This is a genomic window from Mucilaginibacter sp. P2_A5 (assembly GCF_056404995.1).
This window is the reverse complement of record NZ_JBFUCY010000002.1, coordinates 230,685-288,355: the sequence shown is the minus strand read 5'-3', so window position 1 is coordinate 288,355 and position 57,671 is coordinate 230,685. Positions and strand designations below refer to the sequence as shown.

The window sequence follows — 57,671 nt, the reverse complement described above, 5'->3', positions numbered from 1 at the left end:
ACAGCCGGAGTACTCGGCCAATAAAAAACGCCTGCGCATTACTTTTAAAGACACGCTACTTAAAAATACCACATACGTTATCAACTTTGGCAAAGGCATCCAGGATGTGAACGAAAGTAACGTGATGAAAAATTTCACCTACGTTTTTTCAACCGGCCCACATATCGATTCGCTGAGCATTTCCGGAACGGTTACAAACACCCTCACCCGGGAAAATGAAAAAGATGTTACCGTAATGCTTTTCCCGCTAAAACAAGACTCCCTCCTGTTTGGTAAAAAGAAGCCATCAATTTTCACAACTACAGATTCATCGGGTAATTTTAGTTTGAATAATTTACATGAAGACCAGTACCGCATCTACGCGTTAAAAGAAGCAAGCCCTGATAAAATTTTTAACAACGATAATGAGCTCATCGCTTTTTTGAAGAAACCCATCAACCTTAAATCAGATACATCAAATATCAAACTAAACCTGTTTAAGCAATTCCCCGAAAAATTCAGGTTCTCGGAAAAACGATTTGACGTTGACGGCAAAATGCTATTTGTTTTTAATAAGGCTTTGCAAAACCCATCTTTAAAAGTAATTTATCCGGCAGATATCAATAACCAAAAATACGTTGAGTTTAGTAAGACCAAAGATACTGCATCAGTATTCGTAAAATACATGAACTTCGATTCTATCCGGGTAGCTGTTTATGATAACAATAAACCGGTTGATACCACCTACCTGCTAAAGCAGAAAAAAGAAACCTTCACCAGGGTATTCAATTTTAAATACAATATATCAAACGATAAGCTAAAGCCGGGTAACGATCTTAAAATTACCAGCAACCTGCCTGTAGACGTTATTGACAATGCGCAGATCACACTAAAGGAGGATTCTATTGGCCTGGGCTCATCAGATTATACTTTGCAAAAAGATACCGGCAACATTAAAAGTTTAATACTCAAATACCGCTGGCGGCAAAATTCTAAGTATGAGCTTGTTTTTAATGCCGGAGCGTTTACAGATATCTATGGTGACAAAAATAAGTATGCTACTAAAAAATTCCAGCCCGATAAGCCCGAAAACTATAGTTCGCTTACGTTGAAAGTTACATTGCCCGATACTTCAAAAACTTACGTTGTTGAGTTACTGAATGATCAAAAGGCTGTGCTGGAAACAACCCCCATCAGGCGAAGCGGTCCTGTTGCTTATAAAACTATTTTAACCGGCAAATACTTCATCAGGGTAATTTACGACGAAAATAAAAACGGCCGTTGGGACAGTGGTAACGTGCACTTAAAAAAACAACCCGAAAATACCTGGGTAAACGAAAAAGAGATTACCTTAAGGCCCAATTGGGAGGCCGAAGAGCCTATTGTAGTGCCCAAGGAGCCCCTTACTCCATAAACCAACCCGAATACATGATGTAGTTTTTTGGAAGCTGCTTAAGCAGCTCTATTTGCTGCTCTGTTAAAGGTTTTATTTTTTTAGCCGGCATACCGGCATATAAAAAACCCGATTCGCAAATGGTATTTTCCAATACAACAGCGCCGGCAGCTATGATCACAAACTGGTTAACAACCGCATGATCCATTACAATGGCACCCATACCAACCAGCGTATGGTCATGCAGCGTACAGCCATGCACCAGGGCATTATGGCCTATAGATACATTACTGCCAATATTGGTAGGCGCCCTTAAATACGTGGCATGTATCACCGCCCCATCCTGGATATTGGTATTATCCCCTATCCTGATATAATGCACATCGCCACGAATGACCGCATTAAACCAAACCGAACAATTACTGCCCATCACTACATCCCCAACAATGGTGGCATTTTCGGCGATGAAACAATCTTCGCCCCAGATTGGACTTTTATCTTTAACAGGTAGTATGACCATTTTAATTATTGAATTACTGATTTATTGAATTATTGATTGGAACTGCACTCTTTAGCTAATTATCAAAATAATTAAATGCTTTCAATTACTTACATTAAGACTTATTGATTGTAACCGTTTTTCTGGATGCTGACACTATTTTCAGAATTTGGTTAGCTTCATCTATCAAAACTGCAATATCGGAAAGTTTAATGATTTCAGCTTCGACTAATACCTCCATCCAAAATACAGATTCATCCGCTTCTTCAACTACTATGGATAACTTGGCATGGAACTCTGCCTGAGACCGTGCCCGGCAAGCAGCCCTATAATTTGCGCCCACAGACGAAGACGAGCGTAATAACTGTCTCCCTATTAGTTTCGCTTCTTCCGTTTTAGGTAAAGACTTGAAAAGCTTAATATTATCGACGACAAATTTCTTGGTTCGTTTTTTGAACATCTCGGCAAACTCAATTCTGCTAACATCATTCATGTATACCTAAGCTAATTCAATAATTCAATAATTCAATAATTCAATAATTCAATAATTCAATAATTCAATAATTCAATAATTCAATAATTCAATAATTCAATAATTATTTTTTATTGTTATGTTTGACTACAAAATAAGCGGAAATAGCTCAGCTGGTAGAGCATCAGTTTCCCAAACTGAAGGCCGCGGGTTCGAATCCCGTTTTCCGCTCTTTATTAATCACCATCGGCCCAACCTGGATAGGTAACTTCAACCCATAATAAGTTTTTATTTGCGTCAGCTATAAACACCCATCTGTTTTTTCCATAATCCTCTGACGTTGAATTATCTCCAATCATGTAATAAACGTCGTTATTATTTAGATACGGCTTGTCGCCTTTTAAATAGGAGCTTCTGAATAGTGATTTAAGAATATTAATATAAGCATCCTTTTGCACGGATTTAAGATGATTAGTTTTTATAAAATTTACCAAACCAGAATGTTCTACTTTAAAAGTAGTTATTGTCAAACCGTCAGCATTGTCAAATGACTCCACTGCTTTAAAACTCGCCGGTATTTTTACTTTAGTTATTCGTTCATAAAATGCGCTATCATAAGTAATAACCCAACTACATCCTAAACCTAAACAAGTAATAAATGCGGAAAAAATAATCTTCCCCAAATGTTTATAAATCAAATTTCTCTCACAATTCAATCCCAAAACTTCCAACATTTTTTTTATCCCTAACCTCTAAATTTCACTATCACGGCGTTACCCCCGCTGATAGAAGCGGCGGTCGGGCTCTTTGCTCATACTACACAAGCCTTAGCCACATTGGCCGGTATCCGCGACGATCCCTAACGCAGAAATATTTCTTAAAATAAAGTTATTCTGTATTCCTGTTAAGTATTCATTTTTCATAAGCGTCATCGCCCATCAAGTCAAAATTTGGCAATTCTCCATAATTCACCCTTTGGAAGAAACCGTAACTCTCCTTCCAATAGCCACCTTCAATATTTTCTATCCAGGAATCATATCCAAATGATTTCCAATCAGCATTTTCATCCGGATTTATCTTCTTAAAAAGCATAGCCGAAATCTGATCGCCCCAAGCTAAAGCATCAGCCTCGGATTCCGCAGTTATAAAAAATCCTGTAGATGATTCGTAATCCTCCATCAATCCCTTATTCCATCTACGGTAACTTTCGGTATCGTGATACATGATACCTACCAAATACACTGACATAACCCGAGTTATATTACCAAAATTTCCACCACTTTTTTTCATCCTTTTTATTATCCCAATATAGCTCATCAAAAGCCTCATTGGTAAACTCTTTAGTTAATTCATAACCATAAAAGTAAATTGAATCTTCCTGACCATTTTGAAACCTTTTCATTACACGTTGCATAGGCCATATAATTACTCCATTAGGCAATTCAATAGAGACAGTTAGTTCACCATCAGCAGCGTCATCATCAGTTACTAACCGGGAACCAGGAGCTTTCTTTATTATTGTTTCAATAATATAAGCAGCTATCGAGAATAAAATTCCTCCCAAATTATTAGCAAACCTTCCACCTGGTTTTGCTTTTCCATTTATGGTGTGTTTATTAAAGAATTTATCTATCTCAATAAAACTTTCAATAGAATAATCCAGGATCAATTTATCAGCTTTAAATGCCTTTATGATCCAACTTGATGATTCTCGTATGTCTTGTTTTAACGTACCCATTATAATTATTTACCGAAATGTTAAGTAAGCAAGCCGCTTGTTAACCGTCACATGCCAAAAGGATTTTCAAATTCATAATACCCTGTTGTAGAAGCAATTATACGTCTATACAGCAGCTTTTCCAAAAAATCGGTGAAATCATCAAAAAATCAGTGTAATCCCAAATTATAATCCCAGCCTCGCCGATATCTCCAGCATCCTTTCAATAGGTTTTACAGCTTTTTCAATAATATGCTGCGGTACGGTAATTTCTGGTAATCCATTCTTTAAACACAGGTACAATTTTTCCAGTGTGTTGCGTTTCATGTGGGGGCAATCGTTGCAGGCACAGCTGTTGTTTGGTGGCGCCGGGATAAATATCTTATCCGGGTTCTCTTTTTGCATCTGGTGCAGTATTCCGGCCTCTGTAGCCACTATAAACTCTTTTTCGGGGTGATTACTCGCGTACTTTAAAATACCCGTTGTAGAGCCTATATAGTCGGCCATTTCCAATATCACTTCTTCACATTCGGGGTGCGCCAGCAGCTTTGCACCGGGGTGCCTTTCCTTCAGTTTGGTGATCTTTTCGCGGCTGAAAATTTCATGCACCATGCAGGCTCCATTCCACAATACCAGGTCGCGGCCTGTTTTTTTGGCTACGTACGCGCCAAGGTTTTTATCGGGGCCGAAGATGATCTTCTGATCCTTAGGCAAGCTCTCCACAATCTGTATCGCGTTGCTTGATGTACAAACAATATCGCTTAAAGCTTTAAGTTCGGCAGTACAGTTTACGTAGGTGATCACCAGGTGATCGGGATAGTTTTCCTTAAACTTTTTAAATAAATGTGGCGGGCAACTATCTGCTAATGAGCATCCTGCCTTTACGTCGGGTAGTAAAACCTTCTTTGCAGGCGAAAGTATTTTGGCAGTCTCGGCCATAAAATGTACCCCGGCAAAAACGATAATATCGGCATCGGTTTTTGCAGCCTGCTGCGATAGGCCAAGGCTATCGCCAATATAATCTGCAATATCCTGAATATCGGGATCCTGGTAGTAATGGGCCAAAATGACTGCATTTTTTTCCTTTTTGAGTTTTTCAATTTCATCAAACAAGTCAAGGGTTGGGTCGATGTATTCGTCCACAAATCCTGTCACATTTATTTCTTCGAAGATATCCATTTCAACAAATCAATTAATAACAACTAATTTTATATATAAATAAAACTATTGTTTGTTATGGTGTTAGTTATGTGCAAAAGTCATTTAAAAAAATGCTTTAAAAGTTGTTTTTCACTTTTTATTAACAATTTTCCACAGGTTTTTATTTTCTATTGAATTGATCCTGTGATTTGTATGACAATCAAATATTAATTTAAAAAGTTATTTGTTAATAATTAGGTAACCTGTAAAATGTTAACTTTAGTGTTTAAACTGCGCAAAAGTCGCTCAAAAAATTATCACTTTCGTCATCAAAAGATGGGTTATCCACACTTAGTTTATTTGTTAGCTATTTGTTTACACGAAATTAACATCTTTTATACCGGTTATTAACACAAAGTGTACTTTTACACATATATACATAAAATATGACCCGAAATGTTGATTTTCTGATCGTAGGATCGGGCATCGCCGGATTGAGTTTTGCCCTTAAGGCAGCCAAACACGGTAAGGTGCTGATAGTTACAAAATCAAACGAAGACGAATCGAACACTAAGTATGCCCAGGGGGGTGTTGCCGTTGTTGTTGATAAAAAGGAAGATTCTTTTGAAAAACACATTGAAGACACCTTAATAAGCGGCGACGGCCTTTGCGACCGCGAAGTTGTGGAAGCCGTTGTTAAAGAAGGCCCGGAACGGATTAACGAAATTATTGATTACGGAACCAATTTTGACAAGACCAACGAAGGCTTTTACGACCTGGCCAAAGAGGGCGGCCACTCCGAATTCAGGGTACTCCATTATAAGGATGTAACCGGGTTGGAGATTGAACGCTCGTTATTAGAAGAGATCCACAAAAACCCGAATATTGAGATACTAACACATTATTTTGCTGTCGACCTGATCACCCAGCACCATTTGGGCGAACTGGTGGGTAAATCAAGTAACGATATTACCTGCTATGGTATTTACGCTTTCAACACCGAGAGTAATGTGGTAGAAAAAATATTGTCGAAAGTAACCGTAATGGCATCAGGTGGCGCGGGCCATATCTATTCTATCACCACAAACCCTACAATTGCCACCGGTGATGGTATTGCCATGGTTTACCGTGCTAAGGGTAAAGTACGGAATATGGAGTTTATCCAGTTTCACCCTACTGCTTTGTATAACCCGGGCGAATATCCATCATTCCTGATATCCGAAGCGGTGCGTGGTTTTGGTGGTGTATTAAAGCGTACCAATGGAGAAGAATTTATGCAGGAATATGATCCGCGTAAATCATTGGCGCCAAGGGATATAACTGCAAGGGCCATTGATGCCGAGATAAAAAAATCGGGCGAGGATTTTGTATACCTAGATATCCGCCACCGCAGTAAAAAAGATATTTTAAACCATTTCCCTAACATATATGCCAAATGCCTGGAAATTGGGATAGATATGACCAAGGATATGATACCTGTTGCGCCGGCCTGCCACTATATGTGCGGCGGCATTATGGTTGATCATGTTGGGCAGTCATCTATTTTAAGATTATATGCCTGCGGTGAATGCTCATCAACCGGCTTGCATGGCGCCAACCGGTTGGCGTCCAATTCATTATTAGAAGCCCTGGTTTTTGCGCACCGTATTTATGAAGATGCGGTAAATAAATTTGAACAAAATGTGATCCCCGATAATATTCCCGATTGGGACGAGCATGGTGTAAAATTATCAAACGAAGATATCCTGGTAACCCACAACGTGCGCGAAATGCAAAAGCTGATGAACGATTATGTGGGAATAGTACGATCGGATTTCAGGCTGGAAAGGGCCTTGCGCAGGTTGAAGTTGCTATATGAAGAAACAGAGGATTTTTATAAAAAAACCAAGCTCTCAGTAAAGTTGTGCGAGCTGCGCAATTTGATCCAGGTATCATTCATCGTAGTAAAATCGGCCATGTTGCGCAAAGAAAGCCGTGGGTTGCATTATACTACGGATTACCCGGTACATGCGGAGGAGGTTATGGATACGGTGTTTTAGAAGGGCCAATATGTCATTGCGAGCGATAGCGTGGCAATCTCCTCGCATGCTTAACGGATTTGCAAAGTTCGCGATTGCTTGCTTCCTTATAATGACGTTTTTTTAAGTTGCTGATTGTTAGTATTATTAATTATGTCATTGCGAGGTACGAAGCAATCGCGAACTTTGTATGGCGGACTTGCACAGTTCGCGATTGCCACGCTGCGCTCGCAATGACATAGTTGTTGTGTGGCGCTAAAGCCAATACGTCATCCCCGTTTTTTTCAGGATCATCCTGATGGTTACTCGCAATGACATATGGGTACCTTATTCCAAAAAAAATTTTCCCGCCTTCGGCAGATATCACATCTCCTGGCCCGGCGATTTTTCCTCCTGGTATTTTTATAGCCTTTTGTGCCAATAAATTGACCAATATTGTATTTCATCAAAATATGACCAATATTGCCTCTTCAATACAACTTTTATGAAAATAAGATTAGCAGTAGTGTTTATTGTGCTGGCCCTGGGCGAAAGCTATGGCTACGCAAAATCAAGAGATACCATTTTTGCGGAGCAATTAAAACCCATCGGGCGTACCATAATCAACAAGCAGCATCAATTAGAGCTTATCACTTCCGCTGCACATTTTGGCTTTAGCTTTAAGGGAACGGAATGCGCGGTTTATGCCACAATTGCGGCGGCCGGCCAGCATAATTACCTGCAATATGAGATGGATGGTGTTTATCAAAAAAGAATCAGGATTGATGGCGGTGTAACCGCACCGGTTATTATAAAAGCCAATGGCCCGGGTAAGCACAGCGTTTGGATATATAAAGCAACAGAAGCACATACCGGTGCAATAATCATTTCAAAAATAGCTGCTCAGGGTATAAAAAGCCTGGCGATACCCAAACTTCCGCTAATTGAGTTTATAGGTAACAGCATAACCTGTGGCGCTGCGGCCGATGATTCGGAAATACCGTGCGGAACCGGCGAATATCATGACCATCACAACGCCTATATGGCTTACGGGCCAAGGGTAAGCCGTGCTTTAAAAGCCAATTTTGTTTTGGCCAGCGTAAGTGGCATAGGCATTTACCGTACCTGGAACAGGAACGGCCCTTCAATGCCGCAGGTATTTGAAAATGCGGATTTCCAGCTTAACAATCCGCAGAAATGGAACTTTAATACGTACAGCCCCAAAATTGTGAGTATCGCTTTAGGAACAAATGATATGAGTAAAGGCGACGGCAGCACCAGAGCCCCTTTTGGTACTACGCAATTTGTGGCCGATTATGTAAAATTCGTGAAGCTGGTAAAATCCAAATATCCCAAAGCGCAGATAGCTTTGCTGAGCAGCCCCATGATACGCGATACATCGAACACTATTTTACAGCATTGCCTTATCAGCATCAAAAAGCAAATAGATACCTTTTACCCCAATGATAAACCAGTGGCTACTTTCTTTTTTAAAGCGATGGACGCACATGGTTGTTCGGGCCATCCCAGTGTGGCCGATCATCAAATATTGGCCGAGGAGCTTAAACCATTTTTTGAAGGTTTGTTGAAAGTGGAGTAAAAAGCGCTTTAAAAAGGGTTGCACCTACGGAGCAAATAAGTCGTTTGGTTTTGGTGCTACAAACAGGTAGCCTCTACGAGGCAGACTAACCGCTTTGTGACGTTATGTGTCGGAAACCTGCAGTTTGTGTATGTTACAAATAGGCAGATCTATCATACAGCAGATTGATGATATAAAAATGGTGACATGTCTACGGCGAAAAAAAGGACTCTATGGCGATTTGTGTGGGTGACTTACCAGTTTCTAAAGATATATTTTGTTGACACATCGGCGGTTTGTTGAACACGACTTAGAGGCGTAGCCTCGGCCAATCTTGTAGCCAGGGGTTTTAACCCGTGGAAAAAAATGGAGAAAACGATTGAGAGAGGTTCGACCCATATGAGCAATGGGTATATCATTTGAATAAATTGAAAATAATTGGATTTACATCAAAAGATGCGCCGTGCCGGCACTCTTGTTGTGCTTTGGTCAATCATGCACGGGTTGAAACCCGCGGCTACAATATGTGTCGGGCCGATGGCCCTTAGCAAGAGTTATGTAGAAGCTAATTGAAATCGAACAACCCATATAAGAGTATCATGGAGCCAAAAAACTGATTTTTTGTTTTACAAATAGATACTATACGAGAAACAAATTATTTGATTTTAAAATTGATATCCTGCCTCGTAGAGGCTACCCGTTTGTAGAAAAAATCAGAAAGAAATCTCTTTGCCCCTTCGGGGCTACCCCCATTTGAATATCAAAATATAGCGTATAAAATAATTAAAAAGTCTCGTAGAAAGTCACAAAAAAAGGGGATGTCATATTGGTAACATCCCCTTTTTTATATTTTTAACCCAGGTAACTACGCCTCGCCTTTCGGCTTGGCTGGTGCTTTTTTTGCCGGTGCAGCTTTCTTAGCCGGTTTCTGGGTTTTTTCAACTTCGGGATGATCAATAACTAAAGGCAATTCCTGCTGATGGCCTTCGTTGGTTATTTCGGCAGGTTCATCGTCAAAACTTTCGGGCCTGTTTATTTTTGCATGTTCTTCTTCGGCCACCGCTGCTAAACCGGTTGGCAGCTCCGCCAGGATGGTGCGGCCGCCTTTTACCACGTCGCCAATATTTACCAAAATATTTGATCCTAAAGGCAGGAAAACATCAACCCTTGAGCCAAACTTGATAAAACCAAACTGCTGGCCTTGCTCAACAATATCGCCTTCTTTTACATACCAAACAATGCGGCGGGCCAAAGCCCCTGCTATCTGCCTGAACAAAACGGATACACCCTCGCTATTTTGTACACAAATGGAGGTACGCTCGTTTTCGGTAGATGATTTTGGGTGCCAGGCCACCAGGTATTTGCCTTTGTGGTATTTAAAGTAGCTTACCACACCCGCAATTGGGTTACGGTTTACGTGCACATTAACCGGCGACATAAATACCGATAGCTGGATGCGTTTGTCTTTTAAAAATTCTGTTTCCTCGGTTTCTTCAATCACCACTACTTTTCCATCGGCAGGGCAAAGTACTGTAGTTTCATCGGTGCTGATGTCAAAAAACGGGCTACGGAAAAACTGCACGATCACCAGGAAAAAGAATCCCGATAAAATGTAGATAAACCATTTAAGCGTATGCGCCTGTGGAAAGTAAAATTGTACAACCGCGTTCAGCACCAAAATAAAAAGTACCGTTATGGCTAATGAGGTGTATCCTTCTTTATGAAAAGTCATATTATAGATGATTTATTACAAAACTACTAATTTGAAATGAAGTATAGGTATGCATAAACAATAGGCGCGGCCATTAATAGTCCGTCGAACCTATCCAGCAAGCCTCCGTGACCGGGTAAAATGCCGCCGCTATCCTTTACGTTGATGCTGCGTTTAAACATCGATTCAACCAAATCGCCCAGGGTGCCAAAGCAGGAGATAAGGATAGCTATGGTAACCCATTGTTTCCAGGTAAGTTCGGTATAAAAGTGGGCCAGTATTAAAGCGGCAACGGCGCTGATGATGATGCCGCCAATTAAGCCCTCGTAAGTTTTTTTTGGCGAATGGCGTTCGAACAGCTTGGTTTTGCCCATTTTGCTGCCTACCAGGTAAGCGCCGGTATCGTTACTCCACAAAATAATGAGGAAGGCCAGCGGGATATGGAAGTTAAAAACAGCGCCGGCGCCCATAAATGCCATGGCATGAAAAAACATGAACGGGACTACGGCAAATATTATTCCCAGGAAAGTAAAGGCGATATTAGTGAACGGGGCGGTTGTTTTTTTATATAACTCCTGTATAAAAATGGCGCTGAACGTAACCGGTAACAAGAAAATAAAGCGCCCGGCCGGGAAATAAAAATTGGCAGCAATCACCAAAAAAAACAAGGCGCCGTTGATAATGCCGGTTTCGCGACTGGCTGTCATGCCGCCTTCCCTTACCAGTTTGTAAAATTCAAACAGGCAAAAGCCGGATAATAACAGGTAAAACCCGCTGAAAACGTATGGCCCCAACAGGTTTGAGGCAATCATCACGATAATAAAAAAGAAGCCGGTGATGGCGCGTACTTTCATAAATTAAGTTGATTGAGGATCATGATCTCGATGGCCTTGCTAAAATCCTCCTGGTGAATGTAAACTTCAATATCGCCGAAGGCCCGGTGCGATGAATCTTGTTTGTTTAATAAAACGGTATCGATATGGTGGCGGATAAGTACTTGCTTAACAATCTCTGATTGATAAAAATTGGATGAACTAAAAATTTTGACCCAGTTTTTTTCCATCAACTACTTAGCACCGGTTTTTTTTGCATGGATATATTTCTATATATAAAAAGCAAAAATAAAACAATTATTAAGCTAAACGCATAGGCCCATAAATTAAATACATGCTGATCATCGGGGTTAAGCTTAACTATTTTATGGTTATACAGGTAAGTAATAACTACAGCCGAGCCGTTATTTAAAAAATGCCCCCAAACACCCGTCCAGATACTGCCGCTGTAGGCCACAAAATAGCCGAATATAGCCCCTAAAAACACCCTTGGCAAAAACGTAAAAAACTCCATGTGGAAAGCGCTGAACAGGATGGCAGTTATCCAGATGGCGGCATGTTTGTTTTTGGTAAGGCGTATAAAAATGGTTTGGATAACACCACGGAACAAAAATTCTTCGGCAATGGCGGTAAGCAGGCCAACCACAAATACAGCCCACAGCATGCTCCAGATATTTTTCATACTGAGCATAGCCTCGGTAGCCTTTTGTGCCGATTGCTCAGCAGCGCGCATCCACTCTTCCAGTCCTTTTAACGAAGCGGGTAAAACCAGCTTTTGATTAATATTGGTTAAAGCCTCCATTATGGGGTTCGAAAAAAGCATAATGGTAAATATCAGCAGTAAAAAAACCGGGTTGAAATTGAAATAGGGCTTCAGGTAATCGCGGGTATCGTTCATGATCAAGCGGGCGAAAATAACCGGGGCCAGAAATAAGGGGATAGTTGTGCTTACTATCTGCAATATCCACAGCGCCGAACCAAGATTGGGGTTGCTGGTATTAAATGCAAATGTATCAGTAAGGGTTTTCATCCCAAAAACAGCCATGATAACGCCCGCGGCTATCGCCGAAAAAACGATCACTAAGCCAACCGTTACCCCGGTAATGGTTAAAAACTGAAGGAAGGGATTAATGGTATTTGTTTGCGGAGTGTACTGTTTTATAGGTTCTTGTATCATTTAGGGTAATTTTCGTATTTTTGCAGCGCTAAAGATAAGCATGTCTGTACAAATAGGAAATATTGATTTAGGAGAGTTCCCGCTGTTGCTGGCGCCGATGGAAGATGTGAGCGATCCTCCCTTCCGTTACGTGTGCAAGCAAAACGGCGCGGATATGATGTACACCGAGTTTATCTCGAGCGAAGGACTGATCCGCGACGCGGCAAAAAGCCGACAGAAACTTGATATTTTTGAGTACGAAAGGCCTATTGGCATCCAGATTTTCGGCAGCGATATCGACCACATGCGCGAGGCTACCGAAATAGCCTCCCTTGCCGGGCCCGATTTGATGGATATTAACTACGGCTGCCCTGTAAAACAGGTAGCCTGTCGTGGTGCCGGCGCCAGCTTGTTACAGGATATTGATAAAATGGTGGCCATGACCAAAGCGGTTGTTGAAGCTACCCATCTGCCTGTAACCGTAAAAACCCGTTTAGGCTGGGACGATAACACCAAAAACGTATATGAAGTGGCCGAACGGCTACAGGATGTGGGCATAAAGGCCCTCACCATTCACGGCCGTACGCGGGCGCAGATGTATAAGGGAGTTGCCGATTGGTCGCTGATAAGGGATATTAAAAAAAACCCGCGGATAAAAATCCCCATTTTCGGTAATGGCGACATCGATTCGCCCGAAAAAGCGGCCAACTGGAAGATGGAGTTTGGCGTTGATGGCATGATGATTGGCCGCGCGGCCATTGGTTACCCCTGGATTTTTAGGGAAATAAAACATTTTTTTAATACCGGCCAGCATTTAGATAAACCAACCATTACCGAACGCATTGCAGCCTGCTCAACCCATCTGCAAAAATCTATAGAGTGGAAAGGCCCCAAAACGGGTATTTTTGAAATGCGCAGGCATTATTCAAACTATTTTAAGGGTATCGATCACTTTAAAGAATTCCGCATGAGGTTGGTAACGGCAGGTAACTTAGAGGAGGTTAACCAGATACTGGCCGAGATTGACGAAAAATATGCCGTAGAAATGGCTTAATATTTGTTCGCTTTCATTATATTTGAACATAACGAGACAAATCCTCATGGTTACCACTATTACAGAAGGTGTTAAGGTTTCCATAGAAACCATATATCAGCCCGAGTATTCTAACCCGGCTAATGATCATTTTATGTTTGCCTACAAGGTAAGCATCGAGAATATGAGCAATTATGCTATCCAGCTAATTAGCCGCCACTGGTATATTTTTGACTCCAACGGCGCCAAACGCGAAGTGGAAGGCGAAGGTGTGGTAGGCCAGCAGCCGGTGATAGAGCCGGGCCATGCCCATGAGTACGTTTCGGGCTGCAACCTTAAAACCGATATGGGCAGCATGAAAGGCGAATACCAGATGACCCGCCTGATGGATAACGCCAGCTTTAATGTACAAATCCCGGAATTTTATTTGATAGCGCCGTATAGGATGAATTAAAGAGTCAAGGGATTAGAATCAAGAATTAAGACAAAAATATAAAGCCTGGATAAGTGATTATCCGGGCTTTTTTGTGGATACCGATTGCCTCGAAGCGATTGGTAAGGTGAAAATACACGAGGCGATATAAATATTTAGCCATCCAAACAACAAAAAACATATAGCAACGTATTACAAGAAACCTGGTACCTTAAATGAAAAATCTCTTGTTGCTATTACCTTTTTTACTGTTTATAAGCTGCCAAAACGGGCAAAACTCAAATCTGGTTGCTTTTAAGGTGCCGAAGGTAGTATACCATGAAGATCAGATTCAATACACCGATAAGCAACTCGAATCCTTTTTGGATAGTGTTAGCCGATACCCTACGCAGCCCTTGGCTGATAGTGTTGCTTTTTATGCCGATTCGGTTTTTAGTCACCTCACCTCAGCCGTGAATCGCCAAATACCACCGGCAGATTTTGAATTGCTAAAGAAAGCAGCGCTTTCGGGTGCAATTGAGGCTCGCTTAGCACGAAGGATTTTTGGCGAGTTGATAGTACGTGTACAGCTAAAGGGCTGCTCGATTCGGTAAAAAAAGGATCGGTTTATTTAGAGTATATCCCATTTGATAAAGACACAACTAAGTTTGACGAATTCGCCCTAAGGGTGGGTGATCAGAAGCACTGTCATGGTTCAGAACTATATTTTTTAAAAGGGAACCGGATCATTGCTAAACAGGATGGTTATTCAAGCAATGAAGATATTCATTATTATAAAGCATCGGATGGCCACGCCATTGTTTACAGAGAATATGATTTTGGCAGCGGCACAGGAGCCTGGTGGCTAAACTATTTCTTTTATAAATACGATGGTTATAAACTCATTCCTGTTCTCAACGAACTGCAAAACGGCAATTCACAGGGCGATTTAGCAGGTGGGCGTATGAAGTGGCTGGAGTCGTTTGTTCAAAAAACCAATCCCTTAACTATTAAAATGGTTTATTATCTGGATTTTCCGGATAGTTCTGCCCTTGAAAATGCACCGCACATTATCGACGATTCTACCACGGTGCAATATCTTTGGGACGAGAAATCAAAAACGCTGAAAGGTCAGTACCCGCAATCGAAGATAAGCCGGGAGCAGGTGCTGTCATATGCGCTTGGCGATAACGATATGCTATTTATGAACACCTACTACAAAGTGTTAAAAAAGGCATTGTCGACCAAAGCGAACAGGCAACCAATTTTGAATTATTTGAACAGGGTGAAAAATGAGTATAGGGAGAATTGATTGGCGTAATTGCGTTTAATTCGGCCGGAACAATGGCAGGATACCGAACAAGCTTGATGACTTAAAGAGCCAAGAGATTAGAATCAAGAATTAAGATAAAAATATAAAGCCTGGATGAGTGATTGTCTGGGCTTTTTTGTGGGTAAGCCAAAAATAAGGTGCAAACTCCCAAAAGATTGATCTTTTGAAGATAGATTAGCCCGAAAGGTTAATTCCACATCGTTTCGGCCAGTCCCAGTACTGTACCCATCCACAGGCCTATTACATAGCACAGTATGCTTAAAACCACAAATATGCGGCCCGCCCATCCGTTCAACCGGCGCAAAGGCTCGGTGATATCATAGCATAGGCCGACTATGGCCCCAATGAATGGGGTGAGTAATAATGGTTTCACCCGCCAGTAATCGCCCCAGGCCGGGTTGCCTTTTCCTGCGCTGATCACAAAAAAGCCGATAATGGCCAGCGCAATGCCAGCCCCTATTACCATACGCTTAACCAAAGCAGCTGTAAACAGGGGTCTTGTTAGTAAATTATTTGTTGTTGTCATTTTTTTGATACGAAAAAGAACTTTGTGTTTCAAAGTTAAAGTATTGATTTGATACTTGCAATAGATTTTATCGGGAAAAGCATTTCAACTGGCTTCTATAAAACAATAACTGCTGATAAAACACCGCGTTTATCAGCAGTTCCTAATTCGGTAACCATTCAACGAGTACTAACGTATACAGCGTGGTATTACTTTAATTCGAACCATGAACAATAGGAATTTCGGCCTGTTACTTTCGGCTATTAACGTGTTAAGTATTGTTACATTTGAAAAATATTGGAAGCATGGGATTAAAATTACATGGAAAAGAAAGCAATCGGGTACATCTCCTATTACCCTGTCACATGTTCCTGTGTCCGGGCAGGCTTCGGAACAAAATATCCAGCCGCTGCCAGCGGTGATTTATAATTGATGGTGATTTATAATTGATTTTGTGGAGAACTTTTGTTTTAAAATAAAAGTCTATATTTAAGAACGGGGAGAAAAACCACCAATATTTACCCAATAAGAGAATAATACGCCACTATGTGAGAATAATATGCCGCATAAAGAAACCGACGGCATTTAAGCTTTAAACTTTAGATTTATTGTTTGTTCAATTAGCTGGCGTACCATCAGGTAACAAAATGCAGGGTAACTTTTAAGTGATCGTTTAAGAAAGCCCTGTTCTTTGTAACTGCGATAGAAAAATCTTAAGTTGAGTTTGTTTATAAAATTAGGATAAAAATTGATCTCTTTTTTACTTTGATGTAAAAAGCCGCCACAGGTATAAATTGCTCCTTTATAACCCCCCGACCTTAAATTTAAGGCCATCGTTTCCTGTAAAATAACACCCATACCAATAAAAACAATTTCAGGGTTCATGGCGACAATGGTATCAATAGCGGCATACCTGTCGCTGTAGGTATCAAAATACCCGTTCCTATAGCCTGCTATTTGCAATTCAGGATACGCTTTTTTAAATATTTGGGTGCTATTGGCGATATTTTCGTCGTCTGAGCCTAAAAAATAGACGCTCAATTGATTTTTAACAGCGATATCAAAAACAAAAGGAGCCACAGATGTCATATCGCACGAAAAGCGCTTTATTTTAAATGAGGTTGCTTTAAATAAATTTAAAATAAGCACTATTAATATTCCGTCGGGGGCAATCCAATCAAATTTTTCAAATAGTTCCGCGGCATTAAAAGCTAATTTATAGGAATGGGGATTTAAAAAGGTGATAAGTTTTTTTTGCCTCGGGTCGAAATCCTCCATTGACGTTGGAATTTTGGAGGTGAATATATTATATAAGTCCATTTAATTTTAATAAGGTTCGTTTAATCATAATGACAAAAACAAAGCCACGAATTAAATGCGGTATTTGATATCTACAGATTTGTAATAATTTTACTTTTCCTCCCCAAACAGAAGGGACTTACCATGGTTTCGTGGAAAAATCTGTAAACCCACCAGAAGTTTGCCGGTCAAACGATGTAGCGTGCATAAAACCACGGGTAGTTCACCCTTTTATTCATAAACACTCGCCCTTTGTTGGAGTTGTCTTCAACAAACTCGTTACCAATGGGGTTGTAGCAGAGTAACAAGGCCATCTTCGCCAATGTTATAAAAATATCATTGTATTGCAGTCTTAGGCTTTATGGTGTAATATAAAAGCCGTCGGGAACAAAAGTTGTTGGAGGAGGCAACTCCAACAACGGCACGCGGACGGAGGCTATTTAAAAACAAATAACCATCGGCAGCCTATAGATTTTCCTTCGCTCTTTCCGCTATCCCCTAAAATCCAGCGATTTATTCTTTACTGCATAGCCATGCTGTTCATCCATTATATAAACAATCTTGTCTTCGTAAGGAACTACGTAGAAACGTCCTGGCAAATTATCCCCTTCCTAATCAGCCGCTGTTTGGCCGGTATTAAATCCGGGCCAACGATACCAACCTAGAGAGTAACCAAATGTTGCACACCTTCATAAGCTATGGTTTATGCCCTTTCTATTGTTATCCACATTTTTTGTTTCTTCTCAATGCCCTTAAGCGTTGCAACCAGGTTTGCTACTTTACTGGCACAGTTCCATATTTTGGTTTGCATATCGCCTTCGGCACCGATAAGGATACATCCTTCAGAATCAGCCGCGGTATTGCCGCCATGGATGCGGATACCTTCAAAAAATTTCACATTCAAAAGAAGCGGTAAGTATTTCTGAAAATGATTGCTGAAAGTTAAAACCACTTCGTAACGGCCAAAATCAATCGCGGTTTTATTTTGAACTTTGCCGCTGCCATCGGGCAGTAGGTTTCGCACGGTGTCTTCGCAGGTAAATGCGTAAAACACTCCATCTAAATAAAGCTTTCCTAAAGTGCAATCGGAGTTAAATACTGAACGGATAAGTTTAAGTTCCATGATTTTATTTTTAAGATTAAGGTGTAAAGTACAAATCGGCTTCGGCCTTGCGCCTGCGTACAAGTCCGGCTACCTTTTTTCCATTTGAATGAACCCACTTTGCAAATTCGTCGCGTATGGTTGGGTCATGCGGATTGGTATTTACCTTCAGCCGCAGCGTGCTTTGTTTAAGGGCCCCTTCTCCCAGGTTATAGGTAAAAGAGATAAGGGCTGCAAACTGGTTAGCGCTAAGGTCATCGCGAAGCAGAAAATCAATTGCTTTGGTTTTCTGATCAATTTCCCATTTCAAAAAACTTTCGGCCCGTGCCTCTGTAATATCCGGATCTCCCAGCTTCACCATTTTCCCCTGCATATAATCAGGCGGATATTGAATAGATCCATAGCCAATGGTATCTATCCCTGGCTTATCAGCAGCGCCATGATAAACTTTAAGAGAAAGCCCTTCAAAGCTTTTTATCAATTTAATGCAAGCATCGTTAACAATAATCATATAGGTTTAGTTTAATAATTTAATAGCTATCGGCAGCGCCGTATTTTCTTATTTGTCACTTTCTTTAGGCTTGGTACCTGTGCTGCGTACATTTGAAATTTTATTAAGCACATCAAACCAAAATGGTGCGCCCATCATAATTGCCGCAATGGTAACGGCCAGCCCAACAAGTTTTGAAAGCCCGAACAAAACAATATCCCATCCTTTTAAATGGAATTCATTGGCGTTCCAGCCTAAGGGCAGCGAATCTTGCAAAACTGCCCGGGTTGCACTAATGTCGGCAACCTGTTCATTCACAGTTTTTGCCAGCTGCCCGGCCGAAACCTCCAATTTTTGTTTGGTCGCGGTATCTTTAACCGTTGCGGCAAGTTTGTTGATTTCGGCAACCTTTTTTATATAAGTACTATCCTTAATGGCGGCATCGGCTTTAGCGGCCAGGTTTGCCCTTGCCTGTGGATTATTGTACAGGTATTTGGCAATTTCTATAGTATCGGCATTTAATGCAACACATACAACTACACCGGTAAGCATCGTAAACCTGCGGGTATATTTCAGTTTAAGGGTACCGGTAAGCCTGTCCATATTGCTATCGTACCAGTTTTCCATTTTTGACCGGAAGAGTTCGATTGCCCCGGTGGTTTTAACGGTCATGGCTTCAAAGGTATCTTTTGCTTCGGTAGCATAGATCAGGAAAGTACGCCTTAGTTCGTCGGAAAGAGCAGCGGAGCTACTGATGGAAGAAATAATCTCGTCGATAGATTTAGGGCCGGTAATCACCGAGAAGGAAAAAATTTTATCTAACAAAGCAGAAACAAAATTCTTTGCATCAATATATGAGGGTGCCTTATCTGTTGGCGACAAGGCAGTTAAAGCACAGTGGTTCATGATAACTTGCCCCAAGGGAGTTTTAATCCCTTTGGCGTCGGGTATCTCGGTGTCGAAAATACGCAGCAGCCACTCGCCCAATATTTTTGCCCTAACCATCGAGATGGTTAAAACGATTTCTACTATCGAACTTGAAATTATACTTAAAAGGAAAAAGATAAAAAACAAACCGATTACAAGGTCGAGAATAGGGAACCCGCTCATGTGAAAAAAAGTATTAGGTTAATAAATAAGATACCGAATTAATATTTTTAATGATTTAAATCAAGTTTAAATATTACTGCTTTAAACATTGTAAATCAATCAATTCAAGGATTTATGCACTAAGTCAAACGTAACTAATTATTTATCTAATACAAAGAAATATTTTAAAAATATTTTCGGAAAATAATTTGCAGGGCGTAGCCTGTTGTGCACTCCTCCCCCGTAAATATCATCGGATTTGCAGCGGGCAATTATACCGCCAAAGCAGGCGTACGCGTGCGGCGAAAAAGGGGTTTCGGGAGCAATTCGTTGAAAACACACCCGAAGCCCGCAATTAAAACAATGCGGGATGGTATAAAACCCACAACGCAGTTCACCCTTTTATTCATAATCTGGTCTTATAGGCAATCATATAATAAAACAGATCTTCAAAACTGCGAAACCATCGATGAAATTAAAAAGCAATAACCGTTGCTTTTATCGTACACTAAAGCAGCGTTGCTAGCCCGGGCTCCAGTTTCTATTCATTGATAACCAATTAAATCAAAAATACCGTGAAAATTCAAACTGCTGTTTTTAAGTTGAATAGCCTGTGCAGGTTAGGCTTGTTAGCTTTGGTCATGCTGGCTCCCTCCTGGATTTCGGCACAAACTACAAGTGCAAGTAACAGCCTTGTTGCCCAGCCTATTCCGGATAGGACGGTGCCGTTTGGCGTCTCGGCTACAGGTGTTGCCAAACCAATTACGTTTGGATTGGATTTGGCCTGGCTCAGTGAGGAAAATATCAGGCGGGGAGTAGCCTTTATGGGTGCCGACCGGGTGCGCCTGGTGCGATCATCGTTCACCCCAACTTCCGCATTGATAAACGGCGATCTTGCGCCTGCCGAACTCGCCACGCTCAATAAACGAATAAATATCATTAATACCTGGCTGGGCCCAAATACCAAGGTGGTGTTAAATGACGACAACCCCACTGTTGATCCCTCGTTTACGGGCAATGCCGCTAATTGGGCAAAACTGATAGACGTAACTACCCGGCGACACCAGGAAGCAGGCCATACGGTAGTAACCGTTTCGCCATTTAATGAGCCGGATAACCCGGCAAGTGTACAAGGTACAGCTACCGAATTTTATAATATTGCCGGCTTGTTGAAGGGCAATTCCCGCTTTGCCAACATTCGTATCAGCGGGGGCAACACGCTTAATGATGATCAGGCCTTAGCCTGGTACAACTCGTTAAAAGATAGATTAGATGAAGGAAATACCCACCAGCTTGCCGGTAGTTTTGATAACTATGCATCTTTTCAGCAAACGGTGCGGGCAAACTCCCATTATGCCACCAATGATGAGCTGCACAACGTAATGGAGGCGATGGTTGGTGCCGAATATGGCATGCAGGCAGGTATTTGGTGGGGCACCGCCGAACTGGCCCGTGGCGAGTTTGTAAAAGCCAGTGATGGCGTGCGGCTTGGATATGCCGAACACCGCCCAAATTGGACAGCGGCATCGGTTTACCGGAACCTTGATGGCAAGGTGCAAGCCTTCGCCGGTATGTCCGAACGTCAAGGGGTTACTACCACTTACCGGTTTGTTTCTAAAGACAGAGACGTGTACTACAATGGCTATGGTCCGCAACGGGAATACACTATGGTAATGCCGGGCGGTGCTGCCGGCAGTTACCAAAATGGGCAAACCAATGCCGAAAGAGTGGTAAATGTAACATGGGGCGAGGATATTCAGCCTGTTATCAGCGGACGTTACCTATTGGTGAACCGTAACAGCGGTAAAGTACTGCAGGTTGCGGGAGGTGGTACGGCAGCAGGTACAAATCTTGTGCAGGGCACTAACTCCGGGGCCGCTTATCAGCAATGGGATGTAACCCCGGTTGATTCAAGAATAGGGGGCGATTTCAGTTACTTTAGCTTTATTAATGTAAACAGCAGTAAAGCGGCCGACCTGTTAAACTTTTCACTGGAAAATGGCGCCACCATCGACGCGTGGGACGATAATAAAAACGGCGCCCAGCAGTGGTACCTGGAATATGCCCAGGATGGCTGGTTTTATATCCGTAGCCGCCATAGTGCAAAATGTATCGACGTATTTAATGGCAGCACCGCCGATGGGGCAAACATTTGCCAATGGGATAAAAATGGTGGAACCAACCAGCTATGGCGTTTTCTGCCTATTGACGCAACTGTGGAGTTTGTTGCGCCAGGCACCCCTACTAATTTTGTTGCCAAGGCAAATGCAGAATCTGTACTGTTGAATTGGACTGCCAGCCCGGATAAAGACGTAGCGGGATATAACATCTATCGATCAGAAACTGCAGGAGGCACTTATACTACCATTGGCCGCAACATAACTTCAACCTCTTTTGTGGATAATACCACCACCATAAACGGAACGTATTTTTATAAGATCAAGGCGGTGGATAAATCCTTGAATTTTTCAGCTTATTCAAACGAAGTTTCGGCTACTACAACAGGCGCTAAAAGCCTGGTAACTCAACTCAGGTTCGAGGGAAATACCCTCGATACCTCTGTTAATCTAAATCATGGGGCATCGTACGGAGGAGTTTCGTTTGTTGCCGGTAAGGTAGGTAAACAGGCAATAGCACTCAACGGTACAAATGCTTTCGTACAACTACCTGCAACTTTGGCAAATCAGCAAAAGATCACGGTTGCCGCGTGGGTGTATTGGAACGGCGGTGCAGCCTGGCAGCGCATCTTTGATTTTGGGAATGGCGAGGATCAATCTATGTTTTTAACACCCAATGCAGGAGCGGGACTACATTTTGGCATTAAAAATGGCGGGGCAGAGCAAAGCCTGGAAGCACCGGCATTGCCTTCGGGCAAATGGAGCCATGTGGCGGTAACCTTAGATACGGCGGGCGTAATTATGTATGTGGATGGCGTACAGGTGGCTACCTCAACCGCTATCACCTCTCGTCCGTTGGATTTTAAACCAATATTGAACTACATTGGCCGTAGTCAATATCCCGATCCATTGTTTAAGGGTACTATCGACGATTTCAGGGTGTACAACTACGCCTTATCTGCCGGCGAAATTACCCAACTGACAGGAGGGCTTCAAACCATTACGTTTAACGCCATTCCCCGGAAAAAGGCAGGCGACGCTGACTTTGATGCAGGTGCGACAGCAAGCTCGGGTTTGCCGGTAAGTTATATCAGCAGCGATACCACCGTCGCGACTATAGTTAACGGGAAAATACATGTAGCCGGCCCGGGAACATGTACAATTACCGCATCGCAGCAAGGCAACAACATTTATACCGCGGCAACCCCTGTTAACCAGACATTAACCGTAGCGCTGCCTATAACAAACTTTAAAATATCGGTAACGAGCGCAACCTGTAAAGGGAAAAACAATGGCTTGATCAATATCAAAGCGGCCAAATCTTTAAATTATACTGCCACCGTTACTCTAAATAGCGTAAGCACGCCTTATCCGTTTACAGATTCGCTACAGGTACAAAACTTATCGGCTGGAAATTATTCTGTTTGTATAACGATAGCCGGAAAAACGGACAACCTGCAATGTAATAACGTGGTAGTGACAGAGCCGAAAGACCTGTCGGTTTATTCGACGGTTAACACAGGCACCAATAGTGTAAGTTTAAGTTTACAGGGCGGCACCACCTACATGGTGAATTTAAATGGCGCATTGTACCCTACAACAGATAGTCAGATAACTCTACCCCTTTCAAAAGGAATGAATAAGCTTACTGTTACAACCGACAAGGAATGCCAGGGCGTTATACAAAAAGATATCATCGTGTCTAACAAAGTATTGATTTATCCCAATCCTTTTGAAAGTACGCTGAACCTGGCTATTGGTAACGATGTTGTTAACCAGGCCAATGTTCAAATCTGCAGTGTAAAAACCGGGCAGGTGCTTTATGCTAAACAATATTTAAATCAATCGGGCATCATTTCGTTAGACCTGTCCAGCCTTGGGAAAGGCGTTTATGTCCTTAAGGTATCATTAGATAATTCAGAAACGCTGTATAAAACAATAAAAAATGAAAAGTAGATTATTAATAGCGGGTTTGCTTTTAACAGCGATGGGTTGCGGAAAAAAGAGCTCTCCAACCCCTGCCCCGGATTTGACGCCTGGGAAGACAGTATTGACGCTTCCCAAACAAAATGAGGCCTGCACAAGCGGAACAATTATTTCGGCTACCCAAAGTTCTGTTTTGTTTACATGGGGAACTTCGAACAATGCCGATAGTTACGACTTAAACCTCAAGAACCTGTTAACCGGGGCTACCACCACACAAACCACAAGCACTACACAACTGCAAATAACCCTATCCAGAAATATGCCGTATTCGTGGTATATCGTATCCAAATCGAGCAAGTCGGCGACTACGGTACAGAGCGATACCTGGAAATTTTACAATGCGGGTGCGGGTACCGTATCGTATGCGCCTTACCCGGCAGATGTTGTTGCCCCCGCTTTTGGGCAAAATGTTGCGGCCCCGGCGGGTACTATTAACCTGAGCTGGAAAGGCAGTTCAGTGGGTGGTAATATTACAGGCTACGATGTATATTTTGGTACCAGCACATCACCGGGCGTGTTAAAAAGCAACGTTACCGATAGTTTCTATAATAATGTTAGTGTAATATCGGGAACTCAATATTATTGGAAAGTAATAACCAAAGACGCCAACGGCAACACTTCCGATTCCGGACTATTTCAATTTAAAGTGAATTGATTCAGCTTCTGGTTGGGTGTTATCACCGCACCGGCCAAAGCTTGTATTTTATATATGCTTTAGTCGTAAACCTATATAATACGGGGCTTCCGTAGGGCCAACTGGAACTACACCGACCACAGGCTAAATTCCGACAATGGCTCCGGATAAATATTTATCCGGAAGGTTACTCATCGATATAATAATCGTAATTGGGATCATCGTCGTACCTTTTCAGGCCTGCCATCGGAGCAATGGTTTTGATAACGTCTTTTTCAATGATAACATCGTAGTCTTCTGAATTTAACTCATTGCAATGTGGGCAAAGCTCATTTTCCAGGATACCGTAAGCCCTAACCCTGTCCAGGTCGGGAGCACCAATATCATAACGGGGATTCCCGCGGGCCAGCTTATCGTTCACTTTATATTCGTATTGCCAAGTTTTTGCAAATTTAAACTGAATCCTGTGGGCAAATAATAGGCCGCAGTGCTCACACTTAAAATCGATAGTTAGGGTATTAAATGTGCCCATTGTTTGTTATTTGGCTTGATGCTTTTTTATTACGCTTTTGCTTCGGTTAAAAATACAAAATCCTAGATGAAACGCCCCCCCCGGGCATTTGCATATTCATTACTTAGCAAGGCATTTACCCTGCGCTGTTCGAAGCCTCCAACTTCGAATTATTATTCCCGTAGTCTCCAGACTACAGGAGTATAAATGAAGTGGTTACTGTTGTTTGTATTTTGTATGTTCGTATATATGAATACCTCAGAAAAAGATTTTGAAGCTTATTCAAATCGTTGTCTAAGTGAAATGTCATCCCTGCAAGATGAATTTATGCAGCTATATGATATCAACAGTTACGAAGAATGGTACTATGATCACGGCATAGGAGCTTTTCATTTTAAAGCGGACGATGGTCGAAACCTGTACTTTAAATACGTTGATGTAGGCTCATTTTCAACTAAGGCCAATACCTGGAATTGGTCGTGGGATAATCAATCTACACCCAGGCATGTGAAAAGACAACTTGAAAAAGTTAGGGCGTATGGTATGGTAAGTAATTACAGCCAGTTAACAACGGGACTATTTAACGGAGATGAATACACCGGCTGGGAAATGACCGCTGTAGCAGCGAAGTTATTGAGTGCAATGGGTATGTATCGTATTCCGCAGGAGCATCTTTTTATATACTTCATATTCATCGATGAGTTTACCCCAGAGCAATACGATGCACTTAAAGATAAATTTGTAGCGTGCGATGCACATAGTAGTGGCCGGACAGCATTTGTTTGCCGGCATTTAATAAATAACGACGATCAGGGATTTAATGAGGCCTTTGAATCAGATCAATCAATTGAAGAAGATGACGATTACCAGGCATGGTGCAATGAATGCGAAAAAGTCAGATTAAAAGAGGGCGAATGGAATGATGAATCAATGGCTTTTGCAGATATTAAAGTTGTTTGTGATCAATGTTATTTTGAGATAAAAAAACGAAATCGAACGGAGTAGCGTTATTTAACGCCCTTTGTTGGAGTTGTCTTCATTGCCGTTAACCTTAATGCTCTTGTATTACGCTTTTGCTCCGTTTAAAAATACAAAATCCCGGATGAAACATGCACCCGGGATTTGCATATTCATTACTTAGCTTGGCGTTTACCTATCAGCGGGCCATAAGCCCGGAGGCTCAGCGGCAGCAGGAGGAAAGCCACTTGATTCATCTTAATAATTATTTATTTTTTCCCAATTGTATCGCAATACCCACATAGATAAAGCTGAACGGATCGTTTGAAACGTTCGATGGCAGATTAGTTCTAAAATATGCCGCCGCCCCAACCTTCGGAAGTATGCTCAGGTTAGTTCCCAAAGGTAGTTTTACAAAGGTGAATTCGAATTTTGAACTCACTAACTTACCCGCGTCGCCATAGCTGGTATTGTTCAGATTGACCTCTATGCTTTCATCAAAGTAGAACTGGTCTTTTGCCGCAACGTTATCATCATAAGGTAAACCAAAAATCTTGTTGATAAGATATTTTGGATAGAGCGTTACCCCTCCACCTGCAGAAACAACATTGAGACCTGGGTTGGCATTTTTTCCAGCCATAGTATTATAGTTGCCAATGGCATTTAAGGATACAAATTTCCCCAAGGAAAACTCCCGCCGCAAGCCTACCGAATAATACGTTTTGAGGAGATTGTGTGTGTAGTCATTAGGCAGGCCAAACCTATTGATCGCGCTGAATTCCGAACGCAATTTCTTGTAAGTGCCCTGTCCCCGACATTCCACTCCACATACGATGAACACAAGACAAACCAGATATTTAAACATATTCTTAGTGATGGCGTCCTTGTCAAGACTTGCTAGCCTTGTTAATTTTGTTAGTTTGATTGCCTCTTTCTTTTTTACAGGCAAAAAGGAAAGTAATGAGAAGCACGGCAGTTACTACAGCCACCATCGATAGCAGAGGTTTTGTTCATTGTTTACGGCTTAGAGGTTAATATTTATTTTTTATAAACATATGAATAAAAGTTTATTTTATATCCTTTAATTAATATTGTTTAATCAAAATGAAACCATAGCGTTTTAAAACAAAGGAAGATGCGCCTTCAGTTAAAATAACATCTGTTAAAGGAAAGAAGGATGGTTCTTTAAGTATAATAGATTTCTCTGTTCGGAACCTATTACCTGTAACGAGGAGACTCCGGGTAAATAGAATCTATTCCACCAAAAGCCACAAAAGCTATATAACAAATTGTTGTTCATAGCAGATAAAGTAATTCTTTTTCTGAACATGGGATTTTGGGTATATATGAAGTGGTTACTGCAGGTGCAAACTACAGGCATAGGCGTTCGAAGTCATAGACCCGAACAGCGGGGTTGTTTACCGTAACCTATGATAATTATTTGATGGCTACAATTCGACCTTGAATTACAAGTGAACCTTATTACATCCAGGCAAATTCAAGGATTTATCAATTTTATTTCTTTTTAATAATCTGTCTTTCTTATATTTAGTGAAACCTAAAACCAATGGCAGCAAAAGACAACTCGTATAAGGACAGTATATCAAAAGAGCACCTTGAAAAAGAGGAGCTCAAAGCCAAAATTGAAAAGCTCAATAAAGAAATGGATATCCTGGACTTTCAATTGTCTAAAAAGTCGCGAAATCAGGAAACTATAAAATCGTATGCGAGTTTAGGCAGCATTATAACGGGCTTTCTGACTTTAATTACCATAGGCTTCTCTGTTTATCAATTTAATGCGAATTCCAAATTAACGTTAGAGTCGAAGAAGGAAGATCGTTTATCAAATGCCTTATTAAATATCGGGGATACATCTGTTAGAAAACGACTTGTAGGAGTAATTGCATTAAGATCTTTTATAAAAGAAGGGGATAGTTTAAAAAACTCGCAAGCACTATTATCCTTAACTCATTCACTGTCTTTGGAGAATGACCCAATAATTAGAAACGCAATACTTGAAATTTTTCATTCTGAAGAAATTAAAAAGGTAGATACAATTGTATTGAAGAATGTGTTAAAATCTTTGATAAACTTAAATAAGGAGATTTTTCAACGAGAGAAAAAAGGTTTATCAACCTACATGAAGTCAGAAATAGAGCCTAAACTGGTTGCATTAGAGGCAAAAGAACGAAGCCTATCATCAGCGGCGATCGATTTACTAAGACAGAACATCCATCAAAACGATTTATCAAATATGTACCTGGCTTCGGCTGATTTTGCGAAAATTTCATTAGTTGAAATTGATTTTTCAAATTCAAACTTATCATTTTCAAATTTTTCAAATTCAACTTGTTATCATTGTAATTTTGATAAAACTAACATTATGCAAACCTCTTTTGCGCATGCAAATTTGCGCAAAAGCAGCTTTGTTTATAAGGGCGACAAGCTTCAAGCCAATTTCATTACCAGCTATGCATCATCTTCAAGAGATTTTGATGTTTTTAATTTGGAGGGCGCCGATTTCAGTTTTTCTGACCTTAGAAATTCAGATTTTCATAACGAACCACTACTAGGCTATTCTATAGATTCATCCCAGGTTTTTCTTACAACATCATTTCAAGGTGCAAATATTGAAAACGCTGATTTTTCTAATATTGTGATCATAGGTCAATCGCGGGGAGAGAAGAATGCTTTCGTTTTCAAAGCAGGGCCATTCAAGTCAGTTATAACTGGGACAAGTATAAACTATCAAACCTTTAATGCATTGACGACCTGGGCTTTGAATGAAAACAGCAAGCTTTCCAACTCTAATCATAATTATGATTCTATTTTACGCAGCTTAAGTGATTCATTTGCCGGTTCGAATTGGAAGTCGGCAAAATTTTCTATTGGTATTAAAGAATGGTTTAAAATTAAACCGCCTGATGATAAAGTTTTAGATCTTGATGAATAATTAAAGGAACCGCTTTCAGATTCGCCCTTGCTCAAATGCTTGACGGCTGTACCGCTTTTCGATAATGGAGCAAAGAACTTTTCAACACTCTCGCGCCCGCAAGTACATTTTGTGCTGCTGCCTCCTGGCTTGTCTGCCCGCTGACAGGTAAGCGCCATACTGAGTATCCGCCATGCAAATTCCGGATGTTATAATTTCGCCTTGGTGGTAACGGATTTGAATGACTTTGAAAACATATCCCTTCACCATCAAACGCCACGGGCTTGATCCTGAAGTGAATAGCCTAAGTCAATCTTTAAAATTCCAGTTTAGGATAGGTAGTTTTCTTTTTTGATTGGTGTTCCAAAGGCCAAGCTGAACGCCTTTAAAGTTTTTTGATTGGTTAAACATACCTATCTGAAGTCCCCTGGCCCTGTATCCGGTATTGCTGAACCCAATTTGAAGCCCATTCATGACATAGCTTTCGTTAGCCATGGCCATTTGAATACCATTATGCCTTTCAGAGAAATTCAACAGGCTAACCGAAAACCCGCTAACCTGCCGGTTTATCTGGCCAACTAACCCGGCACTGATTCCATTAACCATACAATCACATATAGTGCCGGCAGGTGAAAGGTTTAAGCCATTGACGCGTTCGAATACGGGAGTGGCCATCTTTGCCCGGAATTGTTCCTCGGTATCGCTGATGGGACTCCCCGGTATAAGCGGAGAAAATATCCCCATACCCAATGCTTCCAGCCGGATGCCGTTGGTACGTACATTTGCGGGAGCCTCATCATAATGAAGGTAACCTGTAAGCAGCCCCACCGAAAGACCATTAATATTTTGATTCTTTTTATGAAATGTACCCACCGGGAAACGCTTGGTTCTGCTTGTTGATTGAGCGACTGCGGTAGTTATGCTTCCTATAAGGATTAGTGTGATAAGTTTTAATTTCATGGCGCTGTTTGTTTGATATCAAATGTATGTAAGCGAAAACAGGTGCATTATCTTTTGATATTTCGCGATGGATAATGCTTAATCTTATAGTTGCCGTTTGAATAAAAAATTTTAACTTTCTAATCTTTAAAGTTATTCTCAACGGGTGCGTAGTTTTCCGGGTTAAACAAAATAGCATAAATCATCTTTTAGGTTATTCTTTATGAATGAGCAGCAAATTAATTTCTTCCAGTCTGTAAACGCAGCTTTGCCGGAGTATCAGAATTTGGCTCAAAGTGTGGCAGATGTATTAAGTATCAGTACCAACGAGGCGTATAAAAAAATCAGGGGCAGCAGCAACTTAGCGCTGCCGCAGTTAATTAAATTAGCCGATGCTTTCGGAACGCCGTTTACTTACCAGCCAGCCAAACTGCCTTCTGTTAGTTTTAACTACCTATACATAAACCGGGATAAGCCGGATATGCTTGGTTATCTTAATAACCTGCTACAAAATTTAAAGCTTATACAGCAGCGTGCGGATAAGCATATCATCATTACAACAGAGGATATTCCTATTTTTCATTTTTTTAAATACCCGGAACTTACTTGCTTTAAACTATTTTTTTGGGCAGATAAGCCCGGGGTGAAATTTGATTATGCAGCCATCAATGAAGAGATTGTGGCCGTTGCACAGGAGCTTAACCGTATTTACCTCGAAATTCCGAGTACTGAGATCTGGTCTAAAGACGCGGTGCTGGGTACTGTAGACCAGGTACGCTATGCATTTGAAGCAGGTAATATCAGTGACAAATTGCTGGCCGAAAAAATAGTAGAGCAGGTTCGCTATTGCCTTACAGATATGAACATGTATGCCATCAGCGCCAAAAAAACAATTGATCCTAAGCATAGCTTTAACTGGTACAATTGCGATGTATTAGGGAGCCTGGCCTACTTGGTGGAGTTTAAAGAAAGCATGGTATGTTATAACCGGTTCAATACCTTTAACTATCTTAAAACCGACGATCAGTTTTACTGTAACCAAACTAAAGCCTGGATGCAAAGCCTCATCAGAAAGTCGGTAGCTTTTAGCGGGCAGGGCGAAAAACATCGCAATAAGTTTTTGTATGCTGCATTTGCCGTATGCGACCAGATGATCAGGGAAATAAACGGGTTTGAGTAACCTAAATATAAATTTTTAGAATCGATACCGTTTCCGCCCTTGTTGGTGTGCCCCTTCCTTTCCCGCATTTTGTTTGAGTTGTCGCCAACAAACTCGTTACCCCTTATAATGTCATAGAAACCGAGCCGATCTTAGCATATGCTATAAACTTTACTACAACCTACATCGGTTAATAGTCGTCGGGCTTTACTTTTTAGCAAAAATGCCCCGGTAACAGCTTGTGTGTCCGCAAGCTAAGTATACACAATCCTTTTAGAACAATCAACAATGCTTATTTTTAACCCTACGCTGTTGAAGTCTCCGAACTACTATGCCTGTAGTCTCCAGACTACAAGAATATAAATGAAGTGGTTATTGTATTTTGTATGAAAACTATAATTTAAACTGCACCGCCAGGATATCCTTCACCTTTTGTCGGTTTAGTTTTGATACTGGTATTTTGGTATTATTCTTTAACAGCAGGGTGCCACCATCTTCGCGCAACCAACTTTTAATATAATCCATATTAACCAGGTGCGATTGATGGGTACGCAAAAAACTATACCCGGCAAGCATGTCGGCATACTCTTTAAGTGTTTTTGATACCAGCACATTTTCGCCATTGGTAAGTACGAACTGGGTATAGGTATTATCAGCCTTGCAATGCACAATATCATTAATATTTACATATCGGGTTTCGCTAAAAAGCGGCAGGGCTATGCGCGGGCTGGTAGGATTCTCCTCCTTTAAATATTCAAGCAGGTGGCCTAACCGTTCGTTCTTATTCTTTTGCTGAACGGCTTTCCGTGCTTTGTTTACCGCTACTGCCAGTTCATCAATATCAATGGGTTTTAAAAGGTAATCGAGCGCTGCAAATTTTACGGCCTGTATGCCGTATTGATTGTAAGCGGTAATAAAAATAATTTCGAAATTTATTTCATCCAGTTGTTTTAGCAGATCAAACCCCGACTGGTCATACAACTGGATATCCAGGAACAACAATTCGGGCCGGTGTAATTTAATAGCTTTTGCCGCCTCCTCAACGGTGCCCGTCACTGCGCATACCTGTACATCAGGTGCATAGCTTTTTAGCAAATGCTGCAGGTTTTCCTGGTTCGATATTTCATCATCAACTATAAGCGCCCTCATGTTATAGCCAGTTTTTCAGTTCAATGGTTATCAATGTGCCTTTACTATCCGGATTTATATGGAGCAAGATACCTGTATTTTTATAGATGCTGTTAAGCAGTTTTATTCTTTCTTCGCAAAGCTTGATACCCATGCCATCCGGTTGCTTGCCAATAAAACCTTTTCCATTATCCTGCACCGACAATACAATATCATCACCTTTTTTAATAATGCTAACCGTTATTACGCCTTCATTTTTTAAGTTTGATACGCCATGCTTAACCGCATTTTCAATAAAAGGTTGTAGCAGCATGGCGGGTATTTCTATTTGCCGGTCGATATCATGTTCAATATCAATGCTGAATTTAAAGCCAAAACGCATTTGTTCCATTTGCAGATAATCGGTCAGCATGGCTGTTTCATGATCAATAGTGGTCAGTTCCTTTTGTCCCTCATCCAGTATGTTGCGGGTAAGCCGCGCGAACCGGGCAAGGTATTTATTGGCATTTTCAACTTCATTCTTATTCATCAGGTTTTGAACGCCTGCTAACGCGTTAAAAATAAAATGGGGATTCAGTTGCGCACGCACACTTTGTAATTGCAGCGTGGCTATTTGTTTATCGCGGGCCTCGCGCTCCAGTTTTTGTTTTTGCTTACGGCGATACATCATAAACATAAAACCGCCCGTGGTTAGTATGATCAGAATAATGAATTCAACCGTTTTAAGGGAGAGGGTAACCGGTCCGGGATAAACGGTGAAGTATGCCCTGGCCTCTTCCCCGATGATTACCGGGTTATTATACCCAGCTGCCATCTCCGGCCTTATAATTATAGTATACTTCCCCGGTTTATTGAAAAAGGAACTGCTAATGCGTATTGAGGGAAAGGGCGAGTTGAAATTATGTTCCCAATTATTTCCGACGGAAAAAAAAGTTTCCTTACCATAGGATTCTCTTTTAATATAAACGTGATACAGTTCGTTTTGCGAGATGCCTTCTATATCTAAGTTGATACCTTCAGGATTCTTAGCCGACAAGATGCCAAAACCCTTGTTCCAATCCGACTTATTCTTGGCGCTGAGGCCGGTGGGATATTCTACAAACATCGCCCTGATCTTCACAGGCGGTAGGTCATCGCTGTTATAAACATATACCGATTTATTGCTCCTGTCGTTTTTTTTCGCTATCATGAGCATTATGGTTTTACGCCTGCAATTAAATTTTCCTAAATAGGCATACGATGTAAATTTGTTCGATTTGAAAACAGAGGGCGTTGTCCACGGTACTAGTTCCAGGCTGTCGTTAGTCACTACACGGTATTGGTATTGAGTTGCATTAGCCGGCGTTATAGAAGTGGTTGCCAGCTCAAGTTCAGCAGCATTATATAATTGAGCGGATAATATGTTTCCTTTAAAACTAAAGCCGAAAAAATGGTGTATTTTATCTATTGAATGGGCCTTTATCCATACATCAAATTTAGGGGCTTTAGGGGCGCCTTCATTAAAAAAAGAAAATCCGCTGTACGACCATCTGTCAGCACTATCATCACTCATGTTGTGCATAAACCGCTTCATATCGGCTTCTGTAGGAGCGATATGCTGAGCCATACTCCTTGAGTTGCACAGCGAAATGATTAAACCGGCGATAAAAAGAAAATATTTTTTCATGTGTTTTTAAATTTAACCAAATCTGTGTTTAAAAGCATAACCGGGCAATTAACAAACAGTAAACAACCGCTATGCATTAGTATATGGCTCTTTTTTACTGAATATATAAATGGCTTTAATCGGCTGGATAAATTAATTGTGGCAAGTGTATCATGGCGGCTGCAGTAACTTGTTAAAGTATTTAACAAGCCACTGTTTTACACTTACGTTAGCGGCTGAAAACTATGTCTCGCGAAATACAGGTACCTGCAGAAAAAACATTAAGGGCGCGCAAACGAAGCGCTCGCGCAATAACTTTAAAATTGGCCCGAAGGTCTTTACACTCCGCTGTTCGAGTCGGAGAAATCGAACTATTATGCCAGTTGCCTACAGGTAAATACACCTATTTCAACCAATAACCGCAAAAGTCATATAACAAATTGTTGTTCATCGCAGATAAGCTAACCCTTTTTTGAAACATGGTGTTTTGGGGTATAATGAAGTGGTTGCGGTAGTTACAAACTACAGGCATAAGCGTTCGGAGACTGCGAACAGCCGGGGCTTGTGCGCCCATATGCTAAGTATACGCCATGCCTTTAGGACAAATCAGCAATGCTTATTGTTAACCTTAATGCTCTTATATTACATTTTTGCCCCCCGTTTAAAAACACAAAATCCCGGACGCCCCCCAGGATTTGTATATTCATTACTTTAGCATGGCGTTTACCTATCGAGTGGGCGGCAAGGTTTGAGCGGCAGCGAAAGTACCTTGCTGTAGCCGGGCTATTTTAGATTATCCCGGGCATCTCCCCGATTTTGCACTTCATTGTCGTCGTCATCATCATCATCATCGTCGTCTGTCCCCGTCTGTACAGGTGCGCTGCTTTCTGCTGTCGCTGGCGCCGTCGAATTGGCCGATCGTCGGCCTGTTGGACTACGATAGAACGTGGAGGTCCTGGTTAAAGCAAGGATATTAATTTTAGCCAGATTGTAATCCTCTATATTAATTGATGCATCGCCCTGATCAACAAGGTCTATTAATTCCACCAATTGATCTTCCTTTTTCCATTCATCCCCGTTTTTATTACCAGTATCCTTGTCGGCAATATATTTCAGCAGACTGCTGTCGTCATTTAACTCGGCCACCATATCTGGCCACAGTGTAATAATGGCCACAAACTTGCCTAGCTGCTGAATGGTCAATGCCGAGAAACCAGCCTCCTTAGCTGAATTAAATAACCCAATTGAGTTAGCGATATGGGCTTGCAACCTAAAACTGTTGATATATTGTTTAAGCCTGCGGGGGTTGTTGTCAAAAAACGGCGCCACCAAATTAACAATTTTTTTAAATGCCTCTGATTCTGCTTCGCCGTCTTCAATAGTATATTTAGGCAGGTACTGTACCGGGCTACTCCCTTCGGCAGCAGTTGCCGGAGCACCAAGCGCGTTGATGAACTTTATAACGTTTTTTTGATCGGGGCGAGGAATGTTAAAAGAAACTTGTATAAATTTCTCTAAAAAAGTGTAACCAAATCGTCTTGCCTCCAATAGCCCATCGGGCGTATTAAGAGCCGACTGGTATGGATTTAAAAAAGGGAGCAAATCCTTGTATTTTGCCGCAATCCCGGCTGCAACCTTTTCCCTGTCCATCCCTATAATGAAGATTAACTTGGTAGAACTGGAGATCATCATATTTAATCCCTGCATCAATTCTGCCGCTTTTGGTATATCCGCCCTATCCAGGTCATCAATAAACACAAAAACCTTTTTGTCTTTTCTTGTCAGGGTTTTCACCGATCTGTCAAAATCGCGGTGAAAATCTTCAATGAACGAGGTATTTCCTTCATAATTGGGCATGCTGATGAATCTCTGCAAGTCGGCTTTTAACGGATTCCCGGTGTATTCTGCCAGTTTACCCAGAATCAGCAACCCCACCACCACCAATCCGGTCCAGCCAAGCGCAGGCAGAATCTTTATTAATTCAAGCTTATCGTCTGTTGGGATAAACTCCCGGATTTTGTCGGTGCTAAGTATATGATATAACAAAAAAATGACGTAGCCATAAAAAGCATACAACACAACGGATTTGACTAAAGGAAACCATCCCTTTGACCAATCAAAACGTGTCCAGTTGATTTCAAAATGAACAAGCGGCCGCTGGTACCAACGTAGTTGCCTGGTAAGGCTTTCAGTAAAGTTTAGCGCAAAAGCCGCCCACATGGTCTCTACCTTGTCATGTCGCCAGGCGTTAAATCTAACAGTCTTTTGTTTAGGGACTTTTTCCAGGGACTGCTCTAACTGGTACATAAATGAAGATTTACCGGAGCCCCATTCACCTTCGATTGACAAAGTAAACGGCGGCTTGGTAGATTTGTGCAAAAGAAAAGAATAAATCGCCTCCACATAAGGTTTAAAGCCCAGCGTATCATGATCCAGGTCGGCAATAAGATCTGTGATTCCCGAACCACCTACAGTTACTTTTTCGCCGTTCGGTTCTTCGGTTTCGATACTTTCTGTGGAAGCGCTGGTTTCTGATGTCATGAGATTTGGTTTATATAAATGTAAAATCTAATAGTACATCTGCAATACTGTTTTTTGCAAATCCGCTTTGCTTATAGTTTGAATGTGTATTAAACGGCATTAATACCACAATGACAGGTAATAATTGTATCAGGCTGAAGCCCCTACAGCAGCAGAACCACTTTTGGGGAACCATTTATTCAATTCCTCTTCCGATACCTCAAAATGCATGCTATCCATTGATTTGCTAAAGCCGGCACCAGAAAACCAGCCTTCCTGATTAAAAAGAGGTATTAAAACAGCAATAAATCTTGGCACAAATTTCCCTGTGTCTTTCGGCGGCTCGTTGCCAAGTATATTGAAATCTATTGCTGTTCCCCACGAATGGTTACTGATTGCATTTGATGGCGGCCCCGATGTTACATTACGCAACCGTACGCAAATCATCCCCGGCGAACGCAGCACACTTTCTAGGTCATGACTTTCGGGGGCAAGCTTTTGTTGCGCAAATGCCTTTCTTAATACCCGTTCAACACTTTCAACAGCTTCTGTTATCCCGGTGATAGACAGATGGTTATTTATTTTAATGGTTTTAAGCGATTTTTTTACAATATCGCTGGCATGGTCGTTCAGGCAGTCGTTATGTGATAACGGCAATTTCGGATCGCCTAATTTGGCCCGCATAAACTTTTCGCCGGCACTTGTTAAGCCGGTATTAAAAGGTTTAACAAATGAAATGGGCACCGGCTGCATATAATGTGCTACCTCCGGATTAATAGGTGTGGTTTTGGTTTTTGACATAAGGCTGGTTTTTTAATAATATAAAACGCTGGTCAGTTATTATAATACTGTAAGCCAACGTTTAATGTCTAAAAATAAACATAATAGGAATAAAAAGCAATAGGCTGAACTTATAGTTTTTTCTGCCTTTTTGGTGTTCCTCATCCTTTCCCGCGCCGCACTTATGGAGGCAACTCCAACAACGCGCAGCTGGTATCCGATTAATGAACAATTGTTTGCCTGCATGGGTTCGGATCCGGATGCAACAAAATCAAATGAATTTGCAACAAACGCGAAAGTGTTTTTTTAGCGGGCTATGTTTATTTGTGAACGATTTGTACCAATGTTACCGCCTGTATAAATAAGGCCTGGCGCGGTTTCAGATCAATGCATCTTAATCTATCAGCGTATGAAAATTTTTAAATCTGCTTTTGCGGTTGCACTTCTGGTGGCAATCATTTCAACTTGTAGCAAAAACGATGATAACATCGATAAAACTTCGGCAAACCCATTAGTTAAAACTATGGCGTTTACTACCTATTCCGGACGTGGTATTTTTAACTGCACGTATGACGATCAAAAAAGACTGGTCAGTACCGGCTTTGATAACCATACCACTAATCCAATAACTTATAATCTTGGTGGCTTTCAAATTGTAAATACGACTGAAGCTAACAAAAAAAAGGTTATAGATTTCAATTTAGAAAACGGGAGGGTAAAATCTGCTATCTATAACGAGTTCATTAACCAGGTGAACCAAAATCTGCCGGTCAATGCCGCGTTTAGTTACGATGCCAAAGGGCGTTTAATCAAAATCCAGCAAACAATTACCCTTGGCGCCGCTCCCCCGTACCCATCCCGTACTATTATCTATACCTTCACATGGGACGATAACGACAACCTGGTGGCTTCAAACAACTATGATCCGGCCCATCCAGAGAGTGAATACAAAGTAGCCTACTCGGGTTTCAATGCAGAAAATACGAACACACTAACTGGTAAAAACTTCGGCTTTGATTACTTTGGAACCGCGAGTTACACAGGTCAGTTTTATCCGGGCGGAGATGGATCAAGCAACGGTATTTTACCATTTATATATCCCGGCAAAATTTTGCCAACTGTATGGAAACTAAGCAACTTAACCCTTAATTATACCTATCACAAAAACGCCCAAGGCTATATAGACCGGATAGAAGAAACCGACACAAGCGATCCAAAAGATTTTGTATACACCGATATTGCCTACCAGTAACAGGTGCCCATTCCTCAAAAGTTTTTTTCATAAAAACAACCCGAACAATACTTTACCAATGAAAAATTTAAAAAAGTTCTCAGTGCTATTGCTTATATGGGCAACATTCGCATCCTGTTCAAAAGATAACAACAATACAGATCCTGCTATAGTGCCTTCGCCATTAGTTACACAAATGGTAGTAATGTACTCCAATTTAAGGGTTGTGTACAATAATACATACGACGATAAAAAAAGACTTGCCACAGTAGGTACTGCTACCGGCGTAGTAACCTACAATGCCGGCGGCTTTGAAATAGTAAGGCCCAATGGCCCTAATGATAACATAATTACGGATGTAAATTTAACAGAAGGAAGGATAAGCGGTGTATTATGTTATTACGCTGCCGAAAGATATAATTCGGCATTTAGCTACGATAGCAAAGGGAGGTTAATAAAAATAGTGCAAACCCGCACAGCCAGCGGGCAGGTTATAGGCCACTTTAGTTATGCTTATTCCTGGGATGATAATGACAACCTGGTATCCAACACCTCCACTGATAACATCGGCAATACTTATACCACCACCTATTCCGGTTTTTCTGCCGATAATGTAAACACGCTCAGAGGCAAAAATTTCGGGTTCGATTACCTGGGAACTGCCGATTATCCAAGCGATTATGTGCCTGATAATAATGGTGGCAGCGGCTATATTTTCCCAAGAATTTATGCCGGCAAGCTTTTACCATCGGTAATAAAAAAGCTTGGCCATACCTATAATGTAACCTATCATAAAAACGCCCGGGGTTACATAGATAAAATTCAAGAGATTGATCCGGCCGATTCTTACTATAACATTATTACCGATATCGCTTACCAATAGCAGGAAGCAGTTAAGATTACCACTCCCTTAATTCAACTATCCCAATAAATAATGGAAATGAAAAAACAACTCATCATCACGATGATATTAGGCTGCCTGGTATTGGGCGGTTGCAACTTTAGCAAAGGCACCAAAACAGACCTGCGCACCGGCCTATCCTTCAGTTACAATGGCTTTATCGTTCGGGACATGTTATTGATAGATGCAGCCAACAAACGGATGACCGATAATAAAGTACAAATTAATACCCAAATAGCTATAGTAGCGCTCGGGCTAAACAATTATGGCATTAAGGACGGAAAGGTTTTTCCGGGGATGATGTTGCTGATAACCGATAAAAAGGGCGCCCCGGTGCTCAAAGCCGATGACCTTTTTGCCAACGACCAGGGTCATCCACCGGCTGCTGCTGCCGAACTGCGCGGGGATATTACCATTGCCAAACCTATGGTAGCCGGCGAAACCTACCACGTTAAGGTGCACATTTGGGACAAGGTTAAAGCCGATAATAAAGTTGATGCCGACGTAGACCTGGTTGTACAATAAGTTATTATACCACTAAAAACCTTTTAAATTATTTACCATGGCCATTTTATTGCCGAGAAAACCAACCCTTATTTGCCTGACAGTGCTGGGCCCCATTTGCGTGGCGGATGGCATTGTCAAAAAAAACACCCAGGAGATCCTGGCAATGTTGGCCGTATTCATATTTGCCGTAGTAACCCTGATTATGGACAGCAGAAAAAAGAAAAAGCTTATAAATAAAAATGGGCGGGATTATAGCAATCCCGTTAACCCAAACCGATAAACCTTAACAAAATATCATTATGCCGGATGAAAAAAACTTTTGGACCACCGTGCCGGGAATTATTACCGGCCTTGCTGCTGTAGTAACTGCGGTTACAGGTTTAATTGTAGCATTAAACGGGGCAGGTTTATTCAGCAAATCGGCGGCATCAAACAAAATATCCACCGAAACAAAACAAGAGGCAAAAAAAGAGGCCGACACTTTGCCGGTTAAAAAAGATGAACTACAAAAGCCGGTCGAAAACCTTAAGCCGGTATTTTCAATGAGCAGGGTAAAGATTGAAGACCATGAATATACAATCCTTACCTCATCGCTTGAAGCTATAACACCCCAAAGTAATTCGCTGGAAATTAAAATAAAATACAAAAACAACAGCAATTACTCGCCGGCTACATTTTGGAATGAGGGTTTTAGGCTTGCTATTGACGGGGCACTTACCCCGCCAACCGGCGAATTAAGTGAATTAGTGGAACGTCATGCGGAGAAGATTGCTGCCGTAACTTTTGAAGTGCCCAACAACACCAGGAGCCTTGCTTTACACATCCTTGATGTGGGAAAAGATATCGCCATCCCTATAAAACTGGAGCCCGATTGAACGCGGCATTCTTTTAAGCATTTTATAAAACTACAACAAGAAAATCTATAAATCTACCAGAAATGAAAACACTTCAAAAATACATTGCATTTACCTGCGGGCAAAACATCCCCAAAAGGTCCGGACAAAATGAGAACACAAAAATCATTGCCAAATCCACGTTTGCCGCCTTACTTATGTGTGGCTTATTAATTACTTTGTACGGTTGCGGCAAACCGTCCAATAACCCTACTCCCCCCGTAGTAAATATCGCGGGCTGTACTATTACAAGTGACGTCGACGAGGCACTTGGACTCCGTAATTTTCAGTATGATGATAAAGGCCTGCTTACAAAGATGATAGCGCCCAATTACTTTTACGGACCCTTCGTCAGAACTATTACATCTTCTAAAGTTACTGACACTTTTACCGGTTATAACGCTTCCTATAGTAATATTGGTGGCAACGGGAATATTTATGATGGTAACCCTGGATCTATATACCAAACATCAGTAGGCACTTTGTATCAATTAAAATATGATGCAAAGAAACGACTGGTTTCGGTATTTGTACCGATGCCGGCCAATGGTTACTGGCAAAACACTTTTTTTACAATTTACAGAGCTGATCTCAATTTTACCTATGACGCCAATGACAACCTAACAAAAGTAAAAATTGTAAGAAATTACAAGGAAGAGGTCAAAGTTCCGCAAACCGGCCAGACCCGGATTGATTCTATGCAATTATCTGATGAAGAGCTGAATATAACTTATGACAATAAGCCCTCGCCATACACGGCTATCTCCAAATATTGGGAATTTATAGGTCCCTATTTTCTTAATTTTAAGATATATAGCTTAGACCTGGTTCGTTTTTGGGCAAATGCCTGCGCAATTATGAGTAAAAATAACCCGGTTAAAATTACCGGGAAACTGACAAGTAACGACGCCTTGCCACCTAATACCATTAACTCAACCATTACCTACCAATACAATGAGAAGAATTTCCCGGTTAGCATGGCACTTAATGGCTCGGGCATAAACGCTTTTACTTACAACTGCAAATAGGCCCGGTTAACGCAGGTACTGTATGTTAGGTAATGATGCCGTGCTTGTATGTGACAGGGAATAAGTTAGCGTGGCTGTAACCCATTTCGTTCTAAAGAAAAGATTAGTTAACGGTTATTTATGTGTTCGGTTAAGTATGCAACAAAATCAAAAGGATTTGCAACAAACGCGAAAGTCCTTTTCCGCCTATTTATGTCTCTTTGGGTTCCCTGTCAGGCTTCCCCGTGGTTAACAGGGTCCGATTAATAATTAAACAACAAATACCTACTACCTATGAAAAAAATTTATAAATCCGGTATTTGCCGCTTTGCGGTGAATGCGTTAAAATTTACCCAATTAATTGCGGTTGCCGGCTTGCTGCTTTTTGCCGGCTGTAGCAAAGACTCGCCTTCTGTAACTAAAACGGACACCAAGACCGATCCGGGAACCGGAACCGACGCTGATACCCTTGCTGCCAGCAAAGTTGCTGTAGCTGCTTTAGATGATGAAGTAAATGCCTTTATGACCACATATAACGTGCCGGCAGTATCTGTAGCTATCACCAAAGGAGAAAAATTGGTTTATCTGAAAGCCTATGGCACAAGCGATAAATCTAAGGGTACCAAAGCTTTGATCAGCGATCGCTACCGTTTAGCCAGCCTTTCAAAGCAGTTTACCTCGGTGGTTATAATGAAATTGCTTGATCAGGGTAAAATAAAGCTGAACGACAAAGTATTTGGCGATGGCGCGCTTTTAGGTAAAACCTATGGCACAAAGGCCTACGGTGCGCATATTGCCGATATTACGATTGATGAACTGTTGCATCATACATCCGGAGGCTGGGGTAACGAAGTGAACGACCCGATGTTCAGTAACCCAACATTGACAGCTGCACAACTCATCACCTGGACGTTAGATAACCGCCCGCTTGACCATGTGCCGGGCACAAACTATGATTACTCGAACTTTGGTTATTGCATATTAGGCCGCGTCATAGAAAAAATTACAGGGCAAACCTATGAAGAAGCTGTGAAAACATTGGTATTGACACCTATCGGCATTACAGATATGACCATTGGCGGTAATACACTTGCACAAAAACTACCAAAAGAAGTTACTTATTACGGCCAGTATGGCGAAGATCCTTATGCAATGAATGTAAGCCGGATGGACTCGCACGGAGGATGGGTTGCCACAGCCGCCGACCTGGCCAGGTTTCTGGTTTATATTGATAAATTTCCGGTACGTACGGATATTCTTACACCATCAACCTTAAATATAATGTATACCGGCTCAACAGCCAATGCAGGTTATGGGTGCGGTTGGGGTATTACAGGCAATAACTACGCTCATACGGGAAGTCTGCCCGGTACAGCTACAGAACAGGCCCGGCTGGATAACGGGTTTAACTTTGTGATTTTGACTAATACCCGTAGTTGGAAAGTCAACTTCGACTATGATTTAGACCAGATATTCTGGAAGGCCTACGCCAAAAATCCAACCTGGGCCGCTGACGATTTGTTCACTAAATAAGCCGCGAGGCACGAGTGCAGGAAACAACATGGGTTTGAACGCGTAGGCCGCCAACTGATATACTAAAAGCGTTTTAAGTTTAAATTAACAGGTTATGAAAGTTAGTGGTTTTAAGTTAATAGTAGTTTGTTTGTGCTGGCTGTATGGTTTTAAAGCCTACAGCCAGCAAACAGACACTGCCCAGGAAAACACGCAGATAAGGCAGCTCGTTAAAAATTATGAAGACGCCTGGAACCGCCACGATGCAAAAGGCCTTGCCGATAATTATACCGTTGATGCCACCTGGGTAAACTGGTTTGGCGCTCATTATAAAGGGCGGGATGATATTCAATTTCACTATCAGCAAGTACATACCACGTACTTTAAATCCACGCATTACTATACACGTGCAGTTGAAGATATCACCTACCCATATCCTGACCTGGCTATATCACATGTACGTACCGGCTTAGATGGCGACGAGCGTTTTCCCGGCCAAACGTTTGAGTTCCGGAGAATGATAGTACTGGTAAAACGCGATGGTTCCTGGAAGATACTTGCCGGGCAAAATGCTAAACTGGAAAAAGGAATAAAATAATTGAGATGTATAACAATTCTACTTCATTTAAACAAAAACTGAGCCGGGCATACCTATGGCTTGTTCCACCGGTAACCATGGTTATTGCTTTTGGCATAGGTTCGGTAAGTTATAAATTTTATTTACCCGTTTGGGGTTTAAATGCCTGTCTGATGATCTTCTCCGCATATCATCTCGGTGCGCACCGGCTTTGGAAACAAGATGGAACAGGCAGGCAACAGGTTATTACCGCGCTGTTACTATTTATACCATGGTTGTTATTCTCCATCTTTGCTGGCATGGGGCCGCCGCCCTCGTCATTGCAGGGCTGGGTTAACTCCGCTGCCGAACAGCAAACCCGCTACACCATCCTTATAGCAGGCGGCATTTTACTTTTGTTGGGTGCCGCCCTGCTGAAAACGCGGCTACAAGAAGCAGGGGAAAACCTGTATTCGGTATTAGCATTTGCAGCGCTGAGCATAGCAATGCCCCTGTTTATTATCAATATGGCATTCTGGGGTTATTACCTTACCGATGCTTTCCGGCTGTTTGCTGCAAGCCCGGCCGCAAAACGCCCGGATTTGTACAGTGCCATAAAGAGTTTATTTTATGTGATCAGCGTGGCCGAAGTTGTATTGATTTACCTGGGTACTCTCCTTTTTGCGGTGGCGCTCAAAATAACAGGCTCACTCAGTAAACCTGCATCCCGTTGGTATGTGGGCTGTAGTTTAATTGCTATTTTGTTGGAACTAATACCTCCGTCCTGGCCAGAGCCTTTTGGTACAGCAGGCTACCTGGTGGCTATTCCCGCCATTCCTTTTGTAATGTATTACCTTATTGGCGTCCATTTATTAAAAACAGCTTAATGCTGAATTGGATTTGCATTAGCAAGCCATCATATTTAAACCAATTAAGTTGACCCCGTTGTGCGAAGTCGGAGAAATCGAACTACCAAGCCTGTAGCCGGAGACTACTGGATAACAAAAACAAACAATCAACATCAGTGATCCCATCAATACCGGAATAATTAGATGCGCTTGAATAGATGTAATCTTCGGCGCATAAACCAATCCTGTATGTCCTAACGGGATTTTGACGAATATAGCCGATCTTTTGTTGTGCTACCGCGGGTGAAAACAGTTTGATAAAATGGTTATCGTTCAACCTGAAAACACCGGCCGCAGGCTGAACAGCTGCTTTGCATAGCGCTGAGCCTGCAATATCCTTTTTTCGCGTAAGGGATAGCAACGAATACCGGCCTCGCGCCTAATGCCCGCAGGCGTATAAGTGTATAGCCCGACCCGACCAAAGGAGGGTTACGCCATAATTCATAGTATTTCTACATAGCCATCCGTCCCATTCACCCGGATGCGCTGCCCGTCTTTAATCAGCCGGGTAGCATGCTCTACCCCAACAACTGCCGGCAGGCCGTATTCCCGGGCGATAACCGCGCCATGGGTCATCAGTCCGCCAACTTCGGTTACCAGGCCTTTGATGGATACAAACAAAGGTGTCCAGCTGGGGTCGGTAAATGTGGTGACTAAGATATCGCCATCTTCCAGGCTGGCGTTTTCCATTTTTAAAATGACACGTGCCCGGCCTTCTATAAGCCCCGACGAGACAGCCAGGCCGGCAATGGCCCCGGCCGGGAGGTGCTCCTTTTTGTACTTACCTGCACCTATCTCGCCATCGGATGTGATAACCCGCGGCGGGTTTAATTTTTCATTTAATTTGTGTTCGTCTTTTCGTTGGTTAATAAGCTGGTAATCCAGTTTATTGATGCGCACCACTTCGTGAAATTCCTTAAAACTGAGGTAGTAGACATCTTCTTTGTCATTAATAACCCCGGCCGCCACCAGTTTTTCGGCTTCCCGCAGTAACGCCTGCTTATAAACAAAGGAGCGGCTAATTATGCCATATTTTGGATATTCACGATAACCGGCGAAATTGCGGAGCAGGCTGATCATTTGTTTTGTCTCATTGGCTTTTTGTTCGCCATCCGGCAATTGCTTTAACTGGCTTAATAATTCCTCTTCTTTTTTCAAAGCTTCCTGTCGCCCCTGCTCAAACTTGCGTTTACCGGCGCCGGGCCCAAAGTTTTTGATATTACCAAGGATGATGGGGATAAGCGCCCCCGGGTTTTCGCTCCAGCGGGTTTTGGTAATATCTATCTCGCCGGCGCAGCGCATTCCATATTTATCCAGGTAAGCATAAATAGCATCCCACGCTTCTTTTCCGCCCTCAATCTCAAACAGGCCGCCCAAAAAGTTATCATCCTTTGCCTGTTGTAAATATTCAATCACTTTGGGATAGGGCCTTATCACATCGGCGACGTTCAATAACTCCAGGCCCATTTCTGATGTAATATTATTGGGAGCAGACTGGGCAAGCGTATCTGCCGCGTTTTTTTCGCCCAGCCATTTTTTGATGTTTTCATTAATCCACGTTGAAGCATCTACAGAAGCCATAATTGCGCTCATGTTTTGCGGTACGAATAAGTTTTTCTTTGATTGCTGGCCATCTTCGAGGATAAAATCAAATAAGTCGGCCCCCGATTTTGTTTGAATGTTATCTTTTAACTCGTTTACCGATAGCTGGTTGCTTTTGATCAAATCAGCAACGATAGCTGGATCGTTTTTGATTTGCGCCTGGATATCCGCGAACGATTTACCTGCACTACTTTTAACAGGGCGCGGTTCTTCTTTGCCGGTTTGTGCCGGTTTTATAAAATCGCCTCGTTCTACAATGGTTACAACCGCGTCTTTTATGAGCGGATCGTGTTCGCCCATGGCATCTATTATCATTTTTTGGCCAAGGGGGGTACTTAAGTTATCCGTAATATCAACAAACAATCTTCCGCCGGCTTTAAACATCGGCCTGAAAGCGGTTAACTGCCATAACGATAATCCCAACGGTTTCATCGCATCGGTCATCATTTGTTGATGGCCGACAGATATATAAACACGGTTTCCTGGTTCACTGCTTTCGGGGATTGGGTACAGGGTAGTAATTGGCCTGCTTTGTACAATATAAAATGTATCATCAGTTAAACACCATTCAATGTCCTGGGGGCTGCCAAAATGTTCTTCTATCTTTCTGCCGATGCGTTCCATCTGTAAAATTTGCCCGTCTGTTAACGCCTGGCTGTTCTGGCTCTCCGGCTCAATCTCCTGTTCCTGGGTGCCGCCCCCTTTCTGGGCGACAACGGCCAGTTTTTTGGCAGATATTTTTTTGCCTGTGATATGGCTGTTGCACACTTTGTAATTATCGGCATTCACCAGGCCCGATACCAGGGCCTCGCCAAGCCCAAAGCTGGCATCAACAGATAACACCTTCCTGTTACCGGTAACAGGATCGGCAGTAAACAAAATCCCCGCAGCCTGCGGGAAAACCATTTGCTGAACAACCACCGCCAGCTGCACTTTACGATGATCGAAACCATTTTGGATGCGATAAATTGCAGCCCTATCGGTAAACAGCGAGGCCCAGCATTTGCTGATATGTTTCAGGATGGCTTCCTTGCCTATCACATTCAAATACGTATCCTGCTGGCCGGCAAAGGATGCTGTGGGCAGGTCCTCGGCTGTAGCGCTTGACCGTACAGCAAAGGCTTCCTGTCCGCCGAACTTTGCCAGGTGCCCGGCAATCTCCTGTGCTATCTCTCCCGCAATAACTATCTCCTCTATAACCTCGCGAATCTTCGAGCAGACGGTGTTGATGCCTTCCTGTTCATCGGCCTTAAAACCCTCTAATTCATCCAGCAGGCCATTTAGCTCTGGGTTATTCCCCGTTATTTTTTTATACGCTTCGGTGGTAACACAAAAACCCTCCGGCACGCGGATCCCCTCAATCCGGCAAAGATCGCCCAGGTTTGCGCCTTTGCCCCCGGCAAGCATGATCATTGATCTGTCTGCCTCCTGGAAACTGAGCACATATTTGGGTGCATTGTTTGTTGAATTAAGGTTGTTTTGTAGTATCAGCATAATGTATATTTTGAGATATGCACCCAAAAATATAAGGTATCAGGTATCAAAATGCTGTTTTTTGACTATAAATTTTTTCGCGCAATAATCATTTAAACAGGGCGTTATCCTTACAAACAAGGGGTTGCGGAGCCGCGCTATCTGCCAGCTTTTGGTGCCGGGTAATGACCGTTTTTTTCTTTTGGGGGATTGGACAGCGACGCGATGGCCCGTAAAAGATAAACCGAAAGCTGTTAAATAATCACTCACAACTCCCGGCCTCAACTTAGTCACGTTTATTAAACCTATATACCTATGATCAAAACTTATTTTAAACTCGCCTACCGCAATTTAATTAAGGACAAAGCTTATTCTGCACTCAATATAGTTGGTTTAGCCATTGGCCTGGCTTCATGCATACTGATATTACTTTGGGTGCAAAGCGAATTAAGTTACGATAAGTTTCATAAAAACGCAGCACAGTTATACCGGGTTACCTGGGATGTTGACGGCCTTACCCTGACGGCGGCACCTACAGGAATGGCGGCCGCCATAAAGGCGCAAATGCCGGCGGTTAAAAACATTGTCCGTGTAGACGCCCTGGACAGAAGTCACCTGTTTGAAGCCAATAATAGAACGTTTGTAGAAAACAAGCTAATTTATACGGACGCTAATTTTCTGGATGTGTTTTCGTTTCGCCTTATAAAGGGCGATAGGACGACGGTGCTAAAACAAATAGACGGCGTTTTAATAACCGAAGCAACGGCAAAAAAATACTTTGGCAATCAAAACCCAATTGGCAAGTTTTTAAAAAAGGATAAAACTGAAAATGTAATGGTAACCGGTGTTTTAGCCAACGCTCCGGTTAATTCGCATTTGCAATTTGACATGATCATGCCGGTGGCCGCTTTGTTTAAGGAAATTCCAAAGGTAGCATCACTACAGTGGGAAGTGCCTTTTTTTCATACCTATATTCAGTTATCCGAAGGTGCTGATCCGGCTATGGCTATGCCAACGCTGGAAAACCAGGTGCTCCAGATTTATCATCAGCATGAGCCGCAAATTAAAAGCGCGTTCCATCTGCAGCCCATTACTCAAATTCACCTTTCGCCAACCGTGGAAATGGGGACGCCGGGGCATGGGAATTTGCTTTATGTAAGAATCTTTTTTATTGTGGCTATTTTGATACTTGCTGTTGCCTGCATCAACTTTATGAACCTGGCTACCGCGCGCTCGGCCCGCAGGGCCAAAGAAATTGGCTTGCGAAAAGTGGCGGGAGCGCACCGCATCCAGCTGATCTTCCAGTTTTTAAGCGAATCGGTGTTCATTGCTTTTTTATCGCTATTCCTTGCGCTTTGTATAGTGGTTTTATTCCTGCCGGTATTCAATGATCTGGCAGGGAAACAACTTTTTGTTAATCTGGCCGATGCAACGCTTTGGTTAAGTCTTTTGGGTATAGCCTTATTTACCGGGGTAATATCGGGCAGCTACCCTGCCTTGTTCTTATCGGGCTTCAATCCTGTTAATGTGCTAAAGGGCAATGTAAAATCGATGGGCGGCAATTTACTTTTCCGCCATAGTTTAGTGGTTACCCAATTTGTTGTTTCGGTTGTATTGCTGATAGGCACGATGGTTATTTACAAACAGCTTAAATATATTAAAGATAGGAACCCGGGCTTTAACAAAGCCAATCTTTTGTATATGAATGTTGAGGGAGGCATGGAAGATAAAGAATCGCTATTAAGGAGCGAATTAAAACGAAACCCGCTCACCGGTGATTTTGCCATTACCAGTGAATTGCCCGTGAACCCAGAGGCCGGGGCACTGGCATTATGGCCAGGCAAAGATCCGCGAATTTTAACCGATCCGATCCCGATATTGGCCGTAAGTGAGAATTTCCTTAATTTATTTAAGATCAAGTTAACGGCGGGTCGCTTTTTTTTGGAATCAATTACTACCGATTCCGGTAACTGTGTTGTTAACCAAAAAATGCTGAAGTTAATGGGCATATCCAATGCCCGGGCAGCGATAGGTAAGCAGTTTAAATTGGGCCGTAATTCAAGTACAATTATTGGCGTAGTAAAGGATTTTAATTTTAAACCGGTTCAGACAGCCATAGAGCCGTTGATCCTTTCTCTAACCAGGGGTGGCGGTATAGTAGTGATCCGTACAAAACCCGGCGCTACCCCGGCAACCATAAACGCATTAGAAAAAATAAGCAAAGAGCTTAACCCGGGCTACCCGTTCAGCTTTAATTTTGTCGACCAACAAATGGCTAATCTTTACCATAGCGAAGAACAAATGGGCAATATTTTTAAACTGTTTGCTGCCATCGGTATTTTTATTTCCTGCCTTGGTTTATATGGTTTATCTGCCTTTATAGCCGAACAGCGAACCAAAGAAATTGGCGTGCGTAAAATATTGGGCGCATCTGTTTTTAACGTGGTATATTTATTATCCTCGGGAATAACAAGGCTTGTTCTAATAGCCATTTGTATAGCGTTGCCCCTTTCGTGGTATGCTGTACATGCCTGGCTGTCGGGTTTTGCCTACCACATTAATGTTAGCTGGCTCATATTTTTTGTGGCTGCTGCGGCCGCGTTAAGCATTGCCTGGCTCACGGTTAGTTACGAATCAATAAAAGCAGCAAGCGCCAACCCGGTAAGGAGTTTGAGGGCAGAGTGAAAGTAACTATTAAAAATCCCAACTATACAAAGCCTGAATATTTAACTTGCGTTTTGGAACAACTGTTCCAAAACGCAAAGTAATAACATAACATTCCGGGTGCAGTCCAAGTTTATTTAGAACGATCGTTCCAAATAGCCGGCCTCATATCGCCAATTGTTAATCGGCGGTAGTATGTGCCCTCTCCGGGGGCTCTTTTGGCTAATGCAAAAAAGCGGGCACTTATCTTCAATTATTTTTCGCAGTGCCTGTAACCTCTTTAAAAACCGTGTTGTCACAGCTTGCAAATACACCATTTAGGGTGTTTGAAAAAAAGAACTTTATTAACTTATTAAAACTTAAATAAAATGGATACCGGGAATTTAGGAATATTAGCAGGCATTGTTATTACCACGAGCTTTTTTGCAATGATCTTTGCCATAGTTTACTTACACAAACGCGAGCGCATGGCAATGATAGAACGTGGCATGGACCCACGGGCTTACAAGCCGCAATCTGCTCCTTACCAAAACTTAAAATGGGGCCTGTTGCTTGTTGGTGCTGGTGTAGGTTTGTTTTTAGCTTTCGTTTTAGATCACACCGTGTTTCGCAGCATATCTGACGACGATGTAGCAGCACTCTACTTTTCACTTATAGCCATATTTGGCGGCGGCGGCTTATTCATGTCATACCGCATAGAAAAAAAGGAAGTGCTGGATAAAGAAGATGCAAGGCTGGAGAAATAATTTTACACAATCAATTAACGCAAAAGGCCTGTCTGCTCAGCAGACAGGCCTTTTGCATTGGGCCAGGAACTATTTAAGCCGCAATAGCCCTTTTCTTAAATCGTGTCTTTATAGCAATAAACAGGATTAGCAAAACGGCAGCCCCGCTGCCGGCTACGGGTAGGTAATCGCCATGTATTACGTAAAAAGTAAGGTCGGAATTTAGGTTGATATCCTGTTTGATGGCTGTTTTGGTCCACCATTTGGTTTGCTGCACAATATCGCCGCGCTGGTTAATAAATGCTGAGATACCCGTATTGGCCGACCGGGCCACCCAGCGGCGGGTTTCAATGGCCCGCAGTTTGGCATAATCCAGGTGTTGGTCTTTACCAGATGTGTTTTCCCACCAGCCATCGTTGGTAATAACGGCTATAAACTGCGCCCCCTTTTTAACCGAGCGCGCAACATACGCCCCCCAGATAGATTCGAAACAAATCACCGGGTCGGCGCCTATCCCGCTTTGCGAATAGAAAACATCGGCATCTGCCTGGCTGCCATACGCCCCGGTGGCGCCGCCAAGATGCTCAAACACGGGCTTTAAAAACGACAGCGCTTTACCAAACGGCAATGATTCGGCCCCCGGCACCAGCCGCGATTTATGGTAAAATTGTACCTTATCCCCATTTTCGATATTCAATGCCGAGCTGAAGCTATCTGCAAATACGCCCGGCTGTTGCGTTTCGCTGGCTGTTGCTGTTTTGCGGGTATTGTATAACTTGTAGGTTTCGGCCCCGGTTAGCAGGTTTCCGTTTTTATAATTGCGCAAAAAAGCATGCGCCTGCCGGTAATATGGGTTTTGCTGAATCCTATCCTCATCTATATATTCGGGGATGGCAGTTTCGGGCCATAAAAAAAACTCAGTGTTGGGTTGTGCTATCTGTTTTGAAAGGCCGATCATAATATCAATTTGCCTGGCAGCGGGAATGGTGCCCTCTTTTTCATAGGGATCGATATTGGGTTGAACGGCAACAATGTTTGATGGATTGTTTTGCTCTGTGTAGTTATAATAAATGCATAACGATAAACCCATCGGCAAAACAATGGCCAGCACAAACCCGCTGACGAGCTTTAACCGGAGTTGTTTTGTTTGTGCCTCGCGCAAGCCAACATAAATTAAAAATGCCAGGATATTTACCACCCAAACCCAAATGGTGCCACCATAAACCCCGGTGTACTCATACCACTGGATCCATTGATGGCTTACCGCAAAGCCATTACCAAGCGTCATCCACGGGAAATTTAAATCCCAGCTTTGGTGCAGGTATTCATAACCTATCCACAGGCAAACCAGGCCGGCTAAGCCCCAACTGCGGCCGGTTAACAACCGCAGGCGATAATATAACCAGCAGGCAGTAGCCATTAGCAGTGGCCCTAATGAATAAGGTATTAGGGTAACCGGGATAGCTGCCAGGTTACCAACCTGTTTTAACGCGTTGTAAACCCAGTAGATAGATGCTGTGTTCCATATAAAAAAACCAATAAATGTGGTGTTAAAGATCTGTTTTCCTTTTTTTGCAGAGGTGGACTGGATAATGTTTTCCATTGCCAGCAGCATAGGCACAAAACCAATAAAAAGCAGGAATGTTGTATAAGGCGTTGGTGGCCATGCTATCCACAATAACAAACCGGAGAGTATGGCTAAGGGAAGCTTTTTTTTCATTAATATATATCAGGGAGTTCTATTTGAAGGTATCGCCCGGGTTTGCAAATTTATCGGCATTATATTTTTCGGAGTTCCCTTTCGGGATAGATAAAGACTGCCATTTTGATCCGGCTATCATTTTCCCGATAAATACAATCTGGCCTATATGGTACGGATAATGGGCCAGCTGTCGGTTAATGGCATCTTCAATCCGGTGCGGCTCGTTACGGATTTTTACTGTTTTTTCCCAATCTTCGGCTGTTAGCGAATTTAGCGCGTTAAACAAACAATCCCAGCCCTGGTCCCAGGCGGTCATTACCTGTTCGCGGGTGTTAATGGTATCTTCAAATTCCGTATCGCGGTTTCGCCATTCTTTTTCACCATCTGTAATCAAAAAGTTAGTCCAGCGGGACAGCATGTTGCCCGATAGGTGCTTGATGATAATGGCGATGCTGTTACTTTCGGCATTAAACCGCCAAAACAAGTCGGCGTCGTTTAATTGCGTAAATGTTTTTTCGCCTAACTTTTTGTAATAGGCAAACTGCGTAATGGCACTATTTAAATAAACCTCCATATGCTATTCTTCGTCGTTATCGTCGTCTTTGTACTTGTTCTTTGTAGGCTTCGGCTCGGCCCCGGCCACACACATTACAAACTCGCCTTTTAGCGGATGTGTTTCAAAATATAATTTTATTTCGGCAACTGTTCCGCGCACGGTTTCTTCAAACATTTTAGTCAGCTCGCGCGATACGGAGATTAGTCTATCTGCGCCAAAATATAGCGCCATTTCGTCCAGCGTTTTCAATAAACGGTGCGGCGATTCATATAGTATGATGGTGCGCTCTTCTGTAGCCAAAAACTTGTAACGGGTTTGTCGCCCTTTTTTCAAAGGCAAAAAGCCCTCGAAACAAAATTTATCAGTAGGGAACCCCGAATTTACCAGCGCCGGTACAAACGCCGTGGCGCCGGGCAGGCACTCCACATCCAAATTGAACTTCAAAGCCTCGCGCACCAGGAAAAAACCCGGATCGGATATCGCCGGCGTACCGGCATCAGATATCAGCGCGATATTTTTCCCCTGCAGCAAAAATTTAATGATCTCATTTGACGACTGGTGTTCATTATGCTGATGGTGCGCAAACACCTTCTGGTGAATATCAAAGTGTTTTAACAGCGGTGCCGATGTACGCGTATCCTCGGCCAATATCAAATCCACCTCCTTCAACACGCGAAGCGCTCGAAGGGTGATGTCTTCTAAATTGCCAATTGGTGTGGGTACTAAATATAATTTGCCTGGCATTTCAGTTTGCAGTTAGTAGTTGTCAGTTCGCAGTTGATATTTTGCAGCAGGCATTGATTTGCTTGAAAAGGCATATCCGCCGAATCATGGAAAAAAACTGCAAACCGCACACTGCAAACCGCCAACTGATTATATCTTTGCCTAAAAAATAAAATAATGCTGCAAGTTAGTTATATCCGTGATAACAGGGAACAGGTTTTGGAACGTTTGGCTGTAAAAAATTTTAAACAGCCCGAACTGGTTGATGAGATAATAGGGTTAGATGACAAACGCCGGTCCACCCAAACCAGTATGGATAACGTTTCGGCCGAGGCCAATGCAGCATCAAAGCAAATTGGCGACCTGATGCGTGCCGGTAAAAAAGGCGAGGCGGAAGAAATAAAAGCCAAAACCGGTGCCTGGAAAGAAGACATCAAAAAATTTGGCGACCTGCTTGCTGCTACCGAAGAAGAACTTTATCAAAAGCTGGTATTACTCCCCAACCTGCCGCACACCTCGGTACCTAAGGGTTTAACGCCCGAAGAAAACGAAGTTGTTTTAGAGAATGGTGCTAAACCGGAATTGCCCGCCAATGCTTTGCCGCACTGGGAACTGGCCGCAAAATATAACCTGATTGATTTTGAACTGGGTGTTAAAATAACCGGTGCTGGTTTCCCTGTTTATAAAAATAAGGGAGCTAAACTACAGCGCGCGCTTATCAATTATTTTATTGACGAAGCCGAAAAAGCAGGGTATGGCGAAGTGAGCGTACCGCTAATGGTTAATAAAGATTCTGGTTTTGGAACCGGGCAACTACCCGATAAAGAAGGACAGATGTATTTTGTAAATGAGGACGAGCTATACCTGATCCCCACTGCCGAGGTACCTATCACCAACATCTTCCGCGACGTAATATTAAAGGGGGATGATTTACCGGTTAAACATTGCGGGCACACGCCATGTTTCCGTCGCGAAGCCGGCTCTTATGGTGCGCATGTTCGTGGGCTAAACCGCCTGCACCAGTTTGATAAGGTAGAGATTGTACAAGTGGTGCATCCTGATAAATCATACGAAACCCTGGAGCTAATGAGCGCTCATGTACAGGGCTTGTTACAACATCTTGGCTTACCATACCGCGTGCTACGCTTATGCGGCGGCGATATGGGTTTTGCATCGGCTTTAACTTATGATATGGAAACCTGGAGCGCGGCACAACAACGCTGGCTGGAGGTATCATCCGTTTCAAACTTCGAGACGTTCCAGAGCAACAGGCTGAAACTGCGTTTCCGTAATGCCGAAGGCAAAACACAATTGGCGCATACGCTCAACGGAAGTGCGTTGGCTTTGCCACGCATTGTTGCTACTTTATTAGAAAATAACCAGACTGAAAAGGGGATTAAAATACCAGAGGTATTGGTACCTTATACGAAGTTTGAGTGGATTGATTAACTTCTTGCAACATTGTAAATAATGTCATTGCGAGCGCAGCGCGGCAACCTCATCGCCAACAGATTTAAAGCGCTTGCAATGACATTTATCCATAGCACTCTTATTACTGCCATAGCACTTACGCCCTTTTGTCATTGCGAGCGATAGCGTGGCAATCTCGTCGCCAAACCAGGCTAATATGCAGGTCAAACAGCTAATCATACCACCCATCGCTCAAGTCACTCCACGATGAATTAAGGCCCACAATCAAATCAATTTTCTTTTGCCGGGAGCCCGCTTTTAATTGTTTCTCCCGCGCAATAGCGTCCTGTATCCATTGAAATTCTTCGTAATAAACCAACTTGTCGCATTTATATTGAGCGGCGAAGCCATTATTAACTTTTTGCTTATGTTGTGCAATGCGGCTTTGCAAATCGTTGGTGACGCCAATGTAGAAGACCGTATTGGCTTTATTTGATAAGATGTAGATATAGTATTCGTGAACCTTCATGATTGATATGCATGGCGGCCTGGGCTGGCGACGAGGTTGCCACGCTGCGCTCGCAATGACAAGTGGGTAAATTTATTTGCTAACTTGATGCTTTTACCAGCAAAGGCATAACAGGGGCGTCGAAAATATTGGTAAAAGCATTTACAAAGCCGCTGCTCTTTTCGGTCTTATTAAAATCTTCGGGATAAAAAATGTAATCAACCCCCAGTACTTTTAAAAGGCTATCAACCTTGGTATGCTCCTTTTGCTTGTAACAGCAAATTTTTATTTTATTGTAAGCGGGGTTTGATTGTAAACGGCGCAATATCTTTTCGATGTCGGCGTTTAGATGATCATAGTCAAAAATTACCAGGTTGGGTTTCTGCTCGTGAATGGACGGAAAAATATGACTTGTTGACGAAATATGTTTAAATTGTTTATTGTTCGGCAATAACTCAACCGAAAAAGTATCGGGAGCAACCAATAGCACATTTTTAGACCGTACTCGGATCATGATCAATCAATTAAGGGGACTTAAAAGTAATTTTTAAAGTGCACTTTGTCAACAATTTATTGCTTATTTTAAAAAAATAATGCAAAAAAGTATAGTTTGTTGCGAATTTAATAGGCTGACAGACACATGGTTTCTTTGGGGTTAAATTTCTTAATTCAAAAAGCGACCCGCGGTTGTCATCGCAGCTTATACGGCAGGAAACAGGAAATGTTACCGCGGGCCGGTTGGTTTTTACAATGACTTTGGGGAGACGGATTTAAACTATCCGTTTTGCATTATCCTTCACAAATGTATCCCAGCCCGAGTATGATTTTTTACTGCCCGAAGCCGATTTTGTGGCGGTACCCATTCTTTGAAAGGAATGGCAAACAGCCACAGCCAGGCCGTCGGTTGCATCTAAAAAATCGGGGGTTTCTTTAAACTTTAGCAAGTTTTGTAGCATGGCGGCAACCTGCTCTTTAGTAGCATTTCCGTTGCCGGTTATTGATTGTTTTATTTTGCGGGGGGCGTATTCGGTAATATCTAAGTTGCGCGATAGCGCAGCCGCAATAGCCACACCCTGCGCCCTACCCAGTTTAAGCATTACCTGGATGTTTTTGCCATAAAAGGGCGCTTCGATAGCCAGGCAGTCTGGATTGTAATTATCTATGAGGGCAACGGTTTTTTCAAAGATGCGTTGCAGCTTGAGCATATGGTCGTCAAGCTTTTCCATCTTTACTACACCAAGGGCAATAAGTTCTATCCTGGGACCGGTTTCTTTCACCAGGCCGTAACCCATAACGGCTGTTCCGGGGTCGATCCCTAAAATAATACGCTCTTTTGTGCTGGCCTGCTGCATACCCCTCAAAGGTAACCAATCAAAGCAAACTATCGTGCAAAATGGCTATATATTGCTCCCGCGATATCATGCGCGCACCCATAGATTCCAGGTGGCTGGTATGTACCTGGCAATCTATCAGTTTAAATTTTCCTGTCCCGCACAAATATATCAACGCCGTTTTTGAAGCGTTGCTAACACGGCTAAACATGCTTTCGCCACAAAAAACACCGCCAACCCATACGCCATATAAGCCGCCAGCCAAAGCACCATCCTCCCAAACTTCAACAGAATGCGCATAGCCTTCATGATGTAACTTAATGTAAGCCGCTTCCATGTCGCTGGTAATCCAGGTGCCGTCCTGCCCTTCGCGCGGCGCGTTTGAGCAGGCCTTTATCACATCGGCAAAGCAAGT

The 57,671-nt window shown here is 42.4% G+C and carries 55 protein-coding genes, 1 tRNA gene and 1 pseudogene (2 of these 57 cut by a window edge); 26 read left to right on the top strand and 31 right to left on the bottom strand.

Translation table 11 applies throughout. The annotated features are described in order from the left end of the window. Positions 1–1,393, top strand: partial view of an Ig-like domain-containing domain gene (locus tag AC1DXF_RS02855; RefSeq protein WP_477445909.1) — the 3' portion only. Its footprint begins 254 nt before the window's first position; 1,393 of the gene's 1,647 nt are visible here — the last part of the coding sequence; its start codon lies beyond the left edge, outside the window; the stop codon is at positions 1,391–1,393. Here the strand turns inward: AC1DXF_RS02855 and AC1DXF_RS02850 are convergent. Together AC1DXF_RS02850 and AC1DXF_RS02845 are read right to left on the bottom strand one after the other, a co-directional pair. Beyond that, on the bottom strand, positions 1,383–1,892 hold the full coding sequence (locus tag AC1DXF_RS02850; RefSeq protein ID WP_477445907.1) for a gamma carbonic anhydrase family protein: 510 nt from the start codon (positions 1,890–1,892) through the stop codon (positions 1,383–1,385). The two genes, AC1DXF_RS02855 and AC1DXF_RS02850, sit on opposite strands and share 11 nt — an antisense overlap. A gap of 94 nt (positions 1,893–1,986) precedes the next feature. Further along, positions 1,987–2,364 (bottom strand): four helix bundle protein, encoded by a 378-nt coding sequence (locus tag AC1DXF_RS02845; protein WP_477385357.1) that lies wholly within the window; start codon positions 2,362–2,364, stop codon positions 1,987–1,989. A gap of 137 nt (positions 2,365–2,501) precedes the next feature. Here AC1DXF_RS02845 and AC1DXF_RS02840 point away from each other — a divergent pair. Then, positions 2,502–2,574, top strand: a tRNA-Gly gene (locus AC1DXF_RS02840). Between the two features lie 5 nt (positions 2,575–2,579). Here AC1DXF_RS02840 and AC1DXF_RS02835 read toward each other — a convergent pair. The 4 genes from AC1DXF_RS02835 to nadA all read right to left on the bottom strand — a co-directional run bounded on the left by AC1DXF_RS02835 (position 2,580) and on the right by nadA (position 5,239). Then, entirely contained in the window at positions 2,580–3,077 is a 498-nt protein-coding gene (locus tag AC1DXF_RS02835) for a hypothetical protein (RefSeq protein WP_477445905.1), read from the bottom strand. Between the two features lie 178 nt (positions 3,078–3,255). Then, entirely contained in the window at positions 3,256–3,633 is a 378-nt protein-coding gene (locus AC1DXF_RS02830; RefSeq protein WP_477445903.1) for a hypothetical protein, read from the bottom strand. Then, on the bottom strand, positions 3,605–4,081 hold the full coding sequence (locus AC1DXF_RS02825; protein WP_477445901.1) for a hypothetical protein: 477 nt from the start codon (positions 4,079–4,081) through the stop codon (positions 3,605–3,607). Before AC1DXF_RS02825 ends, AC1DXF_RS02830 begins: the two co-directional genes overlap by 29 nt. Positions 4,082–4,246: 165 nt before the next feature. After that, complete coding sequence (gene nadA / locus AC1DXF_RS02820) at positions 4,247–5,239, bottom strand: quinolinate synthase NadA (protein WP_477445899.1); 993 nt, start codon at positions 5,237–5,239, stop codon at positions 4,247–4,249. 407 nt (positions 5,240–5,646) lie between these two features. Between nadA and nadB the strand changes: the two genes are divergently transcribed. Then, positions 5,647–7,239, top strand: a complete 1,593-nt coding sequence (nadB, locus tag AC1DXF_RS02815; RefSeq protein ID WP_477445897.1) for an L-aspartate oxidase — start codon at positions 5,647–5,649, stop codon at positions 7,237–7,239. A gap of 463 nt (positions 7,240–7,702) precedes the next feature. Further along, on the top strand, positions 7,703–8,797 hold the full coding sequence (locus tag AC1DXF_RS02810; protein WP_477445895.1) for an SGNH/GDSL hydrolase family protein: 1,095 nt from the start codon (positions 7,703–7,705) through the stop codon (positions 8,795–8,797). 1,057 nt (positions 8,798–9,854) lie between these two features. Here the strand turns inward: AC1DXF_RS02810 and AC1DXF_RS02805 are convergent. From AC1DXF_RS02805 to AC1DXF_RS02790, 4 genes and pseudogenes are all read right to left on the bottom strand, one after another. After that, positions 9,855–10,508, bottom strand: a pseudogene (locus AC1DXF_RS02805) (phosphatidylserine decarboxylase family protein); the annotation flags it as partial. A 26-nt stretch (positions 10,509–10,534) separates the two neighbouring features. Further along, complete coding sequence (locus AC1DXF_RS02800) at positions 10,535–11,341, bottom strand: phosphatidate cytidylyltransferase (protein ID WP_477445893.1); 807 nt, start codon at positions 11,339–11,341, stop codon at positions 10,535–10,537. After that, on the bottom strand, positions 11,338–11,550 hold the full coding sequence (locus AC1DXF_RS02795; RefSeq protein ID WP_477445891.1) for a putative signal transducing protein: 213 nt from the start codon (positions 11,548–11,550) through the stop codon (positions 11,338–11,340). The genes AC1DXF_RS02800 and AC1DXF_RS02795 overlap by 4 nt, the downstream gene beginning before the upstream one ends. After that, positions 11,550–12,497, bottom strand: coding sequence for a lysostaphin resistance A-like protein (locus tag AC1DXF_RS02790; RefSeq protein WP_477445889.1), 948 nt, complete (start codon positions 12,495–12,497; stop codon positions 11,550–11,552). The genes AC1DXF_RS02795 and AC1DXF_RS02790 overlap by 1 nt, the downstream gene beginning before the upstream one ends. 40 nt (positions 12,498–12,537) lie before the next feature. Between AC1DXF_RS02790 and dusB the strand changes: the two genes are divergently transcribed. From dusB to AC1DXF_RS02770, 4 genes are all read left to right on the top strand, one after another. Further along, entirely contained in the window at positions 12,538–13,530 is a 993-nt protein-coding gene (gene dusB, locus AC1DXF_RS02785; protein WP_477445887.1) for a tRNA dihydrouridine synthase DusB, read from the top strand. 46 nt (positions 13,531–13,576) lie between these two features. Then, complete coding sequence (gene apaG / locus AC1DXF_RS02780) at positions 13,577–13,963, top strand: Co2+/Mg2+ efflux protein ApaG (RefSeq protein ID WP_090651379.1); 387 nt, start codon at positions 13,577–13,579, stop codon at positions 13,961–13,963. A 194-nt stretch (positions 13,964–14,157) separates the two neighbouring features. Continuing rightward, a complete protein-coding gene (locus AC1DXF_RS02775; RefSeq protein WP_477445885.1) occupies positions 14,158–14,535 on the top strand; it encodes a hypothetical protein in 378 nt (125 codons plus the stop codon). 74 nt (positions 14,536–14,609) lie between these two features. Further along, positions 14,610–15,233: a hypothetical protein gene (locus AC1DXF_RS02770; protein WP_477445883.1), complete on the top strand. Its 624-nt coding sequence runs from the start codon at positions 14,610–14,612 to the stop codon at positions 15,231–15,233. A gap of 208 nt (positions 15,234–15,441) precedes the next feature. Here AC1DXF_RS02770 and AC1DXF_RS02765 read toward each other — a convergent pair whose 3' ends face one another. Continuing rightward, positions 15,442–15,780: a hypothetical protein gene (locus AC1DXF_RS02765; protein ID WP_477445881.1), complete on the bottom strand. Its 339-nt coding sequence runs from the start codon at positions 15,778–15,780 to the stop codon at positions 15,442–15,444. A 205-nt stretch (positions 15,781–15,985) separates the two neighbouring features. On the opposite strand from AC1DXF_RS02765, the gene AC1DXF_RS02760 reads away from it, so the two are divergent. After that, positions 15,986–16,192, top strand: coding sequence for a hypothetical protein (locus AC1DXF_RS02760; protein WP_477445879.1), 207 nt, complete (start codon positions 15,986–15,988; stop codon positions 16,190–16,192). A gap of 152 nt (positions 16,193–16,344) precedes the next feature. Here AC1DXF_RS02760 and AC1DXF_RS02755 read toward each other — a convergent pair whose 3' ends face one another. The 4 genes from AC1DXF_RS02755 to AC1DXF_RS02740 all read right to left on the bottom strand — a co-directional run bounded on the left by AC1DXF_RS02755 (position 16,345) and on the right by AC1DXF_RS02740 (position 19,760). Next, a complete protein-coding gene (locus AC1DXF_RS02755) occupies positions 16,345–17,079 on the bottom strand; it encodes a WecB/TagA/CpsF family glycosyltransferase (RefSeq protein WP_477445877.1) in 735 nt (244 codons plus the stop codon). Positions 17,080–17,761: 682 nt separating this feature from the next. Beyond that, positions 17,762–18,181, bottom strand: coding sequence for a DUF5675 family protein (locus AC1DXF_RS02750; RefSeq protein ID WP_477445875.1), 420 nt, complete (start codon positions 18,179–18,181; stop codon positions 17,762–17,764). Between the two features lie 16 nt (positions 18,182–18,197). Next, on the bottom strand, positions 18,198–18,671 hold the full coding sequence (locus tag AC1DXF_RS02745) for a lysozyme (RefSeq protein ID WP_477445873.1): 474 nt from the start codon (positions 18,669–18,671) through the stop codon (positions 18,198–18,200). 48 nt (positions 18,672–18,719) lie between these two features. After that, positions 18,720–19,760 carry a hypothetical protein gene (locus AC1DXF_RS02740; protein ID WP_477445871.1) on the bottom strand — a complete coding sequence of 347 codons (1,041 nt, stop codon included), beginning with the start codon at positions 19,758–19,760 and terminating at the stop codon, positions 18,720–18,722. Between the two features lie 554 nt (positions 19,761–20,314). On the opposite strand from AC1DXF_RS02740, the gene AC1DXF_RS02735 reads away from it, so the two are divergent. Next, positions 20,315–23,812 carry an RICIN domain-containing protein gene (locus tag AC1DXF_RS02735; protein WP_477445869.1) on the top strand — a complete coding sequence of 1,166 codons (3,498 nt, stop codon included), beginning with the start codon at positions 20,315–20,317 and terminating at the stop codon, positions 23,810–23,812. Next, a complete protein-coding gene (locus tag AC1DXF_RS02730) occupies positions 23,802–24,497 on the top strand; it encodes a hypothetical protein (RefSeq protein WP_477445867.1) in 696 nt (231 codons plus the stop codon). The genes AC1DXF_RS02735 and AC1DXF_RS02730 overlap by 11 nt, the downstream gene beginning before the upstream one ends. Positions 24,498–24,663: 166 nt before the next feature. Here AC1DXF_RS02730 and AC1DXF_RS02725 read toward each other — a convergent pair whose 3' ends face one another. Next, positions 24,664–25,008, bottom strand: a complete 345-nt coding sequence (locus AC1DXF_RS02725) for a hypothetical protein (protein WP_477445866.1) — start codon at positions 25,006–25,008, stop codon at positions 24,664–24,666. A 228-nt stretch (positions 25,009–25,236) separates the two neighbouring features. On the opposite strand from AC1DXF_RS02725, the gene AC1DXF_RS02720 reads away from it, so the two are divergent. Further along, on the top strand, positions 25,237–25,992 hold the full coding sequence (locus AC1DXF_RS02720) for a DUF6882 domain-containing protein (protein WP_477445864.1): 756 nt from the start codon (positions 25,237–25,239) through the stop codon (positions 25,990–25,992). A 217-nt stretch (positions 25,993–26,209) separates the two neighbouring features. On the opposite strand, the gene AC1DXF_RS02715 is transcribed toward AC1DXF_RS02720, so the two are convergent. Continuing rightward, complete coding sequence (locus AC1DXF_RS02715) at positions 26,210–26,893, bottom strand: hypothetical protein (RefSeq protein ID WP_477445862.1); 684 nt, start codon at positions 26,891–26,893, stop codon at positions 26,210–26,212. 618 nt (positions 26,894–27,511) lie between these two features. Here AC1DXF_RS02715 and AC1DXF_RS02710 point away from each other — a divergent pair. Beyond that, positions 27,512–28,897 (top strand): pentapeptide repeat-containing protein, encoded by a 1,386-nt coding sequence (locus tag AC1DXF_RS02710; RefSeq protein ID WP_477445860.1) that lies wholly within the window; start codon positions 27,512–27,514, stop codon positions 28,895–28,897. A gap of 288 nt (positions 28,898–29,185) precedes the next feature. On the opposite strand, the gene AC1DXF_RS02705 is transcribed toward AC1DXF_RS02710, so the two are convergent. Further along, the gene (locus AC1DXF_RS02705) at positions 29,186–29,836 is read right to left on the bottom strand and encodes an LA_2272 family surface repeat-containing protein (RefSeq protein WP_477445858.1); all 651 of its coding nucleotides are present in this window, start codon (positions 29,834–29,836) and stop codon (positions 29,186–29,188) included. 202 nt (positions 29,837–30,038) lie between these two features. Here AC1DXF_RS02705 and AC1DXF_RS02700 point away from each other — a divergent pair, with 202 nt between their 5' ends. Then, positions 30,039–30,995: a helix-turn-helix domain-containing protein gene (locus AC1DXF_RS02700; protein WP_477445856.1), complete on the top strand. Its 957-nt coding sequence runs from the start codon at positions 30,039–30,041 to the stop codon at positions 30,993–30,995. A 372-nt stretch (positions 30,996–31,367) separates the two neighbouring features. Here AC1DXF_RS02700 and AC1DXF_RS02695 read toward each other — a convergent pair whose 3' ends face one another. The 4 genes from AC1DXF_RS02695 to AC1DXF_RS02680 form a co-directional block, all read right to left on the bottom strand. Continuing rightward, complete coding sequence (locus AC1DXF_RS02695; RefSeq protein WP_477445854.1) at positions 31,368–32,123, bottom strand: LytR/AlgR family response regulator transcription factor; 756 nt, start codon at positions 32,121–32,123, stop codon at positions 31,368–31,370. Between the two features lies 1 nt (position 32,124). After that, positions 32,125–33,768, bottom strand: a complete 1,644-nt coding sequence (locus AC1DXF_RS02690) for a sensor histidine kinase (protein ID WP_477445851.1) — start codon at positions 33,766–33,768, stop codon at positions 32,125–32,127. Positions 33,769–34,530: 762 nt separating this feature from the next. Continuing rightward, complete coding sequence (locus tag AC1DXF_RS02685) at positions 34,531–36,288, bottom strand: KAP family P-loop NTPase fold protein (protein WP_477445849.1); 1,758 nt, start codon at positions 36,286–36,288, stop codon at positions 34,531–34,533. 129 nt (positions 36,289–36,417) lie between these two features. After that, positions 36,418–37,068 carry a M15 family metallopeptidase gene (locus tag AC1DXF_RS02680; protein ID WP_477445847.1) on the bottom strand — a complete coding sequence of 217 codons (651 nt, stop codon included), beginning with the start codon at positions 37,066–37,068 and terminating at the stop codon, positions 36,418–36,420. A gap of 388 nt (positions 37,069–37,456) precedes the next feature. On the opposite strand from AC1DXF_RS02680, the gene AC1DXF_RS02675 reads away from it, so the two are divergent. From AC1DXF_RS02675 to AC1DXF_RS02635, 9 genes are all read left to right on the top strand, one after another. Next, positions 37,457–38,299, top strand: a complete 843-nt coding sequence (locus AC1DXF_RS02675) for a hypothetical protein (RefSeq protein ID WP_477445845.1) — start codon at positions 37,457–37,459, stop codon at positions 38,297–38,299. A 58-nt stretch (positions 38,300–38,357) separates the two neighbouring features. Further along, positions 38,358–39,161: a hypothetical protein gene (locus tag AC1DXF_RS02670; protein ID WP_477445843.1), complete on the top strand. Its 804-nt coding sequence runs from the start codon at positions 38,358–38,360 to the stop codon at positions 39,159–39,161. 57 nt (positions 39,162–39,218) lie between these two features. Continuing rightward, on the top strand, positions 39,219–39,704 hold the full coding sequence (locus AC1DXF_RS02665) for a hypothetical protein (RefSeq protein ID WP_477445842.1): 486 nt from the start codon (positions 39,219–39,221) through the stop codon (positions 39,702–39,704). A 37-nt stretch (positions 39,705–39,741) separates the two neighbouring features. After that, positions 39,742–39,966, top strand: coding sequence for a hypothetical protein (locus AC1DXF_RS02660; RefSeq protein ID WP_477445840.1), 225 nt, complete (start codon positions 39,742–39,744; stop codon positions 39,964–39,966). A 19-nt stretch (positions 39,967–39,985) separates the two neighbouring features. Then, positions 39,986–40,561: a hypothetical protein gene (locus AC1DXF_RS02655; protein WP_477445838.1), complete on the top strand. Its 576-nt coding sequence runs from the start codon at positions 39,986–39,988 to the stop codon at positions 40,559–40,561. A gap of 62 nt (positions 40,562–40,623) precedes the next feature. After that, positions 40,624–41,607 carry a hypothetical protein gene (locus AC1DXF_RS02650; RefSeq protein WP_477445836.1) on the top strand — a complete coding sequence of 328 codons (984 nt, stop codon included), beginning with the start codon at positions 40,624–40,626 and terminating at the stop codon, positions 41,605–41,607. A gap of 273 nt (positions 41,608–41,880) precedes the next feature. Next, a complete protein-coding gene (locus tag AC1DXF_RS02645) occupies positions 41,881–43,119 on the top strand; it encodes a serine hydrolase domain-containing protein (protein WP_477445834.1) in 1,239 nt (412 codons plus the stop codon). A gap of 94 nt (positions 43,120–43,213) precedes the next feature. Beyond that, complete coding sequence (locus tag AC1DXF_RS02640) at positions 43,214–43,696, top strand: YybH family protein (RefSeq protein WP_477445832.1); 483 nt, start codon at positions 43,214–43,216, stop codon at positions 43,694–43,696. 5 nt (positions 43,697–43,701) lie between these two features. After that, on the top strand, positions 43,702–44,541 hold the full coding sequence (locus AC1DXF_RS02635; protein ID WP_477445830.1) for a hypothetical protein: 840 nt from the start codon (positions 43,702–43,704) through the stop codon (positions 44,539–44,541). 462 nt (positions 44,542–45,003) lie between these two features. On the opposite strand, the gene ppsA is transcribed toward AC1DXF_RS02635, so the two are convergent. Continuing rightward, on the bottom strand, positions 45,004–47,658 hold the full coding sequence (gene ppsA / locus AC1DXF_RS02630) for a phosphoenolpyruvate synthase (RefSeq protein WP_477445828.1): 2,655 nt from the start codon (positions 47,656–47,658) through the stop codon (positions 45,004–45,006). 294 nt (positions 47,659–47,952) lie between these two features. Between ppsA and AC1DXF_RS02625 the strand changes: the two genes are divergently transcribed. Then, positions 47,953–50,322 carry an ABC transporter permease gene (locus AC1DXF_RS02625; RefSeq protein WP_477445826.1) on the top strand — a complete coding sequence of 790 codons (2,370 nt, stop codon included), beginning with the start codon at positions 47,953–47,955 and terminating at the stop codon, positions 50,320–50,322. Positions 50,323–50,669: 347 nt separating this feature from the next. Then, a complete protein-coding gene (locus AC1DXF_RS02620; protein WP_477445824.1) occupies positions 50,670–51,047 on the top strand; it encodes a DUF6249 domain-containing protein in 378 nt (125 codons plus the stop codon). Positions 51,048–51,120: 73 nt separating this feature from the next. On the opposite strand, the gene lnt is transcribed toward AC1DXF_RS02620, so the two are convergent. From lnt to rsmI, 3 genes are read right to left on the bottom strand one after another with little or no spacing between them, the layout of a single operon-like run. After that, complete coding sequence (gene lnt / locus AC1DXF_RS02615) at positions 51,121–52,746, bottom strand: apolipoprotein N-acyltransferase (RefSeq protein WP_477445822.1); 1,626 nt, start codon at positions 52,744–52,746, stop codon at positions 51,121–51,123. 19 nt (positions 52,747–52,765) lie between these two features. Continuing rightward, positions 52,766–53,302: a DUF1572 domain-containing protein gene (locus tag AC1DXF_RS02610; protein ID WP_477445820.1), complete on the bottom strand. Its 537-nt coding sequence runs from the start codon at positions 53,300–53,302 to the stop codon at positions 52,766–52,768. Between the two features lie 3 nt (positions 53,303–53,305). Further along, positions 53,306–54,028: a 16S rRNA (cytidine(1402)-2'-O)-methyltransferase gene (gene rsmI, locus AC1DXF_RS02605; RefSeq protein WP_477445818.1), complete on the bottom strand. Its 723-nt coding sequence runs from the start codon at positions 54,026–54,028 to the stop codon at positions 53,306–53,308. Positions 54,029–54,184: 156 nt separating this feature from the next. Between rsmI and serS the strand changes: the two genes are divergently transcribed. After that, positions 54,185–55,456, top strand: coding sequence for a serine--tRNA ligase (gene serS, locus AC1DXF_RS02600; protein ID WP_477445816.1), 1,272 nt, complete (start codon positions 54,185–54,187; stop codon positions 55,454–55,456). 24 nt (positions 55,457–55,480) lie between these two features. Here the strand turns inward: serS and AC1DXF_RS02595 are convergent, their stop codons facing one another. The 5 genes from AC1DXF_RS02595 to aat form a co-directional block, all read right to left on the bottom strand. Then, the gene (locus AC1DXF_RS02595; RefSeq protein ID WP_477445814.1) at positions 55,481–55,645 is read right to left on the bottom strand and encodes a hypothetical protein; all 165 of its coding nucleotides are present in this window, start codon (positions 55,643–55,645) and stop codon (positions 55,481–55,483) included. A 4-nt stretch (positions 55,646–55,649) separates the two neighbouring features. After that, positions 55,650–55,946: a GIY-YIG nuclease family protein gene (locus tag AC1DXF_RS02590; RefSeq protein WP_477445812.1), complete on the bottom strand. Its 297-nt coding sequence runs from the start codon at positions 55,944–55,946 to the stop codon at positions 55,650–55,652. A 79-nt stretch (positions 55,947–56,025) separates the two neighbouring features. After that, positions 56,026–56,439 carry a hypothetical protein gene (locus tag AC1DXF_RS02585; RefSeq protein WP_477445810.1) on the bottom strand — a complete coding sequence of 138 codons (414 nt, stop codon included), beginning with the start codon at positions 56,437–56,439 and terminating at the stop codon, positions 56,026–56,028. Between the two features lie 256 nt (positions 56,440–56,695). Beyond that, positions 56,696–57,277, bottom strand: coding sequence for a crossover junction endodeoxyribonuclease RuvC (gene ruvC / locus AC1DXF_RS02580; protein ID WP_477445808.1), 582 nt, complete (start codon positions 57,275–57,277; stop codon positions 56,696–56,698). A gap of 19 nt (positions 57,278–57,296) precedes the next feature. After that, positions 57,297–57,671 carry the 3' portion of a leucyl/phenylalanyl-tRNA--protein transferase gene (gene aat / locus AC1DXF_RS02575; protein WP_477445806.1) on the bottom strand. It continues 264 nt past the right edge of the window, so 375 of the gene's 639 nt are visible here — the last part of the coding sequence; the start codon falls outside the window, past its right edge; the stop codon is at positions 57,297–57,299.

Coding starts and splice junctions, on each gene's coding strand:
- AC1DXF_RS02850 (WP_477445907.1), bottom strand. CDS start 1,892: ATGGTCATACTACCTGTTAAAGATAAAAGTCCAATCTGGGGCGAAGAT.
- AC1DXF_RS02845 (WP_477385357.1), bottom strand. CDS start 2,364: ATGAATGATGTTAGCAGAATTGAGTTTGCCGAGATGTTCAAAAAACGA.
- AC1DXF_RS02835 (WP_477445905.1), bottom strand. CDS start 3,077: ATGTTGGAAGTTTTGGGATTGAATTGTGAGAGAAATTTGATTTATAAA.
- AC1DXF_RS02830 (WP_477445903.1), bottom strand. CDS start 3,633: ATGAAAAAAAGTGGTGGAAATTTTGGTAATATAACTCGGGTTATGTCA.
- AC1DXF_RS02825 (WP_477445901.1), bottom strand. CDS start 4,081: ATGGGTACGTTAAAACAAGACATACGAGAATCATCAAGTTGGATCATA.
- nadA (WP_477445899.1), bottom strand. CDS start 5,239: ATGGATATCTTCGAAGAAATAAATGTGACAGGATTTGTGGACGAATAC.
- nadB (WP_477445897.1), top strand. CDS start 5,647: ATGACCCGAAATGTTGATTTTCTGATCGTAGGATCGGGCATCGCCGGA.
- AC1DXF_RS02810 (WP_477445895.1), top strand. CDS start 7,703: ATGAAAATAAGATTAGCAGTAGTGTTTATTGTGCTGGCCCTGGGCGAA.
- AC1DXF_RS02800 (WP_477445893.1), bottom strand. CDS start 11,341: ATGAAAGTACGCGCCATCACCGGCTTCTTTTTTATTATCGTGATGATT.
- AC1DXF_RS02795 (WP_477445891.1), bottom strand. CDS start 11,550: ATGGAAAAAAACTGGGTCAAAATTTTTAGTTCATCCAATTTTTATCAA.
- AC1DXF_RS02790 (WP_477445889.1), bottom strand. CDS start 12,497: ATGATACAAGAACCTATAAAACAGTACACTCCGCAAACAAATACCATT.
- dusB (WP_477445887.1), top strand. CDS start 12,538: ATGTCTGTACAAATAGGAAATATTGATTTAGGAGAGTTCCCGCTGTTG.
- apaG (WP_090651379.1), top strand. CDS start 13,577: ATGGTTACCACTATTACAGAAGGTGTTAAGGTTTCCATAGAAACCATA.
- AC1DXF_RS02775 (WP_477445885.1), top strand. CDS start 14,158: ATGAAAAATCTCTTGTTGCTATTACCTTTTTTACTGTTTATAAGCTGC.
- AC1DXF_RS02765 (WP_477445881.1), bottom strand. CDS start 15,780: ATGACAACAACAAATAATTTACTAACAAGACCCCTGTTTACAGCTGCT.
- AC1DXF_RS02760 (WP_477445879.1), top strand. CDS start 15,986: ATGAACAATAGGAATTTCGGCCTGTTACTTTCGGCTATTAACGTGTTA.
- AC1DXF_RS02755 (WP_477445877.1), bottom strand. CDS start 17,079: ATGGACTTATATAATATATTCACCTCCAAAATTCCAACGTCAATGGAG.
- AC1DXF_RS02750 (WP_477445875.1), bottom strand. CDS start 18,181: ATGGAACTTAAACTTATCCGTTCAGTATTTAACTCCGATTGCACTTTA.
- AC1DXF_RS02745 (WP_477445873.1), bottom strand. CDS start 18,671: ATGATTATTGTTAACGATGCTTGCATTAAATTGATAAAAAGCTTTGAA.
- AC1DXF_RS02740 (WP_477445871.1), bottom strand. CDS start 19,760: ATGAGCGGGTTCCCTATTCTCGACCTTGTAATCGGTTTGTTTTTTATC.
- AC1DXF_RS02730 (WP_477445867.1), top strand. CDS start 23,802: ATGAAAAGTAGATTATTAATAGCGGGTTTGCTTTTAACAGCGATGGGT.
- AC1DXF_RS02725 (WP_477445866.1), bottom strand. CDS start 25,008: ATGGGCACATTTAATACCCTAACTATCGATTTTAAGTGTGAGCACTGC.
- AC1DXF_RS02720 (WP_477445864.1), top strand. CDS start 25,237: ATGAATACCTCAGAAAAAGATTTTGAAGCTTATTCAAATCGTTGTCTA.
- AC1DXF_RS02710 (WP_477445860.1), top strand. CDS start 27,512: ATGGCAGCAAAAGACAACTCGTATAAGGACAGTATATCAAAAGAGCAC.
- AC1DXF_RS02705 (WP_477445858.1), bottom strand. CDS start 29,836: ATGAAATTAAAACTTATCACACTAATCCTTATAGGAAGCATAACTACC.
- AC1DXF_RS02700 (WP_477445856.1), top strand. CDS start 30,039: ATGAATGAGCAGCAAATTAATTTCTTCCAGTCTGTAAACGCAGCTTTG.
- AC1DXF_RS02695 (WP_477445854.1), bottom strand. CDS start 32,123: ATGAGGGCGCTTATAGTTGATGATGAAATATCGAACCAGGAAAACCTG.
- AC1DXF_RS02690 (WP_477445851.1), bottom strand. CDS start 33,768: ATGAAAAAATATTTTCTTTTTATCGCCGGTTTAATCATTTCGCTGTGC.
- AC1DXF_RS02685 (WP_477445849.1), bottom strand. CDS start 36,288: ATGACATCAGAAACCAGCGCTTCCACAGAAAGTATCGAAACCGAAGAA.
- AC1DXF_RS02680 (WP_477445847.1), bottom strand. CDS start 37,068: ATGTCAAAAACCAAAACCACACCTATTAATCCGGAGGTAGCACATTAT.
- AC1DXF_RS02675 (WP_477445845.1), top strand. CDS start 37,457: ATGAAAATTTTTAAATCTGCTTTTGCGGTTGCACTTCTGGTGGCAATC.
- AC1DXF_RS02670 (WP_477445843.1), top strand. CDS start 38,358: ATGAAAAATTTAAAAAAGTTCTCAGTGCTATTGCTTATATGGGCAACA.
- AC1DXF_RS02665 (WP_477445842.1), top strand. CDS start 39,219: ATGAAAAAACAACTCATCATCACGATGATATTAGGCTGCCTGGTATTG.
- AC1DXF_RS02660 (WP_477445840.1), top strand. CDS start 39,742: ATGGCCATTTTATTGCCGAGAAAACCAACCCTTATTTGCCTGACAGTG.
- AC1DXF_RS02655 (WP_477445838.1), top strand. CDS start 39,986: ATGCCGGATGAAAAAAACTTTTGGACCACCGTGCCGGGAATTATTACC.
- AC1DXF_RS02650 (WP_477445836.1), top strand. CDS start 40,624: ATGAAAACACTTCAAAAATACATTGCATTTACCTGCGGGCAAAACATC.
- AC1DXF_RS02645 (WP_477445834.1), top strand. CDS start 41,881: ATGAAAAAAATTTATAAATCCGGTATTTGCCGCTTTGCGGTGAATGCG.
- AC1DXF_RS02640 (WP_477445832.1), top strand. CDS start 43,214: ATGAAAGTTAGTGGTTTTAAGTTAATAGTAGTTTGTTTGTGCTGGCTG.
- AC1DXF_RS02635 (WP_477445830.1), top strand. CDS start 43,702: ATGTATAACAATTCTACTTCATTTAAACAAAAACTGAGCCGGGCATAC.
- ppsA (WP_477445828.1), bottom strand. CDS start 47,658: ATGCTGATACTACAAAACAACCTTAATTCAACAAACAATGCACCCAAA.
- AC1DXF_RS02625 (WP_477445826.1), top strand. CDS start 47,953: ATGATCAAAACTTATTTTAAACTCGCCTACCGCAATTTAATTAAGGAC.
- AC1DXF_RS02620 (WP_477445824.1), top strand. CDS start 50,670: ATGGATACCGGGAATTTAGGAATATTAGCAGGCATTGTTATTACCACG.
- lnt (WP_477445822.1), bottom strand. CDS start 52,746: ATGAAAAAAAAGCTTCCCTTAGCCATACTCTCCGGTTTGTTATTGTGG.
- AC1DXF_RS02610 (WP_477445820.1), bottom strand. CDS start 53,302: ATGGAGGTTTATTTAAATAGTGCCATTACGCAGTTTGCCTATTACAAA.
- rsmI (WP_477445818.1), bottom strand. CDS start 54,028: ATGCCAGGCAAATTATATTTAGTACCCACACCAATTGGCAATTTAGAA.
- serS (WP_477445816.1), top strand. CDS start 54,185: ATGCTGCAAGTTAGTTATATCCGTGATAACAGGGAACAGGTTTTGGAA.
- AC1DXF_RS02590 (WP_477445812.1), bottom strand. CDS start 55,946: ATGAAGGTTCACGAATACTATATCTACATCTTATCAAATAAAGCCAAT.
- AC1DXF_RS02585 (WP_477445810.1), bottom strand. CDS start 56,439: ATGATCCGAGTACGGTCTAAAAATGTGCTATTGGTTGCTCCCGATACT.
- ruvC (WP_477445808.1), bottom strand. CDS start 57,277: ATGCAGCAGGCCAGCACAAAAGAGCGTATTATTTTAGGGATCGACCCC.